The organism is Mycobacterium gastri (assembly GCF_002102175.1).
Taxonomy (GTDB): Bacteria; Actinomycetota; Actinomycetes; order Mycobacteriales; family Mycobacteriaceae; genus Mycobacterium; species Mycobacterium gastri.
Genome location: NZ_LQOX01000041.1, coordinates 1 through 57,671, shown reverse-complemented (window position 1 = coordinate 57,671; position 57,671 = coordinate 1). Strand labels below are relative to the sequence as shown.

At 66.0% G+C, this 57,671-nt stretch carries 49 protein-coding genes, 2 tRNA genes and 6 pseudogenes (1 of these 57 running past the window's edge); 34 read left to right on the top strand and 23 right to left on the bottom strand.

The annotated features are described in order from the left end of the window. Positions 1-640, top strand: partial view of a 3-isopropylmalate dehydrogenase gene (locus AWC07_RS02985; protein ID WP_036411947.1) — the 3' portion only. It extends 371 nt beyond the left edge of the window; 640 of the gene's 1,011 nt are visible here — the last part of the coding sequence; the start codon falls outside the window, past its left edge; its stop codon occupies positions 638-640. A 42-nt stretch (positions 641-682) separates the two neighbouring features. Here the strand turns inward: AWC07_RS02985 and AWC07_RS02980 are convergent, their stop codons facing one another. From AWC07_RS02980 to AWC07_RS28370, 4 genes and pseudogenes are all read right to left on the bottom strand, one after another. Next, a complete protein-coding gene (locus AWC07_RS02980; protein WP_244187453.1) occupies positions 683-1,276 on the bottom strand; it encodes an MFS transporter in 594 nt (197 codons plus the stop codon). 205 nt (positions 1,277-1,481) lie between these two features. Next, on the bottom strand, positions 1,482-2,825 hold the full coding sequence (locus AWC07_RS02975; protein ID WP_036411948.1) for an MFS transporter: 1,344 nt from the start codon (positions 2,823-2,825) through the stop codon (positions 1,482-1,484). A 74-nt stretch (positions 2,826-2,899) separates the two neighbouring features. After that, positions 2,900-4,078 (bottom strand): annotated as a pseudogene (locus AWC07_RS02970) (MFS transporter). Between the two features lie 99 nt (positions 4,079-4,177). Beyond that, a pseudogene (locus AWC07_RS28370) lies at positions 4,178-4,270 on the bottom strand (hypothetical protein); the annotation flags it as partial. A 16-nt stretch (positions 4,271-4,286) separates the two neighbouring features. Between AWC07_RS28370 and AWC07_RS02965 the strand changes: the two are divergent. The 4 genes from AWC07_RS02965 (at position 4,287) to AWC07_RS02950 (ending at position 6,950) form a co-directional block, all read left to right on the top strand. Next, complete coding sequence (locus AWC07_RS02965) at positions 4,287-5,084, top strand: fumarylacetoacetate hydrolase family protein (RefSeq protein WP_036410604.1); 798 nt, start codon at positions 4,287-4,289, stop codon at positions 5,082-5,084. Next, positions 5,081-6,565 (top strand): glutamate--tRNA ligase, encoded by a 1,485-nt coding sequence (gene gltX / locus AWC07_RS02960; RefSeq protein WP_084293379.1) that lies wholly within the window; start codon positions 5,081-5,083, stop codon positions 6,563-6,565. The genes AWC07_RS02965 and gltX overlap by 4 nt, the downstream gene beginning before the upstream one ends. 156 nt (positions 6,566-6,721) lie before the next feature. After that, positions 6,722-6,793: transfer RNA gene (locus tag AWC07_RS02955), tRNA-Gln, on the top strand. Positions 6,794-6,877: 84 nt separating this feature from the next. Continuing rightward, positions 6,878-6,950: transfer RNA gene (locus AWC07_RS02950), tRNA-Glu, on the top strand. Between the two features lie 6 nt (positions 6,951-6,956). On the opposite strand, the gene AWC07_RS02945 is transcribed toward AWC07_RS02950, so the two are convergent. Continuing rightward, a complete protein-coding gene (locus AWC07_RS02945) occupies positions 6,957-7,478 on the bottom strand; it encodes a PPOX class F420-dependent oxidoreductase (RefSeq protein WP_036410608.1) in 522 nt (173 codons plus the stop codon). A 76-nt stretch (positions 7,479-7,554) separates the two neighbouring features. After that, on the bottom strand, positions 7,555-8,256 hold the full coding sequence (locus AWC07_RS02940) for an IclR family transcriptional regulator (RefSeq protein ID WP_036410611.1): 702 nt from the start codon (positions 8,254-8,256) through the stop codon (positions 7,555-7,557). Positions 8,257-8,322: 66 nt separating this feature from the next. Here AWC07_RS02940 and leuC point away from each other — a divergent pair, with 66 nt between their 5' ends. The 3 genes from leuC to AWC07_RS02925 all read left to right on the top strand — a co-directional run bounded on the left by leuC (position 8,323) and on the right by AWC07_RS02925 (position 11,248). Next, on the top strand, positions 8,323-9,756 hold the full coding sequence (gene leuC / locus AWC07_RS02935) for a 3-isopropylmalate dehydratase large subunit (RefSeq protein ID WP_036410613.1): 1,434 nt from the start codon (positions 8,323-8,325) through the stop codon (positions 9,754-9,756). A 23-nt stretch (positions 9,757-9,779) separates the two neighbouring features. Beyond that, a complete protein-coding gene (gene leuD, locus AWC07_RS02930; protein ID WP_036410614.1) occupies positions 9,780-10,376 on the top strand; it encodes a 3-isopropylmalate dehydratase small subunit in 597 nt (198 codons plus the stop codon). 224 nt (positions 10,377-10,600) lie between these two features. Then, positions 10,601-11,248 (top strand): HU family DNA-binding protein, encoded by a 648-nt coding sequence (locus AWC07_RS02925; protein ID WP_036410617.1) that lies wholly within the window; start codon positions 10,601-10,603, stop codon positions 11,246-11,248. An 81-nt stretch (positions 11,249-11,329) separates the two neighbouring features. Here AWC07_RS02925 and mutT1 read toward each other — a convergent pair whose 3' ends face one another. The 3 genes from mutT1 to cofC form a co-directional block, all read right to left on the bottom strand. Next, positions 11,330-12,268, bottom strand: a complete 939-nt coding sequence (mutT1, locus tag AWC07_RS02920) for an 8-oxo-(d)GTP phosphatase MutT1 (RefSeq protein WP_036410619.1) — start codon at positions 12,266-12,268, stop codon at positions 11,330-11,332. 80 nt (positions 12,269-12,348) lie between these two features. Next, positions 12,349-14,556: an RNA degradosome polyphosphate kinase gene (locus tag AWC07_RS02915; protein ID WP_085104948.1), complete on the bottom strand. Its 2,208-nt coding sequence runs from the start codon at positions 14,554-14,556 to the stop codon at positions 12,349-12,351. 80 nt (positions 14,557-14,636) lie between these two features. After that, positions 14,637-15,287 (bottom strand): 2-phospho-L-lactate guanylyltransferase, encoded by a 651-nt coding sequence (gene cofC / locus AWC07_RS02910; RefSeq protein ID WP_036417197.1) that lies wholly within the window; start codon positions 15,285-15,287, stop codon positions 14,637-14,639. Between the two features lie 126 nt (positions 15,288-15,413). On the opposite strand from cofC, the gene AWC07_RS02905 reads away from it, so the two are divergent. Continuing rightward, positions 15,414-16,421, top strand: coding sequence for an NAD(P)H-dependent glycerol-3-phosphate dehydrogenase (locus AWC07_RS02905; RefSeq protein ID WP_036417180.1), 1,008 nt, complete (start codon positions 15,414-15,416; stop codon positions 16,419-16,421). A gap of 157 nt (positions 16,422-16,578) precedes the next feature. After that, a complete protein-coding gene (locus tag AWC07_RS02900) occupies positions 16,579-17,691 on the top strand; it encodes a D-alanine--D-alanine ligase family protein (protein WP_036417182.1) in 1,113 nt (370 codons plus the stop codon). Here AWC07_RS02900 and AWC07_RS02895 read toward each other — a convergent pair. Continuing rightward, the gene (locus tag AWC07_RS02895; RefSeq protein WP_036417199.1) at positions 17,688-18,254 is read right to left on the bottom strand and encodes a DUF3515 domain-containing protein; all 567 of its coding nucleotides are present in this window, start codon (positions 18,252-18,254) and stop codon (positions 17,688-17,690) included. The two genes, AWC07_RS02900 and AWC07_RS02895, sit on opposite strands and share 4 nt — an antisense overlap. A 151-nt stretch (positions 18,255-18,405) precedes the next feature. On the opposite strand from AWC07_RS02895, the gene AWC07_RS02890 reads away from it, so the two are divergent. The 3 genes from AWC07_RS02890 to AWC07_RS02880 are packed head-to-tail and all read left to right on the top strand — an operon-like array spanning position 18,406 to position 20,367. After that, positions 18,406-19,371, top strand: coding sequence for a thiamine-phosphate kinase (locus AWC07_RS02890; protein WP_036417184.1), 966 nt, complete (start codon positions 18,406-18,408; stop codon positions 19,369-19,371). Positions 19,372-19,396: 25 nt separating this feature from the next. Beyond that, complete coding sequence (locus AWC07_RS02885) at positions 19,397-19,687, top strand: DUF1330 domain-containing protein (protein WP_036417186.1); 291 nt, start codon at positions 19,397-19,399, stop codon at positions 19,685-19,687. Beyond that, entirely contained in the window at positions 19,684-20,367 is a 684-nt protein-coding gene (locus AWC07_RS02880; RefSeq protein WP_036417188.1) for a uracil-DNA glycosylase, read from the top strand. The genes AWC07_RS02885 and AWC07_RS02880 overlap by 4 nt, the downstream gene beginning before the upstream one ends. Before the next feature lie 224 nt (positions 20,368-20,591). On the opposite strand, the gene AWC07_RS02875 is transcribed toward AWC07_RS02880, so the two are convergent. Both AWC07_RS02875 and rpmB read right to left on the bottom strand, forming a co-directional pair. Beyond that, complete coding sequence (locus AWC07_RS02875) at positions 20,592-21,872, bottom strand: PPE family protein (RefSeq protein ID WP_036417201.1); 1,281 nt, start codon at positions 21,870-21,872, stop codon at positions 20,592-20,594. Positions 21,873-22,601: 729 nt separating this feature from the next. Further along, the gene (gene rpmB / locus AWC07_RS02870) at positions 22,602-22,796 is read right to left on the bottom strand and encodes a 50S ribosomal protein L28 (RefSeq protein WP_023372203.1); all 195 of its coding nucleotides are present in this window, start codon (positions 22,794-22,796) and stop codon (positions 22,602-22,604) included. Positions 22,797-23,092: 296 nt separating this feature from the next. On the opposite strand from rpmB, the gene AWC07_RS02865 reads away from it, so the two are divergent. The 3 genes from AWC07_RS02865 to AWC07_RS02855 are packed head-to-tail and all read left to right on the top strand — an operon-like array spanning position 23,093 to position 27,695. Then, on the top strand, positions 23,093-24,763 hold the full coding sequence (locus tag AWC07_RS02865) for a DAK2 domain-containing protein (protein WP_139829507.1): 1,671 nt from the start codon (positions 23,093-23,095) through the stop codon (positions 24,761-24,763). Between the two features lie 2 nt (positions 24,764-24,765). Next, positions 24,766-26,985: an ATP-dependent DNA helicase RecG gene (gene recG / locus AWC07_RS02860; RefSeq protein WP_036417192.1), complete on the top strand. Its 2,220-nt coding sequence runs from the start codon at positions 24,766-24,768 to the stop codon at positions 26,983-26,985. Continuing rightward, entirely contained in the window at positions 26,982-27,695 is a 714-nt protein-coding gene (locus tag AWC07_RS02855) for an HNH endonuclease family protein (protein ID WP_036417194.1), read from the top strand. Before recG ends, AWC07_RS02855 begins: the two co-directional genes overlap by 4 nt. 79 nt (positions 27,696-27,774) lie before the next feature. Here the strand turns inward: AWC07_RS02855 and AWC07_RS02850 are convergent, their stop codons facing one another. The 3 genes and pseudogenes from AWC07_RS02850 to AWC07_RS29985 all read right to left on the bottom strand — a co-directional run bounded on the left by AWC07_RS02850 (position 27,775) and on the right by AWC07_RS29985 (position 29,065). Beyond that, positions 27,775-28,620, bottom strand: a complete 846-nt coding sequence (locus AWC07_RS02850; protein WP_139829504.1) for an aldo/keto reductase — start codon at positions 28,618-28,620, stop codon at positions 27,775-27,777. A 6-nt stretch (positions 28,621-28,626) separates the two neighbouring features. Continuing rightward, positions 28,627-28,866, bottom strand: a pseudogene (locus tag AWC07_RS29990) (aldo/keto reductase); the annotation flags it as partial. 1 nt (position 28,867) lies between these two features. After that, positions 28,868-29,065 carry an aldo/keto reductase gene (locus AWC07_RS29985; protein WP_482805306.1) on the bottom strand — a complete coding sequence of 66 codons (198 nt, stop codon included), beginning with the start codon at positions 29,063-29,065 and terminating at the stop codon, positions 28,868-28,870. Positions 29,066-29,206: 141 nt separating this feature from the next. Here AWC07_RS29985 and AWC07_RS02840 point away from each other — a divergent pair, with 141 nt between their 5' ends. The 6 genes from AWC07_RS02840 to coaD all read left to right on the top strand — a co-directional run bounded on the left by AWC07_RS02840 (position 29,207) and on the right by coaD (position 36,318). Further along, positions 29,207-30,268 carry an alpha/beta hydrolase gene (locus AWC07_RS02840; protein ID WP_279628852.1) on the top strand — a complete coding sequence of 354 codons (1,062 nt, stop codon included), beginning with the start codon at positions 29,207-29,209 and terminating at the stop codon, positions 30,266-30,268. A 76-nt stretch (positions 30,269-30,344) separates the two neighbouring features. Continuing rightward, entirely contained in the window at positions 30,345-31,109 is a 765-nt protein-coding gene (locus AWC07_RS02835) for a DsbA family protein (protein ID WP_036410863.1), read from the top strand. Between the two features lie 5 nt (positions 31,110-31,114). Then, a complete protein-coding gene (locus tag AWC07_RS02830) occupies positions 31,115-31,741 on the top strand; it encodes a vitamin K epoxide reductase family protein (RefSeq protein WP_036410864.1) in 627 nt (208 codons plus the stop codon). Positions 31,742-31,753: 12 nt separating this feature from the next. After that, entirely contained in the window at positions 31,754-35,137 is a 3,384-nt protein-coding gene (locus AWC07_RS02825) for a pyruvate carboxylase (RefSeq protein WP_036410866.1), read from the top strand. Further along, positions 35,134-35,700, top strand: a complete 567-nt coding sequence (gene rsmD, locus AWC07_RS02820; RefSeq protein WP_036410875.1) for a 16S rRNA (guanine(966)-N(2))-methyltransferase RsmD — start codon at positions 35,134-35,136, stop codon at positions 35,698-35,700. The genes AWC07_RS02825 and rsmD overlap by 4 nt, the downstream gene beginning before the upstream one ends. 141 nt (positions 35,701-35,841) lie before the next feature. After that, positions 35,842-36,318, top strand: coding sequence for a pantetheine-phosphate adenylyltransferase (gene coaD, locus AWC07_RS02815; RefSeq protein ID WP_036410867.1), 477 nt, complete (start codon positions 35,842-35,844; stop codon positions 36,316-36,318). A gap of 61 nt (positions 36,319-36,379) precedes the next feature. Here the strand turns inward: coaD and AWC07_RS02810 are convergent, their stop codons facing one another. From AWC07_RS02810 to AWC07_RS02800, 3 genes are all read right to left on the bottom strand, one after another. Next, on the bottom strand, positions 36,380-36,562 hold the full coding sequence (locus AWC07_RS02810; RefSeq protein WP_036410869.1) for a hypothetical protein: 183 nt from the start codon (positions 36,560-36,562) through the stop codon (positions 36,380-36,382). Positions 36,563-36,759: 197 nt separating this feature from the next. Beyond that, complete coding sequence (purU, locus tag AWC07_RS02805) at positions 36,760-37,656, bottom strand: formyltetrahydrofolate deformylase (protein WP_036410871.1); 897 nt, start codon at positions 37,654-37,656, stop codon at positions 36,760-36,762. 31 nt (positions 37,657-37,687) lie between these two features. Then, complete coding sequence (locus tag AWC07_RS02800) at positions 37,688-38,875, bottom strand: permease (protein ID WP_425271213.1); 1,188 nt, start codon at positions 38,873-38,875, stop codon at positions 37,688-37,690. A gap of 391 nt (positions 38,876-39,266) precedes the next feature. On the opposite strand from AWC07_RS02800, the pseudogene AWC07_RS02795 reads away from it, so the two are divergent. The 5 genes and pseudogenes from AWC07_RS02795 (at position 39,267) to AWC07_RS02775 (ending at position 45,555) form a co-directional block, all read left to right on the top strand. Then, positions 39,267-40,653, top strand: a pseudogene (locus tag AWC07_RS02795) (glycosyltransferase). A 162-nt stretch (positions 40,654-40,815) separates the two neighbouring features. Next, a complete protein-coding gene (locus AWC07_RS02790; RefSeq protein ID WP_139829503.1) occupies positions 40,816-42,123 on the top strand; it encodes a glycosyltransferase in 1,308 nt (435 codons plus the stop codon). Between the two features lie 409 nt (positions 42,124-42,532). Next, the gene (gene gmd / locus AWC07_RS02785) at positions 42,533-43,567 is read left to right on the top strand and encodes a GDP-mannose 4,6-dehydratase (RefSeq protein WP_036411501.1); all 1,035 of its coding nucleotides are present in this window, start codon (positions 42,533-42,535) and stop codon (positions 43,565-43,567) included. Continuing rightward, positions 43,564-44,526, top strand: a complete 963-nt coding sequence (locus AWC07_RS02780; protein WP_036411503.1) for a GDP-L-fucose synthase family protein — start codon at positions 43,564-43,566, stop codon at positions 44,524-44,526. Before gmd ends, AWC07_RS02780 begins: the two co-directional genes overlap by 4 nt. 141 nt (positions 44,527-44,667) lie before the next feature. Next, the gene (locus AWC07_RS02775) at positions 44,668-45,555 is read left to right on the top strand and encodes an FkbM family methyltransferase (RefSeq protein WP_036411505.1); all 888 of its coding nucleotides are present in this window, start codon (positions 44,668-44,670) and stop codon (positions 45,553-45,555) included. 10 nt (positions 45,556-45,565) lie between these two features. Here the strand turns inward: AWC07_RS02775 and AWC07_RS02770 are convergent, their stop codons facing one another. The 3 genes from AWC07_RS02770 to AWC07_RS02760 form a co-directional block, all read right to left on the bottom strand. Further along, positions 45,566-46,402, bottom strand: a complete 837-nt coding sequence (locus AWC07_RS02770; protein ID WP_051507896.1) for a class I SAM-dependent methyltransferase — start codon at positions 46,400-46,402, stop codon at positions 45,566-45,568. A gap of 105 nt (positions 46,403-46,507) precedes the next feature. Beyond that, positions 46,508-47,497, bottom strand: a complete 990-nt coding sequence (locus tag AWC07_RS02765) for a Gfo/Idh/MocA family protein (RefSeq protein ID WP_036411507.1) — start codon at positions 47,495-47,497, stop codon at positions 46,508-46,510. A 115-nt stretch (positions 47,498-47,612) separates the two neighbouring features. Further along, positions 47,613-48,506: an FkbM family methyltransferase gene (locus AWC07_RS02760; RefSeq protein WP_036411508.1), complete on the bottom strand. Its 894-nt coding sequence runs from the start codon at positions 48,504-48,506 to the stop codon at positions 47,613-47,615. A gap of 260 nt (positions 48,507-48,766) precedes the next feature. Between AWC07_RS02760 and AWC07_RS02755 the strand changes: the two genes are divergently transcribed. Together AWC07_RS02755 and AWC07_RS02750 are read left to right on the top strand one after the other, a co-directional pair. Further along, complete coding sequence (locus AWC07_RS02755) at positions 48,767-48,997, top strand: hypothetical protein (RefSeq protein WP_036411510.1); 231 nt, start codon at positions 48,767-48,769, stop codon at positions 48,995-48,997. After that, positions 48,994-50,085 carry a glycosyltransferase family 4 protein gene (locus AWC07_RS02750; protein ID WP_036411512.1) on the top strand — a complete coding sequence of 364 codons (1,092 nt, stop codon included), beginning with the start codon at positions 48,994-48,996 and terminating at the stop codon, positions 50,083-50,085. Before AWC07_RS02755 ends, AWC07_RS02750 begins: the two co-directional genes overlap by 4 nt. 258 nt (positions 50,086-50,343) lie before the next feature. On the opposite strand, the gene AWC07_RS29675 is transcribed toward AWC07_RS02750, so the two are convergent. Continuing rightward, positions 50,344-50,412, bottom strand: a complete 69-nt coding sequence (locus AWC07_RS29675; protein WP_139829506.1) for a multicopper oxidase domain-containing protein — start codon at positions 50,410-50,412, stop codon at positions 50,344-50,346. A 365-nt stretch (positions 50,413-50,777) separates the two neighbouring features. On the opposite strand from AWC07_RS29675, the gene AWC07_RS02745 reads away from it, so the two are divergent. Continuing rightward, positions 50,778-51,107: a hypothetical protein gene (locus tag AWC07_RS02745; protein WP_036408842.1), complete on the top strand. Its 330-nt coding sequence runs from the start codon at positions 50,778-50,780 to the stop codon at positions 51,105-51,107. A 133-nt stretch (positions 51,108-51,240) separates the two neighbouring features. Here AWC07_RS02745 and AWC07_RS02740 read toward each other — a convergent pair. Beyond that, positions 51,241-52,491: pseudogene (locus tag AWC07_RS02740) on the bottom strand (MFS transporter). 458 nt (positions 52,492-52,949) lie between these two features. Here AWC07_RS02740 and pstS point away from each other — a divergent pair. The 4 genes and pseudogenes from pstS to AWC07_RS27925 all read left to right on the top strand — a co-directional run. Then, entirely contained in the window at positions 52,950-54,047 is a 1,098-nt protein-coding gene (pstS, locus tag AWC07_RS02735; protein ID WP_036408839.1) for a phosphate ABC transporter substrate-binding protein PstS, read from the top strand. 17 nt (positions 54,048-54,064) lie between these two features. Beyond that, entirely contained in the window at positions 54,065-56,044 is a 1,980-nt protein-coding gene (locus AWC07_RS02730) for a serine/threonine-protein kinase PknD (protein ID WP_036408836.1), read from the top strand. Between the two features lie 333 nt (positions 56,045-56,377). Beyond that, positions 56,378-57,180, top strand: a pseudogene (locus AWC07_RS26505) (transposase); the annotation flags it as partial. A gap of 308 nt (positions 57,181-57,488) precedes the next feature. Beyond that, a partial coding sequence (locus AWC07_RS27925) for a hypothetical protein (protein WP_208622343.1) occupies positions 57,489-57,671 on the top strand: 183 nt, incomplete at its 3' end.

Sequence of the window (57,671 nt, the reverse complement as noted above, 5' to 3'; positions counted from 1 at the left end):
CGAGGGTCCCTACACCGGAAACGGCGGTGCGATTCGGGTCGGCACGCCCCACGAGGTGGCCACCGAAGTCAGCGTGAACACCGCATTCGGGGTGCGCCGAGTTGTCCAAGACGCGTTCGAGCGAGCCCAGCGGCGCCGCAAGCACCTGACGCTGGTGCACAAGACAAACGTGCTCACGTTCGCCGGCGCGCTGTGGTGGCGAACCGTGCAGGAGATCGGCGAGAAGTATCCCGACGTCGAGGTGGCGTATCAGCACGTCGACGCGGCGACCATCCACATGATCACCGACCCCGGTCGCTTCGACGTCATCGTCACCGACAACCTGTTCGGCGACATCATCACCGACCTGGCGGCGGCGGTGTGCGGCGGAATCGGCTTGGCTGCCAGTGGAAATATCGACGCGACCCGGACCAACCCGTCGATGTTCGAGCCGGTGCATGGCAGCGCGCCCGACATTGCCGGTCAGGGCATTGCCGATCCGACCGCGGCGATCATGTCGGTGGCGCTGCTGCTTGCCCACGTCGGCGCGGACGACGCCGCGGGCCGGGTGGACCGGGCGGTCGAAGCCTACTTGGCGACTCGGGGGGACGAACGACTGGCCACCACCGCCGTGGGCGACCGGATTGCCACGGCGCTCTAGCCTGCCGCTCGGGCGTGCGCGCGCGTGCTACGGCACAATCGGTCACGCCAGCAGCGGAAACAGTCCGCACACCGCGAAGGCCAGCAGAAAGCCGGACACCTCGGCTGCCTCGCCGAACACCGGCGGTCCGATTGCCGCGGCGAGTCGCTGGGTGGTGTTCTGGGCGCCCATCGCGCGTCCGCTCCAGAAGCGCCCGGCCAGCTCGGGGATCGCGGTGAACGCCAAGCCGTTGTCGAGCACGGTGATCACCGACGCGGCGACCATGAGCGCCACCGCGACAGCCGAGTACAGATGATCGGCCACCGCCAGCGACATCATCACCAGGGCAGCGGCGACGGCAATGATCCGGATGGGCCGCATTCGCGACCCGACATGGTCCGACCACCGCCCGGCGGCGATGCGGCCAAGCGCGCCCAGCAGTTGCGAGACGGTCACCAGAGTGCCGGCTGCCGCGATCGACCAGCCGTGGCTGTTGATCAACCAGACCAGCATGAACGTCAGAATCACCGTCTGCGGAACCATGAGCAGGGCAGACGCGAGGTGGATTCGCCACAGCACTGCCGTGCCGCGGTAGGGATTGGCCAACTCCGTGTGGTCGGCGGGCCGCCCCCACACTGCGCAAAGCAGCGCTGACAATACGCATACCGTTGCGGGGAATTCAGCGCAACCGAAATGGAGCGTTCGCCGAGCTCAGGGAGCACCAGCGCAGCCGATCCGATTCCCAGCGGTTGTACGGTCTGGCGGATTCCCATCGCCAGCCCGCGCAGCTCGGCGGGAAACCAGCCCGTTACCAGCCGGCCGCCCATTTCGGCAAGCCTCGCGAGGCGCCGCCGCCGAGCGATCAAATCGGTGGCGTCGGTGCTCGTCCGCCTCGTTTCGACGGCCCGAATGGGCCGGGCAGCCGCGGCCTGGTTGGCAGCTCGCGGGCCCGAATGGCTTGTCGCCGGCGATGCCGCCGAACCGATTGCCGCCGCGCCCGGGTCTCCAAGCCGGGCGGCAGCATGCGAGTCGGCACCAACGGCACCGCCGCCAGTGGGAACAATCCACACAGCCCCCAGGCCAGTGGATAGGCCGCCGTCGTAATAAGCGCACCGAACAGTGGGGGTGCGGCGGCCGCCACCAGGCGCTGGGTGGTGTTCTGGGTCCCCAGTGCGCGTCCACTCCAATAGGGTCCGGCGAACTCGGTGATCGCCGTTGCCTCCAACCCGTTGTCGAGTACCGCGATCACCGAGATGGCGATCATGAATAACACGTCATAGCGCGAACCGATCCTGTCGGCGAGCGCCAACAGGAACAGCGCCGATGCGGCGGCGACGGCGATAACGCGGACGGGTCGCATGCGTGAGCCGACGTGGTCTGACCAGCGCCCAACCGCGATCCGGCCCAGCGCACCCAGCAGCTGCGAAATGGTCACCAGACCGCCGGCCGCTGCGACCGACCAACCTTGCCGGTCGATCAGCCAGACCAACATGAACGTCACGGTCACCGTCTGCGGCATCATCAGCAGCGCCGATACCGCGTGGATCCGCCAGAACACCGACGATCCCCGATACGGACTGGCCAGCTCTTCGTCAGTGGCGACCTTGCGGGACTTGCGCGGCGCGTCGGCTACTCCGAGCAGGCTGGCCACCGCGGCCACGGTGCACGCAACGGCGGGAAACATCAGCCCGGCACGGGTGCCACCTTCGGCCAGCTCGGGTATGACCAGTGCGCCCAGCGTGATTCCCAGCGGTTGCGCGGTCTGACGGACGCCCATCGCCAGTCCTCGTTGATGCGGCGGAAACCAGCCCGATACCAGCCGGCCGCCGGCGCTGTTGCAGCTGGCGGCCGCCATGCCGCCCAGAAACAGGTAGATGCCCATCAGCGTCAGCGAGTGCACCGATGCGGCGGCATAGGCGGCCGCCGCAGTGAGAACCGAGCCCACGGTCATTACAATCCGCTCACCCACGCGGTCCAGGACGTAGCCCCACGCCACCAGCGTTACCACCATGCCCCAGCTGGGCATCGACGCCAACAGACCTGCCTCGGTCAGCGGGGTTCCGCGCGCGGCTTCCAGCCGGGGGATCAGGAAGGCAACGCCGTTGATGAAGAGAAACGAACTCGCGGTCACCAGCAGCGAGACGACCACGATCGACCAGCGTGCAAACAAGCTCAATTCGCCTGGGTCGCTCGGTTGACGCGGCATTGGCTCATGCTCGCACAAGCAGGCGCCTTCCGGCCGCCCGGAAAGGTCGCCGGCCCGACCGCCCCACGCGGCTGTCAATGACGGGCAAGAACTGGTCTCCGTTGAAGTTGGCCAACAGCATGTTCGGCTGCGCGGTCTTCCGCGCCGGGCGGGAGCAAGCCGACGGGCACTAAGGGCGCCGCGGCCAGTGGGAACAAACCGCACAGTGCGAACGCCGGTGGATATCCGCCGACCGTGATCATCGCTCCGAATGCCGGCGGGCCGGCCAAGGCCATAGCCGCTGGGTCGTGTTCTGAACACCCAGCGCGCGCCAACTCCAGAATTGTCCGGCGAATTCAGTGATCGCAGTGGCATCGAGCCCGTTGTCCATCACCCCGATGACCGAGACGGACACCATGAACGCCACCGCAAGCGGCGAATCGAGCTGATTGGCCAGGGACAACATCAGCAACGTGACGCTGGTGACGAGCGTGACAACGCGGACCGGGTGCATGCGCGATCCCACATAATCGGACCAGCGGCCGGCCACAATGCGGGTCAGCGCACCGAGTAGTTGAGTGATGGTCACCAGCGCACCGGCAGCCCGCACCGACCACCCGTGGTTGCCGGCCAACCACACCAGCATGACCGTCATCGACTGCGGCATCACGGTGGGCCGCGGTCCGGGGCTTGCGCGGCGGGTCGTGTGCGATCAGGGCGCCGACTACGGCCGACACCGCGCACGCCGATGCCGGAAACAGTAGGCCCCAAGCTTGGACGGTGCTCAGCGAGCCGCGGAATCACTAAGGCGCCCATGGGGATTCCCGACGGTTGCGCGGTCTGGCGGACCCCCATGGCCAGCCCTCGCTGATGCGCCGGAAACCACCCCGCCTCCAGGCGGCCGCAGGCGGGATTGCGGCTGGCCGCCGCCATCCCGCCCAAAGCCAAACAGTGCACCCATCGCCGCCAGCGAGTTGACCGACGCCGCGGCGGCAAAGGCGCTGACTGCAGTCAGCGCCGATCCCGTGGCGAGTACGGTGCGTTCGCCGATGCGGTCCGTTACATAACCCCAGGCGAATGGCGTGACCACCATGCCCCAGGCTCGGCATCGCCGACAGCAGACCCGCCTCGGCCAATGCGGTGCCCCGCGCGGCGTCCTGTGCGGGAATCATGAGCGGAACGACGTTGATAAAGGAGAACGCACTGGCGGTTACCGTCAGCGCAATCGCGACCATCGACCAGCGCAGCGCCTTGCTGACCGGCTCCGTGGCCATCAAGCCGGGCTCGCGACCGTCTGGGCCGACGACGACGGCCCGCAGCGCCCGGCTCCGTGGCCATCAAGCCGGGCTCGCGACCGTCTGGGTCCGACGACGACGGCCCGCAGCGCCCGGCTGCGCCGGGCTCGCGACCGTCTGGGTCCGACGACGACGGCCCGCAGCGCCCGGCTGCGCCGGGCTCGCGACCGTCGTTAGGCTCATCCGAATGCGCCTTGGTCGAATCGCCAGTCCTGACGGAGTCGCGTTCGTCAGCATCGAAGGCTCGCTAGACGACCCGGGGGGGATGACCGTCCGGGAGATTGCGGAACACCCCTTCGGTACGCCGACCTTCACCGGCCGCTCCTGGCCGTTGGCCGATGTCCGGCTGCTGGCTCCGATACTTGCCAGCAAGGTGGTGTGCATCGGCAAGAATTACGCCGACCACATCGCCGAAATGGGCGGCCAAACCGGCCCCGCTCCGGCCGACCCGGTCATATTCCTCAAGCCCAACACCGCAATCGTTGGTCCCAATGTACCGATTCGGTTGCCCGCCAACGCATCACCGGTTCACTTCGAGGGTGAGCTCGCGATAGTGATCGGCCGGCCGTGCAAGGACGTCCCAGCCGCCCAGGCCGCCGACAACGTCCTCGGCTACACCATCGCCAACGACGTATCCGCCCGCGATCAGCAGAAGGCCGACGGCCAATGGACACGGGCGAAAGGCCACGACACATTTTGTCCGGTCGGTCCGTGGATCGTCACTGACGTGAATCCCGCCGACCTGGAACTGCGCACCGAAGTCAACGGCGAAGTCAAACAGCAGGCCCGCACGTCGCTGATGATCCACGACATCGGGGCGATCGTGGAATGGATCTCGGCGGTCATGACATTGCTGCCCGGGGACCTCATTCTCACCGGAACACCGGCCGGAGTCGGTCCCATCGAAGACGGTGACACCGTCTGCATCACCGTGGAAGGCATCGGCACACTTACCAATCCCGTAGTGCGCAAAGGAAAGTCGTGACTGCAGCTGCTCCTGAAGAAGAAGAAACCCGCGTTCGGGTCCGATTCTGCCCGTCGCCCACCGGTATTCCCCACGTCGGCATGGTCCGCACCGCACTGTTCAACTGGGCCTATGCCCGTCACACGGGCGGCACCTTCGTCTTTCGCATCGAAGACACCGACGCCCAGCGCGACAGCGAGGAAAGCTATCTGGCACTGCTCGACGCGTTGCGCTGGCTTGGCCTGAACTGGGACGAGGGGCCCGAGGTCGGCGGACCCTACGGCCCATACCGTCAGTCACAGCGCACCGAAATCTACCGCGACGTCATCGCCCAGCTGCTCGCGGCAGACGAGGCCTACTACGCCTTTTCGACGCCCGAAGAGGTCGAGGCCCGCCATATCGCCGCCGGCCGCAACCCCAAGTTGGGCTACGACAATTTCGACCGTCACCTCACCGATTCCCAGCGCGCGGCGTACCTGGCAGAGGGTCGTCAGCCGGTGGTGCGACTGCGGATGCCCGACGCCGATCTCAGCTGGAGCGACTTGGTCCGCGGGCCCACCACATTCGCGGCCGGCTCGGTGCCTGACTTCGCGTTGACCCGCGCCAACGGAGATCCGCTGTACACCTTGGTCAACCCGTGCGACGACGCGTTGATGAAGATCACGCACGTGCTGCGCGGTGAGGACCTGCTGCCGTCGACTCCGCGACAGCTCGCGCTGTACCAATCCCTGATCCGGATCGGGGTAGCCGAACGCGTTCCTGAGTTCGCCCATCTGCCAACGGTATTGGGAGAAGGGACCAAGAAGTTGTCGAAACGCGACCCGCAGTCGAACCTGTTCGCGCACCGCGACCGCGGCTTCATTCCCGAAGGGTTGTTGAATTATCTCGCGCTGCTCGGCTGGTCGATCGCCGACGACCGCGATCTGTTCAGTCTCGACGAGATGGTGGCGGCGTTCGACGTGGCCGACGTGAACTCGAATCCGGCGCGGTTCGACCAGAAGAAAGCCGACGCGCTCAACGCCGAGCACATCCGGATGCTCGATGTCGAAGACTTCACCCGTCGGCTCCGCGATTACCTGGAAGTGCACGGCCATCGGATCGAGTTGGACGACGCCGCCTTCGCCACTGCCGCCGAGTTGGTGCAGACCCGGATCGTGGTGCTCGGCGATGCGTGGGATCTGCTGAAGTTCCTCAGCGACGACCAGTACGCCATCGACCCCAAAGCCGCCGCCAAGGAACTGGGTCCCGACGCGGCTCCGGTTCTCGCCGCGGCCGTGGCCGCGCTCGAAGATGTGTCCGGCTGGACCGCCGCCCCCATCGAGGAGGCCCTCAAGGCTGCGCTGATCGAAGGCCTGGATCTCAAACCCCGCAAGGCTTTCGGACCGATCCGAGTGGCCGCCACCGGGACCACGGTCAGCCCGCCGCTGTTCGAATCATTGGAGCTGCTCGGCCGCGACCGCAGCCTGGCGCGGCTTCGTTCAGCGCGCGATCGGGTCACCTGAAATGCGGCGTCGCGCAGAATAGAACCCGGGCGTGCGACTGGCCGGGCTAGTTTTTGGTAGTCTGCACGTCGGCCTACAACGGCAGGCAGCAGCGGTCCGCGGAGACCCGGCCATGGTTCCCAGAAACCACGCTGACCAGCGGTTTTAGGCGGCAGATGGGGTATGGTGTAATTGGCAACACAGCTGATTCTGGTTCAGCCATTCTAGGTTCGAGTCCTGGTACCCCAGCAAAGTCTCACCGACACGAACCGGATACCGAGTGATTAGGTGGGCTTACCGCGGTGAGCTATGCTGACAGCTCGGATCGGTTCTGGCCCCGTCGTCTAGCGGCCTAGGACGCCGCCCTCTCACGGCGGTAGCGTGGGTTCGAATCCCATCGGGGCTACAAAAGTCACTTTTCAGCCGCACCGGTCCCCAGCATGGTCGGTGCGGTTGAACCACCCACCGGCATGTGCGGCAGCCCCAGCTTGCGGTGGTCCCACGAGCGGGTGCGGTGACTGACGATGCGGACGCCGACGCGCTTGTTCATCATCTGGTCGACCATGGGCCTCAGTTCGTCGCTGTAGGGCCCAGTGTAGCGCTCCCACACGCTGACTCCGACGCGGAACAGTGCGTCGGGCTCGTCGACGATCTCGGCGACGCCTTCGAAGGACACCCCGCGCAGCGTGTCATAGGTGTCGCCGTCCTCGAGCAGGAAGCTCACCCGCGGATCGCGTCGGACGTTGACCGCCTTCTGCGATTTGGCCTTGGTCTCGAGCCAGATTTCGCCGTCGACCACCGCGTACCACATGGCCGTCAGGTGTGGCTGGCCATCCGGCCCGATGGTGGCCAGCGTGCCGGTGCGGCTTCTGCTGACGAAGTCGGCGATTTCCGCCTCGGTCATGACGATCTGCGCGCGCTGGTTGGTTCCCATGGCGTCAGTGTGTCAGGTGGTCATGACGCCCACGCGGCGGCGTCAGCGGGCTGGGTGGCGTCCCGGGGTAAGGCCGCTAGAGCCGGCGAGTGATCTCCTCCGCCGCCGCCAACAGGTCGGCGGCCCAACGCGCACCCGGGCGCCGCCCCATCCGGTCGATCGGGCCAGAGACCGATATGGCAGCGACCACGACACCGCGGTTATTGCGCACTGGAGCCGAAACGCTGGCCACCCCGGGCTCGCGTTCAGCCACGCTTTGTGCCCAACCGCGCCGGCGCACTTCGGCGAGCACCCGTTCGCTGAATTTGGCATGCGGCAACACCGCCTGTTGGGTCGCCGCGTCGCTATGGGCCAGCAGCACTTTGGCCCCCGAGCCGGCCGTCATCGGCAATCTCGCTCCGACCGGAACCGTATCGCGAAGGCCCGCAACCGGTTCCAGCGCAGCCACGCAGACCCGCGTGGTGCCCTCGCGACGATACAACTGGACGCTCTCGCCGGTGGTCTCCCGCAATTTCGGCAGCACCGGGTTGCTTGCGGCGAGCAGCGAATCGTTGACTTGGGCCGCGAGTTCGGACACCGCGGGACCAAGCCGCCACCGGCCTTCCTCGTCGCGGCCCAGCAGGCGATGCACCTCGAGAGCGGCTGCCAGCCGGTATGCGGTGGCCCTCGGCAGGCCGGTTCGGTCACAGAGTTCGGCCAGTCCGCACGGAGATTCCGCGATCGCGTGCAGCAGACTCACGGCTTTGTCGAGGACGCCGATACCGCTATGCTGTCTCATAACGAGATACTAACGTCTCATATTCTGAGACAACAGCCCGAACTGAGTGAATCGAGGCAATTCGTGATGGCAGTCGAGAATCGCAGGCCCCGCACGTTGGCGGAGAAGGTTTGGGACGACCACGTTGTGGTGTCCGGTGGCGCCTCTGAACAAGGAGACGGGCCCGACTTGATCTACATCGATCTGCATCTGGTGCACGAGGTCACCAGCCCGCAGGCGTTCGACGGTTTACGGCTGGCCGGTCGCCGAGTGCGGCGTCCCGACCTGACCATTGCCACCGAGGACCACAACGTGCCCACCGTCGATATCGACAAGCCGATCGCCGACCCGGTTTCGCGCACCCAGGTGGAGACGTTGCGGCGCAACTGCGCCGAATTCGGTATCCGGCTGCATCCGATGGGCGATATCGAGCAGGGCATTGTGCACGTCGTCGGACCGCAATTGGGCCTCACCCAACCGGGAATGACGATCGTCTGCGGCGACAGCCATACCTCGACCCACGGCGCATTCGGCGCGTTGGCAATGGGTATCGGCACTTCCGAAGTCGAGCACGTGCTGGCAACCCAGACGCTGCCGCTGCGGCCATTCAAGACCATGGCGGTCAATGTCGAAGGGCAACTGCCGCCCGGCGTATCGGCCAAGGACATCATCCTGGCGCTGATCGCCAAGATCGGCACCGGCGGCGGACAGGGTCATGTGATCGAATACCGGGGCGCCGCCATCGAATCGCTGTCCATGGAAGCCCGCATGACGATCTGCAACATGAGCATCGAAGCCGGTGCCCGAGCCGGCATGGTGGCCCCCGACGAAACCACGTACGAGTTCCTGCGCGGACGTCCGCACGCGCCGACCGGTGACCGGTGGGACGCCGCTGTGGCCTATTGGCGCCAATTGCGGACCGACCCCGGCGCCGTCTTCGACACCGAGGTGTACCTCGACGCCGCCTCGTTGAGCCCCTTTGTCACCTGGGGAACAAACCCCGGACAAGGCGTGCCGCTGGCCGGCGCGGTGCCCGACCCGGAGCTGATGGCCGACGACGCCGAGCGCCAGGCTGCCGAGAAAGCGTTGGCCTATATGGACCTTCGGCCCGGAACGGCAATGCGCGACATTGCCGTCGACGCCGTGTTCGTCGGGTCGTGTACCAATGGCCGCATTGAAGACCTGCGGGTGGTGGCCGATGTCTTGCGCGGCCGCACGGTGGCGCCGGGCGTGCGGATGCTCATTGTTCCGGGGTCCATGCGGGTTCGCGCGCAGGCCGAAGTAGAAGGCCTCGGCGAGATCTTCACCGCCGCAGGCGCTGAATGGCGGCAGGCGGGATGCTCGATGTGCCTGGGAATGAACCCGGATCAGCTCGCTCCCGGGGAGCGCTGCGCCGCGACGTCCAACCGCAACTTCGAAGGGCGACAGGGAAAGGGGGGCCGTACGCATTTGGTTTCACCGGCCGTGGCCGCCGCGACCGCGGTTCGCGGCACCCTTTCCGCGCCGGCCGATTTGAATTGAACTCAACGGGTTAGGGGAACAGCATGCAAGCCTTTCACACTCACACCGGCATTGGCGTGCCGCTGCGACGGTCCAATGTCGATACCGACCAGATCATCCCCGCGGTGTTCCTGAAGCGGGTCACCCGAACCGGTTTCGAGGACGGATTGTTCGCGAGTTGGCGCTCGGATCCGTCGTTCGTGCTGAACCTCAGTCCCTTTGACCGGGGCTCGGTCTTGGTCGCCGGGCCGGATTTCGGTACCGGGTCTTCGCGGGAGCATGCGGTCTGGGCGCTCATGGACTACGGATTCCGGGCGGTTATCTCATCTCGATTTGGTGACATCTTCCGGGGCAACGCCGGCAAGGCGGGGCTGCTGGCCGCCGAAGTCGACCAAGACGGAGTCGAACTTCTTTGGAAGCTCATCGAGCAGAGTCCGGGTTTGGAAATCACTGTCAATCTTCAAGATCGAAATATCACCGCCGGAACAGCGGTGTTGCCGTTCAGGATTGACGACCACACCGCGTGGCGATTGCTTGAAGGCCTTGACGATATAGCCCTTACGCTGCGGAAACTCGACGAAATCGAGGCTTATGAAGCGGCTTACCCAGCGTGGAAACCACGCACTATGCCCGGCTCGTGAAGGGTCGATCGATGCGGAATTTCGGCGGCCGCAACCCTCGGTAAAGCGGGCGGGCCGGGTTCATTTGGAGGCCGCGCCACCGGTCAAGGGCGGCAATCGGATTGCGAAAATTGCCGTTCCGGGGTCCCGAAATTGCGCGTGGCTCTTGGCGATTTGCCAGGTGAGGGTTTACCGTGTCCACTAGTCGGTTCCATTAACGAGGACCACTAGCTTCGGAGGGTTGGATGAACAAAGCAGAGCTCATTGACGTGCTCACACAGAAATTGGGCTCGGACCGTCGCCAGGCGACCGCCGCGGTCGAGAATGTCGTCGACACCATTGTGCGCGCCGTGCACAAGGGCGACAGCGTAACCATTACCGGATTCGGCGTCTTCGAACAGCGCCGCCGCGCGGCCCGTGTGGCTCGCAATCCCCGTACCGGCGAGACGGTGAAGGTGAAGCCGACTTCGGTCCCGGCGTTCCGGCCCGGCGCGCAATTCAAAGCGGTTGTGGCTGGGGCACAGAAGCTCCCGGCGGAAGGCCCCGCCGTGAAGCGTGGCGTGGGGACGAGTGCCGCCAAGAAGGCGGCGAAGAAGGCGCCCGTGCGCAAGGCCGCGACCAAGGCGCCCGCCAAGAAGGCCGCGACCAAGGCACCCGCCAAGAAGGCCGCGACCAAGGCGCCCGCCAAGAAGGCCGCGACCAAGGCGCCCGCTAAGAAGGCCGCGACCAAGGCGCCCGCCAAGGCGACCAAGGCAACGGCGAAGAAGACCGCCGCTAAGGCGCCGGTGCGTAAGGCGGCCACCAAGGCGCCGGCGAAGAAGGCCGCGGCGAAGCGGCCGGCCACCAAGGCGCCGGCCAAGAAGGCGACGAGCACCAGGCGCGGTCGCAAGTAAGTCAGTACACCGCCGATACCCTTTGGGTGGCAGCGATGCCGCCCAAAGGGTATCTGTGCGTTAGGCCGCGTTAGGCCAGCGTTAGGCCCGCACGTTGGCGGCCAGCGCGCCGCCGATATGGTCGGCCGCAATGAGCCGTCCGCCGGAGAGCGAAAGCACCCAGGTGCTGCCTTTGTGGTTGCGGGACTTGTCTGGGCGCACGGCGTCGCGGTCGCACCACCATGCGATGAGATCCGGAATTACCTTGCCCTGCGTGCAGATCACCGGCGTGCCCGGCTGCGCGGCGATCCGCAGCACCCGATGCCGGGCCCGTTTGGGGTTCTTGGCGTAGGACTCCTCGGTGAGGGCGCGTTCGTTGTGAATGCTCACGCCCAGTTCCTCGGCGAGCGGCTGCACCGTCTGATGGCAGCGCAGCCGGTCGGCGGCGTAGATGGTGCTGGCGCCGAAGGCCAGTAACTGCCCGACAAGCGCCTCCGCCTGCGCACGTCCTTTCTTGTCCAGCGGTCGCTTGGTGTCGTCGCCGCGGAAGCGGGACTTGCTGCCGGCGGTACCGTGCCGGACCACCAGCACCGTCTTGGTGTCCGCCGGCTGTTTGGCGAACCGGCGCAAGACCTTTCGATCCTGTGCATAGTCGATTCGCGCCATGGCGCCGGCGATCGGCAACCAGACCAGATCGTCGACTTCGCTACCGGGAACGAATTCCCCGCCGATGCGGCGCGCCGCCCAGTAGTAGACCTTTTTGACACCTTGGTCGATCGGGTAGCTAGTCATGGTCAGACGCCGGCCGAGGTGCACCTGCTGACCGGTCTCCTCGAACACCTCGCGCACCGCCGCCACCGCTGTCGTTTCCCCGGGATCCACCTTGCCCTTGGGTAGTGACCAGTCGTCGTAACGGGGACGGTGGATCACGGCTATCTCGACTGCTCCCTTGGCCTTTCCCGGCCGCCACAACACCGCGCCGGCGGCATACACGATCCTGCCCCCCGTACATCGGCGGACGGACGTGTTGGGGATCGACACGTTAACTCCTGCAGGTCAATTCGGCCTGGGCCGCTCGCGGTCGTGGATGTGGCACAAATCAGCGGAATCGCCACCCAGTGTCAGGGACTGCGGTGCCGCTCCATCAGCGATACCTGGTGGTCGCGGACACTGCGGCCGGCCTGGGGCGCCGCCGTCCATTGTCCGTCCGGGCCCAGCTCCCAACAGCGGGTGGCCGGGTCCAGCGCGGACTCGAACAAATCATCCAGCTGTGCGGTCAGCCTCGGATCCTTGACCTGAGCCATCACCTCAACACGCCGGTCGAGGTTGCGGTGCATCATGTCGGCGCTGCCGATCCAGAACTCGTCGATGGCGCGGAAATGCAGGATTCGCGAGTGTTCCAGGAAGCGGCCCAGAATGGAGCGCACGGTGATGTTTTCCGAGAAGCCTTCCGCGCCGGGACGTAACGCGCAGATGCCGCGCACCACCACCTCGGTGGGCACTCCCGCCCGCGATGCGCGGTAGAGCGCGTCGATGACCTGTTCGTCGACAAGGGCGTTCATCTTGAGCCGGATGCGCCCGTTACCGTTTTCCCGGTGTGCGGCCACCTCCCGCTCGACGCGGTCGATGATGCCGGTGCGAATCCCGTGCGGAGCCACCAACAGATTGCGATAGGAGAGCTTGCGCGAGTAACCGGTCAGCGAATTGAACAAGTCGGTCAGGTCGGCTCCGATATCGGGCGCGGCCGTCAACAGGCCGACGTCCTCGTACAGCCGGGCGGTCTTGCTGTTGTAATTGCCGGTCCCGACATGGCAATACCGCCGGATCAACGGGCCCTCGCGGCGAACGACCAACGCGGTCTTGCAGTGGGTCTTGAGTCCGACGATCCCGTAGGCCACGTGCACGCCGGCCTGCTCGAGTTGGCGTGCCCACCGAATGTTGGCCTGCTCGTCGAAGCGGGCCTTGATCTCGACCAGCGCGACCACCTGCTTGCCCGCTTCGGCGGCGTCGATCAAGGCCCGGACAATCGGGGAATCCCCGGAGGTGCGGTACAGCGTCTGCTTGATCGCCAGCACGTCGGGATCTGCGGCAGCCTGCTCGATGAACCGCTGCACGCTCGTGGAGAACGAATCATAGGGATGGTGCACCAGCACGTCGCCCTCGCGCAGCGTCGCGAAGATGCTCTTGGGTGTTTCCCGCTCGGCGAACGCGGGATGGGTGGCTGGAACGAATGTCCGGTCTTTGAGCGCCGGACGGTCCAGGCCGTAAATCTGCCATAACGACGACAGATCCAGCAGCCCCGGTACCTCGATGACGTCACCGGGATGGACGTCGAGTTCGCGCAGCAGCAACTCCAGCATGCCTTCAGTCATGTCGTCGGCGACTTCGAGCCGCACCGGCGATCCGAACCGGCGCCGCGCCAGTTCCCGTTCGAGCGCCTGCAGCAGATCTTCGTCGCGGTCCTCTTCGACTTCGAAGTCGGCGTTGCGGGTGATCCGGAACGCGTGATGCTCGACGATTTCCATTCCCGGGAACAGCACCGGAAGGAAGGCCGCGATGAGCTCCTCCACCGGCAGGAACCGGTGGACCGTTTGACCTTCGCCGCCTTCGCCATCGCTGTGGCCGACCAGCTCGACAAAGCGGTCGACGTTGTCGGGCACCTTGACCCGGGCGAAGTGTTGACCGCCGTCGTCGGGTTGGCGCACGGTGACCGCCAGGTTCAGGCTGAGCCCGCTGACGAACGGGAACGGGTGCGCGGGGTCCACGGCCAGCGGGGTCAGGACGGGGAAGACCTGGTCGTTGAAGTAGATCGACAGTTGCTCGCGCTCAGTGTCATTCAGATCGGCCCAGGTGATGATGTAGATACCCTCCTCACCGAGCGCCGGCAGCACCGAATCGAGGAACACCCGGGCGTGCCGGCCGGCGATCTGCTGGGTCTGCTCGCCGATCCGGCCCAGCTGCTCGCGCGGCGTCAAGCCGTCGGCGGAACGCACCGACAGCCCCATTTCGTCGCGGCGTTTGAGACCGGCCACCCGAACCATGTAGAACTCGTCGAGGTTGGACGCGAAGATCGCCAGGAACTTGGCTCGCTCCAACAACGGCATGGAGTTGTCGGCGGCAAGCGCCAGCACCCGGGCATTGAAATCCAGCCAGCTCAGCTCGCGGTTGAGGTAGCGGTCTTCGGGCAGCTGGTCGGTGATCGCCGCGGGGGTCGCAGCCGGGGGTGCCGTCAGTGCCGAGTCGCCTTGATGCCATGCACCTTCGTCTGGCTGCGCCTCTGTGACTGGACTGGTTTCGGTTTCGGTCACCCAGCGATCATTGCTTATCACCCGGTGACGTTGCCACCACCCGGTCGACATCAATCTGACGTTGGTGTGCCGTTCACGTTCGGACGGGCCCGCACCATCGGCTACCGGTGACCGATGGCTCGCGCGGTCGCCGGCCCGACGCCCAGGCGGCGCGCGGCCGCCAAGTCCGCCGGTGTGTCGACATCGCACCGCAGGCCGGGCCAGGCGCCGGTGAGCTCGACCGCACCCGAACGGCGGTGCCGCGCGGACGAATCCGCCCCGAACCGCGGGTCGAGTGCGGCGCCGAAGGCACACAGCGCGGCCGTTCCGGTGCCGCACCGGTCGGCGACGAAGCTGCGCTGGTGCTGGCGTGCCGCAGCGATCGCCTCGGCAAGCTCCTGCGGCTGTAGTGCCGGCAAATCACCTTGCAGCACAACAAGACTCGCTAAGGATCCGGCCATCGTGCGTTCGGCGACAGCGATGGCGTTGTTGAGCGGGTCGGCATCGTCTTGCGGCGTCGGGTCGGCCAGCACCTTGGCGCCGAGCCCGGCTGCCGCAGCCGCGGCAGCCTCGTCGGGGGTGATGACGGTGATCGAGTGCAATGCGCGCACGCGAGTTGCCGCGGTCAGCGTGTCGACCAGCATGGCCAGTACCACATTCTCCCGCGTCCGCGCCGAGAACACCGGGGCCAGCCGGGTCTTGGCGGCCGCCAACCGCTTGACGGCGATGATCAAGCCGACATCACCGCTACCGTCGGCCCGTGTGCCGCTCATGAAGGTCATCCTGCCAGCGCCGGTTTCGGGGTGAACGGTGAGCGTCGGGCTGGACATGGCGGCGGCCAGCTGCCGGGTCTACTGTGTAGCGGCTACAGCTGCCATAACGGACAAAAGGGGGTGCGGATGGCCGGCATGGGTACCGTTGCGGTGATGGGGGCCGGCGCGTGGGGCACCGCGCTGGCCAAGGTGTTGGCCGACGCCGGTGGTGAGGTCATCCTGTGGGCCCGACGAGCCGACGTCGCCGAGCAGATCAACAGCACCCGATACAACCCCGACTATCTGCCCGGCACGTTGCTGCCCCTCGGCATCCGCGCCACCCCTGAGGCCGAGGAGGCGCTCAGCGGCGCGGCTACAGTCCTGCTGGGCGTTCCGGCGCAGACGCTGCGCGCCAATCTGGAGCGGTGGGCCGGCTTGTTGCCCGAGGACGCGACCCTGGTCAGTTTGGCCAAGGGCATCGAGCTCGGCACCCTGATGCGGATGAGCCAGGTGATCACCGCGGTGACCGGAGTAGACCCGGCACACGTCGCGGTGATCTCCGGGCCCAACCTGGCCAGTGAGATCGCCGAGTGTCAGCCGGCGGCCACCGTCGTCGCATGCAGCGACTCCGGCCGGGCGGTCGCCCTGCAGCGTGCGCTCAACAGTGGCTACTTCCGTCCGTACACCAACAGCGATGTCATCGGAACCGAGATCGGCGGCGCGTGCAAGAACGTCATCGCGCTGGCCTGCGGGATGGCCGTCGGCGTCGGGTTGGGCGAAAACACCGCGGCGGCCATCATCACCCGCGGGCTGGCCGAGATCATGCGGCTCGGGATCGCGCTGGGCGCCAAAGGCGCGACACTGGCCGGGCTGGCCGGGGTAGGGGACCTGGTCGCTACCTGCACCTCACCGCATTCCCGCAATCGGTCGTTCGGGGAGCGACTGGGCCGGGGCGAGACCATGGAATCGGCGTTGCAGCACCGCGACGGCCATGTCGTCGAGGGGGTGACGTCGTGTGAGGCGGTGCTCGCGCTGGCGTCCAGCTACGACGTCGAGATGCCGTTGACCGACGCCGTGCACCGGGTCTGCCATAGGGGGCTGTCGGTGAATGAGGCGATTGCGCTGTTGTTGGGTCGCAGCACCAAACCCGAGTAGGGCAGCCGCATGTTGTCGAGCCTGTAATTGTGCAGGCCGCTACTCGCACTTCCGCTGCGAAATTACAGGCTCGGCGCATCGTCGTCGGGCAAGCGCGCGGGCGGGCGGAGGGCGGGAGCCGGGTGCCGTCGCGCCCCACCCGGTAGCCTCTGAGGTTGTGAGTGCCACCGACCGGCGTGCCCGGGTTGCCGTCGTGTTCGGCGGCCGCAGCAACGAGCACGCCATTTCCTGCGTGTCGGCGGGCAGCATCCTGCGCAACCTGGACCCGCAGCGGTTCGAGGTGATCGCGATCGGCATCACGCCGCAAGGCTCGTGGGTGCTCACCGACGGCAACCCCGGGGCCCTGGCCATCGCCGACCGGCAACTGCCTGCGGTCAGCTCCGAATCGGGCACGTTGCTGGCGTTGCCCGCCGACCCGCAGTGGGGCGGCCGACTGGTGTCGTTGCCGCCGGGTGCCGGTGAGGTATTGGCCTCCGTCGACGTGGTGTTCCCGGTGCTGCACGGCCCCTACGGGGAGGACGGCACCATCCAGGGACTGCTCGAGCTTGCCGGTGTGCCCTATGTCGGGGCCGGTGTGCTGGCCAGTGCCGCCGGCATGGACAAGGAATTCACCAAGAAGTTGCTGGCCGCTGACGGGCTTCCGGTCGGGCCGCACGCGGTGCTGCGCCCGTCGCGGCCGGCATTGAGTCGCGCCGAATGCGAGCGGCTCGGGCTGCCGGCATACGTCAAGCCGGCGCGCGGCGGCTCGTCGATCGGTGTCAGCCGGGTGTCGAGCTGGGATGAGCTGCCCGCCGCCGTCGCCGAGGCGCGTCGCCACGATCCGAAGGTGATCGTCGAGGCCGCCGTCAATGGCCGTGAGCTGGAATGCGGTGTGCTCGAATTCCCGGACGGCACGGTGCAGGCCAGTACGCTGGGGGAGATCCGGGTGGCCGGGGTGCGCGGACGCGAGGACGCCTTCTATGACTTCGCGACCAAATACCTCGACGACGCAGCCGAGCTGGATGTGCCCGCCAAGGTCGACGACGACGTCGCCGACGCGGTGCGGGACCTGGCGATCCGCGCGTTCCATGCCATCGACTGCCAGGGCCTGGCCCGGGTGGACTTCTTCCTCACCGAGGAGGGCCCGGTGATCAACGAAATCAACACCATGCCGGGGTTCACCACGATCTCGATGTACCCCAGGATGTGGGCGGCCAGCGGCGTCGACTATCCCACGCTGTTGGCGACCATGGTGGAGACGGCGCTGGCCCGGGGAGTGGGCCTGCGCTAACCGGTTGGCGCCGGGTCGATCGGCACGGCCGCGATGGTGCGGTCGATGACCTCGGACAGCTCCTGGATCGGCGTCGGCCCCGACCCTGCCGGCAACGTCAGGGCCAGGTACACCGGACGGTCGACCGTGTACCAGGTGGACCTGCCGTCCGATGAGGTTTCGTCGGTCACCCGGAACCACTGCACCCGGTCGACGATCTGGATCGGCGCGCCCACGACGAAGTCGGCCGGGCGGTCGAGGCCGCAACGCATGATGACCGGCTCACGGCCGGGCCCGGAGCTCCACGCGCTCGCGCCCTCCGGGGCCGGTTGCGCAATCGGCACCCGCTGATAGTCACCCAGGCGCTGCGGAAGCGCGGCCGTCAGCGTATGGCAGGCGGCACTGCCGGCTTGTGGGGCCGGCAGTGCCGCAACGGTGACCGGTTGTTGCCGGGGGTGGCGGATCGCCGCGATCACCAGGATCACCCCGACCGCCGCCACGGCCAGTGCCGCAGCCGCAATGATCAGGATGCGTGGCGGACCGTCTGCTTCGGCTTCGGGGTTGCGAAGGGCGTCGCCCGTCACCTGGCCGGCCACCTCCGACTCACCTTGACTGCCCGGCTGTCCCAGGGCCACCGACCTCCCGCCCGGATGTTCGAGTCGCCCGAGCTCATACACTAACGCGGTCCACCCGGGCGGGCAGGGAACCCGGGTGAGACGTCCCGCAGGAGGTGGCGTGCGCGAGGACGCATCGGGGGAGTCTCCGACGCTGCAACAGCTCGGGGAGTTCGCCATGATCGACCGGTTGGTGGCCGGTCGCCGTCAGCCTCCTGTCGTCGAGCTCGGGCCGGGCGACGACGCCGCGGTGGTCGCCGCCCCCGACGGCCGCGTCGTGATGTCGACCGACATGCTGGTGCAGGACCGGCACTTTCGGCTGGACTGGTCGACACCCCACGACGTCGGCCGCAAGGCGATCGCCCAGAACGCTGCCGACATCGCGGCCATGGGCGCGCGCTGTACCGCGTTCGTGGTGAGCTTCGGGGCGCCCACCGACACACCCGCGGCCCAGGTAAGCGCCCTGGTCGACGGGATGTGGGACGAGGCGGACCGAATCGGCGCCGGCATCGTCGGAGGCGATCTGGTTCGCTGCCCGCAGTGGGTGGTGTCGGTGACGGTGCTGGGGGACCTCGAGGGACGCGCACCGGTGCGGCGCTCCGGCGCCAAACCCGGCTCGGTCGTCGCGGTGGCCGGTGACTTGGGCCGCTCGGTGGCCGGATATCAGTTGTGGCTCAACGGGATTGACGGATTCGACGAGCTACGGCGGCGTCATCTGGTGCCGCAGCCGCCATATCGGCAGGGCGTGGCGGCCGCCGCCGCGGGGGCTCAGGCCATGATCGACATCTCCGACGGCCTGGTCGCCGATCTGCGCCATGTCGCGCAGGCGTCCGCGGTCGGTATCGACGTGTCGACCGCGGCGCTGGCCCACGACCACGCCGCGTTGACCGCGGCCGCCGACGTCGTGGGCGCCGATCCGTGGCACTGGGTGCTCGGTGGCGGCGAAGACCACGCCCTGGCGGCGTGTTTCGCCGACGCGGTGCCGGCCGGTTGGCGCGTCATCGGGCAGGTGGTCGACGGTCCGCGCCGGGTGCTGGTCGACGGCAACGAATGGGGCGGATATGCGGGTTGGCAGTCGTTCGATTGAGTACGCCATTGAGTAGGGTGACGCGGTGACCGGCTACGCGATCGCCCAGCTGAGATTCACCGATCGGGCAGCATATGACCGGTACCAGACCAGGTTCATGGAAGTGTTTCGTCGTCACCCGGGAAGGTTGCTTGCTGCCGACGAGTCACCCCAGGTGATCGAGGGGCAGTGGGACCGTCAGAAAGTGGTGCTGATGTCGTTTCCCGACGAGGCCACAGTCCATGGTTGGGCACAATCGCCTGAGTACCAAGAGATTTCGAAAGACCGCCGGGCGGATGCCGATACCGCGGTGCTCCTCGCGCAAGGCCTGCAGTGAGCGCACGTCCGCTGAGCGAACTCGTCGAGCAGGGCTGGGCCGCCGCGTTGCACCCGGTGGCCGACCAGGTGGCCCAGATGGGGCAGTTTCTGCGCGCCGAGATCGCGGCCGGCCGCAAATACCTGCCGGCGGGGCCGAACGTATTGCGCGCCTTCACTTTTCCATTCGACCAGGTGCGGGTCCTGATCGTCGGGCAGGATCCGTATCCGACACCCGGACATGCGGTGGGACTGAGCTTTTCGGTAGCCCCCGAGGTGCGTCCGCTACCGCGCAGCCTGGCCAATATCTTCGAGGAGTATGCAGCCGACCTGGGCTATCCGCAGCCCTCGTGCGGTGATCTGACGCCCTGGGCGCAGCGCGGCGTGATGTTGTTGAACAGGGTGCTGACCGTGCGCCCGAGTAATCCGGCGTCGCATCGGGGTAAGGGCTGGGAAGTGGTGACCGAGTGTGCGATTCGAGCGCTGGTCTCGCGGTCGCGGCCCCTGGTGGCCGTCCTGTGGGGGCGTGACGCGTCGACGCTCAAACCGATGTTGGCCGCCGGGAAATGTGTCGCCATCGAATCGCCGCATCCGTCGCCGCTGTCGGCGTCGCGGGGGTTCTTCGGCTCACGGCCGTTCAGCCGTGCCAACGAGCTGCTTGCGGGGATGGGTGCCGACCCGATCGATTGGCAGCTACCGTGACCGAGGTGAGGGGGCTGCGGGCGCATCGGTGAGGATTTGTCGACCGGCTTCTGCTTCGGGCGAGCGTGCAGCCGTTGTGAATCCGCCGGCGAGATCTCGCCAGCAGTTACACGTTCGACGCGGCGCCAACAAGCCTGCCGGTTCCTTGACGACGCGCGTGCGAGAGATTCGTCAGTGACCATTTCGGCCGCCTTCTTCCCACGGCCAAAAACTTCCCGCATTGGTCACGCCAACTGACTCACATTCCAACAATTCGGCAACATCGGCAGCTGCGGGCCGGCCCCCGCCTCGCCACCGCCCAGCGTGGCCAAACCGGCAGCGTGTGCGGGGCTTCCTGGTGGCCCGGTGCCGGCAAACCGGAGGGCGCCCGCACCGTGATCCGAAGCCGCCAGCGGCACCGGCGCGGGCGAGCAACTGCCGGCCGTTGCGACCGACACCAACTGCGCTTGTGACAACACGGTTGTGGGCTCAACAGCACCGACCGCTACCCCCGCCACAGGTGTGGCGACCATACCCGCCACAGCGCTCACGCTCGAGCTGGCGGAAGCAGCCGAAACCGGCAGTGCCGTCGCCGCGGCTACCGGACCCGCCAGGGTGGGAAGAATCCCAAGGTTCAGCCCCATGATCCATTGGATCACCAGATTGCCGACTTCATAACCGAAGACGAAAGGAAGAAACACAGTAGCGAACGTTTCTATTCCAACAGTGAGCCACGCGAGCTCCAGATATGCGAGGGCTTCAAGCGCCAAATGCGTGTTGCCAATCAAGACCAAGTATCCAATAAATAACAAGACTATTGGTGTGTAGAAAGCCATCATGAGTGTGAAAATTGCAAGGGCTGGAACGGCGAGAATTTCGGTGCCAACGACTTTGATCATGTCCCACAAGATCTGCCATATCGGAAAGGGCTGGTAGCTGATGACGTGCTCAGCGCCGGCTACGATATCGCCGGCCAGACCGGTGCCGGGTTTGATAATGATTGGTGCCGGTGGGGTGTGTGGCATCGACGCCAATGCGGCGGCAGAGACTGCGTCGTAAACGCTCATCGTGGTTGCGGCCTGAATCCACATCCGCACATAGTCGGCCTCATTGAGTGCTATCGGGATGGTGTTCACGCCAAAGAAATTCGTCGCCAGCAACACCGCGTGGGTAGTGTGATTGGCGGCTAACTCCGGCAGCGTCGGCATCGCTGTCACCGCGCTGACGTAGGCGGCTGCCGCCGCCTGATGTGCCTCCGAGGCTGCGGCGCTATCGGTGCTGGCCTGAGTCAGCCATCTCACATACGGCGCGTAGGCGGCCACGCAGATCTCCGCGCTGGGCCCCTGCCACGCCCCAGCCTGCATCGCGCCCAACATCTCGGTGAGTTCTGCAGCCACAGAAGCATATTCGGCGCTGAGAGACACCCATCCCGCGGCGGCGGCCAGCAATGGTGCGGGACCGGGCCCGGCGTTGAGCAAGGCCGAATGAACCTCCGGCGGCGAAGCCAGCCACACCGGTGCCGTCATGCCGAACCCCCGCAGCTCCCGCACGGGGCCGCTATCACGTGATCGGTGCAATCTGTCCCAGTCGCGCTGAACCCGACTCCGGAGCAGCCCTCCGCCGCTTGCGCCGTCGCCGGCGTCATACCAGCACGGGTCGCAGCCGGCTGAGCCGCCGACGCCTGCACCACGCCTGCAACGGCGGCCAAAGTTTCAACCACGCATATCGTCACAGCCGCACCTCTTCCCACAACATTCCGACTACCTGCACCTTCGTTCGCGACGGGCGTTCAGTGGGCTGATCACCTACGGAGCCAACGTGTTTGATCACCGTCCAGGAGCCGGTGGTCAGGCCTGGCGGTATCTCGCTTACCGCGTCCCCGCCTTCCCGGGATGTGATCGCCGACACGCAAAAAGATGCCGGTGGCAAGTGTTGCTGTCAAATATCGATCTGCTATCGATCGATGGACAGAAACAATTGACAGCGGGTCGGTTTGATGCTGAGGGTTCCCGGCGCTACGGCGCCGTCAGTCTTTTTGTGGCTCAGGCTGTTTGACGATGGGGAGCCATCGTCCGGCAAAGGCGCCCCGGCTGTGTTGCATCAGGGTGCGGCCGGGTGCATCAGGACCCGGCATTGGGCCTAGCCCGATCAGGCTTGATCCACCGACGGGCCCGGCGTTAAGCGCACCGAAGCGTGCCACCGGCCTAAAACTGCCGCGCGACGGTCAGCCGGTAGGGCGGACTCGCCGGAAAAGGTCAGCCGCGGCTGACCTTGCCCGCCTTGATGCAGGACGTGCAGACGTTGATGCGCTTCTTGTTGCCCCCGGGACGGCTTACCGCCCGCACGGTCTGGACGTTAGGGTCCCACCGACGGCTGGTGCGGCGGTGGGAGTGCGACACCGACTTGCCGAAGCCGGGGCCTTTCCCGCAGATATCGCACACAGCGGCCATTGTTCAAACTCCTCAAGTCGGTTGCTGGGGGTCCGGCGATCCGGGCGGAACGGCCCGGCTGGCCCAGGCCGTCCCAGGATAGCCGGGGTCTTCGGCGAGCGCCAAAACGCCATCTGCCGCGGCCAGTGCTGTCACCCCCGCTGGCTAGGCTCGATGCAGCTTTGTCGTCCCGGCTTGGCGGCCTGCCCCGAACAGCAACCGACGCAAGCTGTCCACACTATCGGCGGGCTACGCTGGCGCCCACCGGGAGCTGGCGCAGAGGAGGTGGGGTCACGGTGGACACGCCAGGTCGTCTGCTGGACGCATCGGCCCTGCGGGATTGGGCGCACGCCGTCGTCAGCGACCTGATCACCCACATCGACGAAATCAACCGGCTGAACGTGTTCCCGGTCGCCGATTCCGACACCGGCGCGAACATGCTGTTCACCATGCGTGCGGCGCTCGCCGAGGCGGACGCGGTGGCCGGGGCCGATGACGGCTGCAGTGCGGGTGACGTCGCGCGGGTCGCTAACGCCCTGTCGTCCGGCGCGCTCAACGGGGCACGGGGAAACTCCGGGGTGATTCTGTCGCAGATTCTGCGCGGCATCGCCGACGTCACCGCGAGCGCGGCAGCGGACGGCGCACTGCCCGCGATCGACGCGGCCCTGCTCGCCGCCGCACTGTGGCGTGGGGTGGATCTGGTCATCGCCTCGATGGGCGGCGAGGAAGTCCGGGGGACCATCGTTTCGGTGCTGCGGGCCGCAGCCGCCGCCGTTCAGCAGTGCGCCGACGCCGGCGAAACCCTGGCCCAGGCGGTGACCGCCGCCGGTGATGCCGCTGTCGTCGCGCTGGAAAAGACACCCGAGCAGCTCCACGTGCTCGCCGACGCGGGTGTGGTGGACGCCGGCGGCCGGGGACTGTTGGTCATGCTGGACGCATTGCGTGCGACGCTCACCGGGCACACGTCCGTCCGCTCGGTCTACGAGCCGGCGCCGCGACCGCTGCTCGCCGAGGCGCCCGCCGGACGGCCGGCGCCACAGTTCGAGGTGATGTACCTGCTGACCGGCTGCGATGCAGCAGCGGCGGACACCCTGCGTGACCGGCTCGCGGAGCTGGGGGACTCGGTGGCGATCGCGGCCGCCCTGTCGCGGAGCTATTCGGTGCACGTGCACACCGACGACGCGGGCGCTGCTGTTGAAGCGGGAATTGCAGCGGGACAATTGAGCAGGATCGTGATCTCGGCGCTGAGCTCCGGTGCCAATGGGCTGCCGGCGGGCAGCTGGACACGGGAACGGGCCGTCCTGGCCGTCGTCGACGGCGACGGCGCCGCCGAGCTGTTCGCCGGAGAAGGGGCCTGCGTGCTGCGACCCGGCCCCGACGCCTCGGATCCATGCTCAGCACCTGCCCCCGATGTCACCGCCCATCAATTGGTGCGGGCGGTGGTGGACACCGGTGCCGCCCAGGTGATGGTGCTGCCCAACGGGTATGTCGCCGTCGAGGAGCTGGTGGCGGGCTGTACCGCGGCCCTGGGCTGGGGCGTGGACGTGGTGCCGGTCCCGACCGGGTCGATGGTTCAGGGGCTGGCTGCCCTGGCCGTGCACGACCCTGCCAGCCAGGCCGTCGACGACGGCTACACCATGGCCCGCGCCGCCGGTGCTGCCCGGCACGGCTCGGTGCGCACGGCCACCGAGCGAGCGTTGACCTGGGCCGGCACCTGTGAGCCGGGCGACGGGCTGGGCATCGCCGGCGATGAGGTGCTGATCGTGGCCGGCGATATCGCCGCGGCGGCGATCGGGCTGCTCGATCTGCTGTTGGCCTCCGGGGGCGACCTGGTGACGGTGCTGTTTGGCGCCGCGGTCGCCGACGAGGATGTCAGCGCCCTGGGTGACCTGTTGGAAAGGCACATGCACGACCGTCATCCGGGCACCGAGCTGGTGACCTATCGCACCGGTCACCGCGGCGACGTGCTGCTGATCGGGGTCGAGTAGCCATGGTGTCGCTGAGCGACCGGCTGGACTTCGTTCTGGGCGCCCCGTCGGCAAAGCCGCTCGACGAGGAGTTCGGCATGAGGACCGTCGACGACCTGTTGCGCCACTACCCGCGCAGCTACGTCGAAGGCGGGGCCAGGCGCGGCGCCGGTGACGAGCGGCCCGAACCGGGTGAGCACATCACGATCGTCGACGTCATCACCGAAACCAAGACGTTTCCCATGAGGAAGACGCCGAAGCGCCAATGCCTGCGCATCACCCTCGGCGCCGGCCGCACCAAGGTGACTGCCACGTTCTTCAATGCGGACTACATCAAGAAGGACCTCACCAAGAACACCAGGGTGATGCTCTCCGGGGAAGTCGGGTTCTTCAACGGGGTCATGCAGCTCACGCATCCGGCGTTTCTGATCCTGGACTCGCCGGACGGAAAGAACCGCGGCACCAGGTCACTGAAAAGCATCGCCGACGCCTCCAAGGCCATCAGCGGCGAATTGGCCATGGAGGAGTTCGAACGGCGCTTCTTCCCGATCTATCCGGCCAGCACCAGGGTGCAGAGCTGGGACATCTTCAAATGCGTCCGCCAGGTGCTCGAAGTCCTTGACCCGGTGGATGATCCGCTGCCCGCCGGAGTGCGCGCCGAGCATGGCCTGGTCTCCGAGGACGAGGCACTGCGGGCCATTCACCTCGGCGAGAACGAATCCGAACGCCAACGTGCCCGCGAACGCCTGACCTTCGACGAAGCCGTCGGCCTGCAATGGGCGCTGGTCGCCCGCCGGCACGGTGAGCTGTCGGAGTCCGGCCCTCCGGCGCCGCCGCGGTCCGATGGCCTGGCGGCTGAGTTGCTGGGCCGGCTGCCTTTCGAGCTGACCCCAGGCCAGCGCGAGGTGCTCGCCGTGCTTTCCGACGAGATCTCGGCGACGCGTCCGATGAACCGCTTGCTGCAGGGCGAGGTCGGTTCGGGCAAGACGATTGTCGCGGTGCTGGCCATGCTGCAGATGGTCGACGCCGGCTATCAGTGTGCCCTGCTGGCCCCCACCGAAGTGCTTGCCGCGCAACATCTTACGTCGATTCGCGATATCCTGGGCCCGCTGGCCATGGCCGGCCAGCTGGGCGGGGCGGATAACGCCACCCGGGTGACGCTGCTGACCGGCTCGATGACCGCGGGGCAAAAGAAGCAAGTCCGGGCCGAGGTGGCCGGCGGTCAGGTCGGCATCGTCGTCGGCACCCATGCGCTGTTGCAGGATGCGGTGGAGTTCCACAACCTGGGCATGGTGGTGGTCGACGAGCAACACCGCTTCGGTGTCGAGCAGCGAGATCAATTGCGCGGCAAGGCGCGTGCCGGAATCACCCCGCATCTGCTGGTGATGACCGCCACGCCGATACCGCGCACGGTCGCGCTCACCGTCTACGGCGACCTGGAAACCTCCACGCTGCGCGAACTTCCGCGGGGGCGCCAGCCGATCACCACCAACGTCATCTTCGTCAAGGACAAGCCCGCCTGGCTGGACCGGGCCTGGCAACGCATCATCGAGGAGGTCGCGGCCGGCCGCCAGGCGTATGTGGTGGCGCCCCGCATCGACGAGAGCGATGAGCCGGAGAAAGAACCCGCCGGCTCGAGGCCTTCGGAGACGGCGGAGGGCCTGTACGCGAGATTGCGCTCCCGCGAGCTGGCCAACCTGCGGTTGGGGCTCCTGCATGGGCGGTTGTCGGCCGACGAGAAGGACGCGGCGATGACGGCCTTTCGGGCCGGCCGGATCGATGTGCTGGTGTGCACCACCGTCATCGAGGTAGGCGTCGACGTCCCCAACGCCACCGTGATGCTGGTGATGGATGCCGACCGGTTCGGCATCAGCCAGCTCCACCAGCTGCGCGGCCGCATCGGGCGTGGCGCCCATCCAAGCCTGTGTCTGCTGGCCAGCTGGGTCCCGCCGGCATCGCCGGCCGGGCAGCGGCTGCGCGCGGTCGCCGAGACCATGGACGGGTTCACCCTGGCCGACCTCGACCTCAAGGAGCGCCGGGAAGGAGACGTGCTGGGCCGCAACCAGTCCGGCAAGGCGATCACGCTGCGGCTGCTGTCGCTGGCCGAGCACCGGGAGTACATCGAAGCGGCCCGCGACTTCTGCGTGCGCGCCTACGAGGATGCCGGCCAACAACCCGGGTTGGCGCTGCTGGCGGCGCGATTCACCGACACCGACCGCATCGAATACCTGGACAAATCATGAACCGCAAGACGCTGCTGGGGCTGGTGGCGGCTGCGCTACTGGCCGTGGTGGTCGCCTATCAGACACTGGGCTCGTCGGCGGCCAGGCACGCTGAGCAGTTCGCCGCGCGTGCTGACGTGCCGACGGTGCAACCCGGTACCGATGTGCTCGCCGGGGTCGCCGTGCTGCCGCAGCGCACCCACCGTTACGACTATCGCAGGGCGGCGTTCGGCGACGCCTGGGACGACAACAACGACGCCCCTGGCGGGCACAACGGCTGCGACACCCGAGACGACATCCTCAACCGCGACCTCGTCGACAAGACGTACGTGCCGACCAAGCGGTGTCCGAATGCCGTGGCAACCGGCACCCTGCATGACCCGTACACCAACGCCACCATCGCCTTCCAGCGCGGCGCCAAGGTCGGCGAATCGGTGCAGATCGACCACATCGTTCCGCTGTCCTACGCCTGGGACATGGGCGCCTACGACTGGCCGGCTCCGCAGCGGCTGCGGTTCGCCAACGATCCGGCCAACTTGCTGGCGGTGCAGGGGCAAGCCAATCAGGATAAAGGGGATTCACCCCCGGCCCAGTGGATGCCGCCCAACGCCGCATTCGCCTGTCAGTACGCCATGCAGTTCATCGCGGTGCTGCGCGGGTACTCGTTGCCGGTCGACCAGCCGTCGGCCAACGTGTTGCGTAACGCCGCGGCCACCTGCCCGGCCGGATAACCCCGGCGACTGTGCTCCCGACGACGCGACGCCGACGAACCGTCGTCACCTTCACGGTCGGCAAGCGACCCGGAGACAGCTACGTGCCGTTGTAGGTCAGCGGGTCTTCGCGAAGGCGGGTGCCGTCGTTGAGCCCGTTGAGCGCATCCAGGTGCTCGCCGGCCAATTCGAAATCGAACACGTCGAGGTTTCCGGCGATGTGCTCGGGCCGCGACGAGCGGAAGACGACTGCATTGCCCAGTTGCAGATTCCAGCGCAGCAGCACCTGTGCGGGCGTCTTGCCGTATTCACCGCCGATCGACGTCACGGTCGGGTTGTCCATCAGCCGGCCGAGAGCCAGCGGAGTGTAGGACTGGGTGACGACGTTGTGCTGCGCGTTCGACTTGCGCAGCTCGGCCTGGTTCAGCAGCGGGTGCAGCTCGATCTGGTTGACCGCGGGTGTGACGAACGTGAGGTCGATGACGTTGGACACATGTTCCTCGGTGAAGTTGGAGACCCCGATCGAGCGGGCATGTCCTTCGCCGCGCGATTGGATCATGCCGCCGAAGGCATCCACGTACTTACCCACAGCGGGGGCCGGCCAGTGAATCAGGTACAGGTCGACATAATCCAGGCCAAGTCGCTCCAAGCTTGCTTTGCAAGCCTCCTGCGCCATGGTGAAACCGTGATCGGCGGTGGCCAGCTTGGTGGTGACGAACAATTCCGCCCGCGGAATGCCGGACGCGGCGATCGCGCGGCCGACGGCCGCCTCGTTGCCGTACGCCGCGGCGGTGTCGATGAGCCGGCAGCCGACCTCCAACGCCGCCGACACCGCCCGTTCGGTTTCGCCTTCGGACAGCTCCGCGACGCCCAGGCCGAGAACCGGCATCGTGTTCTCGTCGTTAAGGGCTATTGAGGGAATCATGGCGCCCGACTCGCCGGTCAACGCATCTCACCTGCCTGTGAAATTGAAGGTTCTCGGATCAGGGCCAAGGCGGGTTCCGTCATCTGGCGACGAGATCGAGGCCATGGCGCCGCTGAGTCGAGGCGCTGATCTCGAAGTCGAACACGTCGAAGTTGCTCGCTATCCGTTTTGGGTCACCGACTTGGGGATCACGATATTACCGAGTTGAATATGCCACCTAATCAACACCTGCGCTGGTGTCCGCGCGCAGTGTCGCGCGATTGCCGTGTCACCAATCGGATGGTCCGACAACGAACGCCACCTGGTCGGGATTCGCCAATTTGGTCACCACGTACAGTTGGTCGCGGGGCACGCCGGAATTGGCAACCGCTCGCCCGGTCTCCCGTTCGTTGCGGTAGGCCACCGCGATGTCGATGTGCCGGTACCCGGCGCGCAGCCAACGCCTACTCGGTGTCCACCGGCTCAATCCGGAAGACTCCGAATCCGGCAGGCATCAATGTCGTTCAGCGTGAGCTCGCGTTTTCCTAAGCGGTTGACATAGGAGAAACCCATGACCAAGAGTCTGCCCGGCACGCCGGACCTTCAACCCGAGCTGACCTGCGTACCGATGCGGTGGACGCGTCGCATCCAGAGCACCGTCACCGGTGCGGGCGTCAAAGTCATCCCGTGGATTCCGGCCCCGGCCAAGCGGCTTCTCACGCGCGGTCGTTCCGTCGTCATTGACGGCAACACCCTTGATCCCACGCTGCAGTTGATGCTGTCGGGCATGCGGGCCGTCGGCCTCGACGGCCTGGTGATCGACGATGACCCGGATGCTTCCCGTGCCAACATGCGGGAGGCGACCCTGGGATTCGGCGGTCCGCAGATTCACGTCGAGGTCGAAGAAATCACGCTGCCCGGGCCGGCCGGTGACATCCGGGCACGGCACTATCGCGCGCCCGGCGGCGTGGCCGCACCGCTGCTGGTCTTCTATCACGGCGGCGGCTGGGTGATCGGCGACCTGGACACCCACGACGCGGTGTGCCGCTTAACGTGCCGCGATGCCGGCATACACGTGCTGTCGATCGACTACCGGCTGGCTCCCGAGCAGCACGCCCCGGCGGGGATCGACGACGCGTTTGCGGCCTTCACGTGGGCCTACGAGCACGCTGGCGAACTCGGTGCCATCCCCGGGCGGATTGCGGTGGGCGGCGACAGCGCGGGCGGCAATCTGGCGGCCGTCGTGTGCCAACTGGCCAAAGACAGCGGAGGCCCGGCTCCGGTGTTGCAGTGGCTGATCTATCCGCGCACCGACTTCACCGCGCAGACCCGCTCACTGAGCCTGTTCGCCCGTGGTTTCCTGCTGACCAAACGAGACATCGACTGGTTCCAGGCGAAGTATCTGCGCGGCTCCGGGATCGACCCCACCGATCCGCGGGTGTCGCCGTTGCGGGCCGAGTCGCTGTCAGGTCTGCCGCCGGCGCTGATCGTGGTCGCCGGATTCGACCCGCTGCGCGATGAGGGCGAGCAGTACGCGGCGGCGTTGCGGGCCGCCGGGACCGCGGTGGATCTGCGCCGCGAGGGTTCGTTGACGCATGGCTTCCTCAATTTGTTTCCGCTCGGCGGTGCCAGTGCCACCGCGACGAGCGAGCTGATTTCGGCGTTGCGTGCGCACCTGAGCCGGGTCTGAGCCGTACCCGGAGGGCCGCCGGTACTCTAGAGGCGCCAGCAGCGCAGGCTATTCATCAAGTGAGGATCGGGAACCCGTGGCCGACAAAAACAAACGCCCTCCGCGGATCGACCTGAAGTCGCCCGACGGCAAATTCGGCCGGCTGGTGCAGATCGGTGGCACCGCGATTGTCGTGCTCTTTGCCGTTGCCCTGGTGTTTTACATCGTCACCTCGCACAACAAGAAGGGCGGCGCCACCGGGTCCCTTGATGCGATCCGGGTGACGTCCAGCAAGCTGGTCACCCAGCCCGGAACCCGCAACCCCAAGGCCGTGGTGTCGTTCTACGAGGATTTCCTGTGTCCGGCGTGCGGGAACTTCGAGCGCGGATTCGGTCCGACCGTATCCAGGCTCATTGACATCGGCGCTATCGCGGCCGATTACACGATGGTGGATATCCTTTCCAGCCCGCGCAACGACAATTACTCGGCGCGCGCGGCGGCCGCGGCGTACTGCGTCGCCGACGAGTCCATCGATGCGTTCCGCCGGTTCCACAGCGCGTTGTTCAGCAAAGACATCCAGCCGTCCGAAGTCGGCAAGACCTTCCCCGACAACGCAAAGCTGATCGAGCTCGCCCGCGAAGCCGGTGTCGTCGGCAAGGCGCCTGACTGCATCAACAGCGGAAAGTACCTCTCCAAGGTCGACGGGCTGGCCACGGCCGCGAACATCCACGCGACCCCGACCGTCAAGATCAACGGCACTGAATACGAATGGTCGACGCCGGAGGCGCTGGTGGCCAAGATCAAAGAGATCGTCGGCGACATTCCGGGCATGGACACGGCGGCAACCGCTCCGGCAGCTTGACCACGATGGTCTTAGCCGAACCCGCCGATCTGACTCCGGACCCAGCGGGCGGAGTGCGAGTGCCCGCGCTCAGTGCGTGGTGGGTGTTGATCGCCGGCGCGTTCGGCCTGCTCGCCTCGATGACGCTGACGGTGGAGAAGATCGGGGTTCTGCTCGACCGGGATTACGTGCCGTCGTGCAACATCAACCCGATCATGTCGTGCGGCTCGGTGATGGGAACCCCGCAGGCAACACTGCTGGGCCTGCCCAACCCGGTGGTCGGCATTGTGGGGTTCACCGTGGTGGTGGTCACCGGCGTGCTGGCGGTGACGAAAGTGCTTCTGCCGCGCTGGTATTGGACCGCACTGACGGTGGGTGTCCTGGCCGGCACGGGGTTCGTGCACTGGCTGATCTTCCAGAGCCTGTACCGCATCGGGGCGTTGTGCCCGTACTGCATGCTGGTCTGGGTAGTCACCATCACACTGCTGGTGGTGGTGGCGTCGATCGCGTTTCGTCCGGTGCTCGCCGAGCGGGACAGCGCCGTCCTGCGGGTGCTCTTCCAATGGCGGTGGTCGATCGCTACGCTGTGGTTCACCGCGGTGTTCCTGCAGATCATGGTCCGTTTCTGGAACTATTGGTCGACACTGATCTGAGAAGGGTCGAGCGTGATCGCCAAAGTGCTGGTGGCCAATCGCGGGGAAATTGCGATCCGGGCATTTCGCGCGGCCTACGAGCTCGGTATCGGCACGGTGGCCGTCTACGCCTACGAGGATCGCAATTCGCTGCATCGGTCCAAGGCCGACGAGTCCTACCAGATCGGGGAAATCGGGCATCCGGTACGTGCCTATCTGTCGGTCGACGAGATCGTGGAAACCGCCCGCCGCGCCGGTGCTGACGCGGTCTACCCCGGTTACGGGTTCTTGTCGGAGAACCCCGAGTTGGCCAGGGCATGTGCGGCAGCGGGCATCACCTTCGTCGGCCCCGGCGCCGAAGTGCTTGAGCTGACTGGAAATAAGTCCCGGGCCGTCGCCGCCGCCCGGGAAGCGGGACTGCCGGTGCTGGCGTCGTCGGTGCCGTCGGCCTCGGTCGAGGAGCTGGTCTCGGCCGCCGCGAGCATGCGGTTTCCGTTGTTCGTCAAGGCGGTTGCCGGCGGTGGCGGCCGCGGTATGCGCCGGGTCGGCGAGATCGCCACGCTGCCGGACGCCGTCGAAGTCGCCAGCCGCGAAGCCGAATCAGCGTTCGGGGACCCGACGGTCTATCTCGAACAGGCGGTGTTGCGCCCGCGCCACATCGAAGTGCAGATTCTCGCGGATACCGGCGGCAACGTGATCCACCTCTACGAGCGGGACTGCAGTGTGCAGCGTCGCCATCAGAAGGTCATCGAACTGGCGCCCGCCCCGAACCTGCCCGCCGAATTGCGGACCAAGATCTGTACCGACGCCGTCGTGTTCGCCCGCCACATCGGCTACAGCGGCGCCGGAACGGTCGAGTTTCTGCTGGACCAAAGCGGGGATTACGTCTTCATCGAGATGAATCCGCGGATTCAGGTGGAACACACCGTCACCGAGGAGATCACCGACGTGGACCTGGTCTCCAGCCAGCTGCGCATCGCCGCGGGGGAGACGCTCGACGACCTGGGTCTTGAGCAGCAGGCCATCCGGCCGCACGGCGCGGCACTGCAGTGCCGGATCACCACCGAGGATCCGGCCAACGGATTCCGGCCCGACACCGGCCGGATCAGCGCGCTGCGTACCCCCGGGGGCGCCGGCATCCGACTGGACGGCAGCACCAACCTCGGCGCCGAGATCAGCGCCCACTTCGATTCCATGCTGGTCAAGCTCACCTGCCGGGGCCGTGACTTCCCGACCGCGGTGAACCGGGCGCGCCGGGCCATGGCGGAGTTCCGGATTCGGGGGGTGTCGACGAACATCCCGTTCCTGCAAGCGGTTCTGGATGATTCCGATTTCCAGGCCGGCATCATAACGACGTCGTTCATCGACGAGCGCCCCCAGCTGCTGACCGCGCGATCGTCGGCCGACCGGGGCACCAAGATCCTCAACTATCTGGCCGACGTCACCGTCAACAAACCGCACGGCACCCGGCCGTCGAAGGTGTACCCGCAGGACAAGCTGCCCGACGTCGACCTGGACACCCCGCCGCCGGCGGGCTCCAAGCAACGGCTGGCCGAATTGGGGCCGGAGGGTTTCGCGCGCTGGCTGCGGGAATCGGCGGCGGTGCGGTTGACCGACACGACATTTCGTGACGCGCATCAGTCGCTGCTGGCCACCCGGGTGCGCACCAGCGGACTGATGATGGTGGCGCCGTATCTGGCCCGCAGCATGCCGCAGCTGCTGTCGGTGGAGTGCTGGGGCGGTGCGACTTACGATGTGGCACTTCGCTTTCTAAAAGAAGACCCATGGGAGCGGCTGGCCGCGCTGCGCCAGGCGATCCCCAACATCTGCCTGCAGATGCTGCTGCGGGGCCGCAATACCGTGGGCTACACCCCCTATCCCGAGGTGGTGACGTCGGCGTTCATCGACGAGGCCACCGCCACGGGCATCGACATCTTCCGAATCTTCGACGCGCTCAACAACCTCGAGTCGATGCGCCCGGCGATCGACGCCGTACGCGAAACCGGTTCTGCGGTAGCCGAAGTCGCGATGTGCTACACCGGCGACCTGGCTGACCCCGGTGAGCGGCTGTACACGCTCGACTACTACCTGAGGCTGGCCGAGTCCATCGTGGAGGCCGGCGCCCAGGTGCTGGCCATCAAGGACATGGCGGGGCTGTTGCGGGCCCCAGCGGCGCGAAAGTTGGTCACGGCCTTGCGAAGTCGCTTCGATCTGCCGGTGCACGTGCATACCCACGACACTCCGGGCGGTCAGTTGGCCAGCTATGTCGCCGCCTGGCACGCCGGGGCCGACGCCGTCGACGGCGCAGCTGCGCCGCTGGCGGGCACCACCAGCCAGCCCGCGCTGAGTTCGATCGTGGCCGCCGCAGCACACACCGACTACGACACCGGTTTGTCGCTTGCCGCGGTCTGCGCTCTGGAGCCCTTTTGGGAAGCGCTGCGAAAAGTGTATGCGCCCTTTGAATCCGGCCTTCCCGGGCCGACGGGGCGGGTCTACCATCACGAGATTCCGGGCGGTCAGCTATCGAACCTGCGACAGCAGGCGATCGCCCTGGGCTTGGGGGACCGGTTCGAGGAGGTCGAGGAGGCATACGCCGGCGCCGACCGAATCCTGGGCCGGCTGATCAAGGTCACGCCGTCGTCGAAGGTCGTCGGTGATCTGGCACTCGCCCTGGTCGGTGCCGGGGTAAGCGCCGATGAATTCGCCTCCGACCCGGCACGATTCGATATCCCGGATTCGGTGTTGGGATTCCTGCGGGGCGAGTTGGGCGATCCGCCCGGCGGGTGGCCCGAGCCGTTGCGCAGCACGGCGCTAGCCGGCCGGGCGCCGGCCAAACCCGCCGGACAACTGACGGGCGACGACGAGGCGGCTCTGGCGGTGCCGGGACCCAAACGGCAGGCCGTGTTGAATCGGTTGCTCTTCCCTGGTCCCACAAAGGAATTCGAGGAACACCGGGAGACGTACGGGGACACCTCGCAGTTGTCGGCCAACCAGTTCTTCTACGGGTTGCGGCAGGGCGAAGAGCACCGGGTGAAGCTGGAACGGGGTGTGGAACTGTTGATCGGTCTGGAGGCGATCTCCGAGCCCGACGAACGCGGTATGCGGACGGTGATGTGCATCATCAACGGCCAGTTGCGGCCGGTGCTGGTGCGCGACAGCAGCATTGCCAGCGTGGTCCCGGCCGCCGAGAAGGCCGACCGCGGAAATCCGGCCCACATCGCCGCGCCGTTCGCCGGGGTTGTCACCGTCGCCGTGTCCGCCGGCGAACAGGTCACGGCCGGCCAGACCGTCGCCACCATCGAGGCGATGAAGATGGAGGCTCCGATCACCGCCCCCAACGACGGCACCGTGCAGCGGGTGGCGGTCTCGGATACCGCCCAGGTCGAGGGCGGGGACCTGCTGGCGGTGGTGAGCTGACCCGGATCATCGGCGGAGTCGCCGGGGGACGGCGGCTCTGGGTACCCCCGCGGGGGACCAGGCCCACCACCGATCGGGTCCGCGAATCGCTGTTCAACATTGTGAGCGCACGCCGGCAGCTGACCGGCCTGGCCGTGCTGGACCTCTATGCCGGTTCGGGAGCACTCGGGCTGGAGGCACTGTCGCGCGGGGCCGCGTCGGCGCTGTTCGTGGAGGCCGACCGGCGCACCGCGGCCGTCATCGTGCGCAACATCAAGACCCTGGGTCTGACCGGTGCCGTAGTGCGCCGGGGCATGGTGGCCGCTGTGTTAGCGGCAGGGACGTCGACTCCGGTGGACCTGGTGCTGGCCGACCCGCCCTATGACGTCGGCACCGCGGATATCGATGCCGTGCTGGCGGCGTTGAGCACCCACGGCTGGGTCCGGCAAGGCACCATCGCCGTGGTGGAGCGACCGGTCACGAGTGCGCCGTTGACCTGGCCGGAGGGCTGGACCGGGTGGCCCGAGCGGGTCTATGGAGACACCCGGCTGGAGTTGGCCGAGCTCGCTGAACTGGCCTGCTAGCGTCTCGGTCATGGGCGCCGCTCCTCAGCATCACTTCGTTCTGCATCGTCGCCGGCCTCGTCTCATGGGCGCCGCTTTCCCCCGCAAGCGGGTGGTACCCCCACAGCATCACTTCGTTCTGCCTCGTCGCCGGCGCGGGTCGTGAGCGGCGCCGTATGCCCGGGGTCGTTCGACCCGGTGACGTTGGGCCACATCGACGTTTTCGAACGTGCCGCTGCCCAGTTCGACGAGGTGGTGGTGGCGATCCTGACCAATCCCACCAAAATGGGCATGTTCGACCTGGACGAGCGGATCTCGATGATCAACGAGTCGACGACGCACCTGCCCAACTTGCGGGTGGAGGCAGGACAAGGTCTGGTGGTCGACTTCGTCAGGTCCCGGGGGATGAGCGCCATCGTTAAGGGTCTGCGCACCGGCACCGACTTCGAATACGAGTTGCAGATGGCGCAGATGAACAAGCACATCGCCGGCGTCGACACTTTTTTCGTCGCGACCGCGCCGCGGTATTCGTTCGTGTCCTCGTCGCTGGCCAAAGAGGTGGCGATGCTCGGTGGCGATGTGTCGGAGTTGCTGCCCGAGCCGGTGAACCGGCGACTGCGCGAAAAGCTCTCCGGCTGAAGCCAAATGGGCCCGGTCCGGTGGAGCGGACCAGGCCCGTCGGCGTGCGTGCTGGCGATGCCTAGCTGGGGTCAAAGCATTCGTAGAACGTCTGCGTCGCGTAGTCGTAACAGGTGTAGGTGCCGTATGCCTGGTGGCTGGGGGCCGGATCGGCGGCGCCGACACTGGCTCCCAGGGCGGCCAGGCCGATGGCCGAGGCCAGCAGGGACATGCCGGCGAGGGCGCGAAGATGGGTGGTCGACATTGATACCTCTCTTTGCGTTGTTGTGTTTGCTTGGTTGGGATTTCGGGTGGGCGGTCGTGGCCGTTGCACAAAGGCTGACGGCCGGCGCTTGGCGAAACCTTGGGGGATCCTTGGCGGGTACGACGAACACCGCGGGCGGCCGGGTCTGCGGTAGGCCCGGCCGGTGTGTCTACGGCTAACGCACGGACCAGTCGGCGTCAGAAGACAATGGTCTGGTTGTGGTGCACGATGACCCGGTCCTGGCAGTGCCAGAGGACGGCGCGGGAGAGCACCGCGCGTTCGACGTCGGCGCCGACCCGCACCAGGTCTTCGACGGTGTAATTGTGGTCGACGCGAACGACGTCTTGTTCGATGATCGGGCCCTCGTCGAGAACCTCGGTCACGTAGTGAGCCGTCGCGCCGATCAGCTTGACGCCGCGTTCCCGTGCGCGTTTGTACGGGGCCGCGCCGGTGAAGGCAGGAAGGAACGAATGATGAATGTTGATCAGCGGGCAGCCGATTGCGGCCAGGAATGCTGGGCTGAGGATCTGCATGTACCGGGCGAGTATCACCAAATCGACGTTGCCGCTGAGCAATTGAAGCTGCCGCTGCTCGGCTTCGGCACGTGTGTCACGGGTGGCGGGGATGTGCACGAATGGCACCCCGAACGGGCGGACATGGTCGGCCAGCTCAGGATGGTTGGCGATCACCATGACGACAGACATCTCCAGCTCGCCGCGACGGTTGCGCCACAACAGGTCTAACAAGCAGTGATCACTCGTCGAGGCCATGATGGCGACCCGTTTGGGTTTGGCGGCCTCGGTGAACCGGTAATCGATGTCGAACGTGCTGGCCACGGATGTGCCGAAGTCGCGTTGCAGCCCGTCGATGGCCGCGGTCAGGCCGGGTAAGTGGAAGATAGCGCGCTGCAGGAATGTTCCGCCCTCCGGCGCGGTGGAGTGCTGGTCCAGGGAGATGATGTTCGCGCCGGCTCGGGCCAAGAACCCGCTCACCGCGGCGATGATTCCGGGGCGGTCGTGGCAACGCAGCAACAGCCGGCCGATATCGGCCGGCTGCGGCGGACCGCCAGGCGGCGGCGGATAGGTATCAGACATTGCCGCAGGCCAGGATACGCTGACTGCAGCGCTAGTGGCACTGATGACTGTGATCGTGCTGGTGGCTTTGCGAGTCGGGGGAGCCGCCCATCATGCGCAGCATCGGGATCCCGCCCGTGGCGACGAACCGGAGCACCAGGGTCGCCGCGATGACGAGAAAGACGATGTTGAGCCAGGTGGTGTAGTTCCACGAAATGCCGGCGTGCATGACCATGGCACTGCGCTCACCGGGAATGAGATTGGCTGCGCCGAAAAGTAATTCGACGAGGTATCCGGCGACGACCATCGAGGCGTAGAAGGTGCCGAGCAGCGTCAGCGTCATCTTCGTCCCGTAGTACTTCCGATAGATGTTCAAGATCGGCAAGATCAACAGGTCGGCGAAAATGAACGCGATGACGCCGCCGAAGCTGATCCCGCCGTTCCAGAGCACTGCGGCAAGTGGCACATTGCCGATCGAGCAGACGAATGAAATGACCGCGACGAAGGGGCCGACGATCGGTCCCCACAGCGCCGACCAGAATGGATGGTCAGTCAAAAAGAAGTGCTGCCAGAAGTTTTCGGGAACCCACGCCGCGACGGCTCCGGCGATCAGCAGGCCCACGATCAGGTCCCGCAGAATCGCCGCCCACTCCATGACGAACACGTGCGACACCGAGGTAAAGGCTCGCCCGGAAGACAGCCGCCGCCAAAACGAGCCTTCTCCGCCGACCGACATATCCATGGCGGCGTGACCTTCCATGGAGCCGGCAAGCCCCTGGTCGGCTTGCTCACGGGCGGCGTCGATCAGTCGGGAGCGCACGAACAGGCGGAACAACAGAGCCAGCACGATGATCATCAGCGGGCCGCCGACGAACTCCGCGGCGGTGAACTGCCAGCCCATCAACAACGCCAGGATGATGCCCAACTCCACGACGAGATTGGTGGAACTGATCTCGAATGCCATGGCGGCGGTGAAGTTCGCGCCTTTGCGGAACAGCGACCGCGCCAGCGCCACTGCCGCATACGAGCACGATGACGATGCGGCCCCCAGTCCGGCGGCTACCGCCAGGGTGCGGGGCTTGTCGTCACCCATGAGGGCCACAATCGTCTCGCGGCGCACCACGGCCTGCACCATCGCCGATAACGCGAAGCCCAGGATCAGCGCCCACAAGATTTCCCACGTCATAGACCCCGCCAGCGCCAATGCATGGCCCACCGCTGCTAGCGCTTTGTCCACCACCCGGGCCTCCGCTTCGATTGCATATTCGGGCGAATCATATGGGCGGCTGCACCCACCCGGACAACATATACCCCCATGGGGTATATGTCAAGGTTCCGCTCCGGCGCTTCGGAACCGCTGCTCCGACACTGCATCGCCACCTTTAAACCGTTGGCGTGCAACGAGATAAGCTCTGTCGACACGGCAAGCGCCAGAGCTTTTCGACAACAGCTTGCGGATCCGCGTTGCCGCACCTGGCCGGGCGCTACCGCCGTCGTCGACGACGGCGGCCGGGACTTTCGGCATTTCGCAACGGCACGCCAGCACGCCATCACGCCAGATCGGCCGGTCGGCCCCGCTGGCCCGACTGCCGATCGACCGCCCGGGCCCGCTTTTGTTCGGATTTGTTCGGATTTCGCCGAGTGCGGAGGCGTCGTGCGTGTACGCTACGGCGTCGGGGTGCGGCGTAACGTGTAACGGTCGCCAGCGACGTGAGAAGGAACGCGGGCATGAGCATCGCATCGAACGCACCCGAGCCTGCCGCCCGCAGGGTGCGAATCCTGTTCATCGCGGAGGCGGTGACCCTGGCCCACGTCGTGCGGCCGTTCGTGCTGGCCCGCTCGTTGGACCCGAGCCGTTACGAGGTCTACTTCGCTTGCGATCCGCGGTACAACACGCTGCTGGGGCCGATGCCTTTTCCGTACCACCCGATCCACACCATCCCCAGCGAGCGGTTCCTCGGCAACTTGACCCAGGGCCGTTTCTACGCCGCACGGACGTTGCGCAGGTATGTCGAGGAGGACCGCAAGGTGCTGGCCGAGATCGCGCCGGACCTGGTCGTCGGCGACCTTCGCGTTTCCCTCTCGGTCAGCGCCCGGCTGGCCGGCATCCCCTATATCGCCATCGCGAACGCCTATTGGAGTCCCTACGCCCGCCGCCGGTTTCCGCTGCCGGACACGCTGTGGACGCGCCTGCTCGGCGTCCGGCTGGTCAGGATCCTGTACCGCCTGGAACGCCCGTTGCTCTTCGCTCTTCAGTGCCTGCCGCTCAATTGGGTCCGGCGCAGGCATGGGTTGCCGACTCTGGGGTGGAACCTGTGCCGCATTTTCACCGACGGGGACTACACGCTGTACGCCGATGTGCCCGAGCTGGTGCCGACCTATGATTTGCCGGCCAACCATCGGTATCTGGGTCCGGTTTTGTGGTCGCCCGCGGTGCGGCCGCCGCCGTGGTGGGATTCGCTGCCGGCCGACCGGCCGATCGTCTACGCGACCCTGGGCACTTCGGGCGGCACGAACCTGTTGCAGGTGGTGCTGGACGCGCTGGCTGACCTGCCGGTGACGGTGATCGCGGCCACGGCCGATCGCAGCGACCTGACCAACGTGCCGGCCAATGCGTTGGTGGCCGACTACCTGCCGGGCGAGGCGGCCGCGGCCCGTTCGGCGGTGGTGGTCTGCAATGGTGGCAGCCTGACCACGCAGCAGGCCTTGCTGGCCGGGGTGCCGGTGGTCGGGATTGCCAGCAACCTCGACCAGCACCTGAACATGGAGGCCCTCGAGCGCGCCGGTGCCGGGATGCTGCTGCGAACCGAACGGCTCAACCGCCGCCGGGTGGCCGATGCCGTGCGGCAGGCCCTCGGTGACCCCGGCTATCGGCAGGCCGCCCGGCGGCTCGCCGAAGCCCTGGGACGCGACTTCGACGGGTTCTCCCAGCACGTCTACACCGCGTTGCGCCTCAGGCCCGACAGCGTGGGCGTGACGTCACCGACCGGCTGGCAGCGAAATCTGCGGACCGGCTAGCGCCACCGACCGCCCCGGGCCACCGCGTGTCCGCGGTTTGCCCGGAGTTTCCGGGGCACGCGTGGGGCGTGTACTCTACGGCCCCGGACCCAGGGTAACGATCAACGGTCGCCAATGACGTGAGAATGGGCGCGAACATGAGTTGCGTCGGGTCGTTGAGCGGTGTCTGGAGGGCGCGATGAGGATGGTGCACCGGTGAGCACCGAACCGAGCGCTTCTGAGCCCGGCGCCCGCAGGTTGCGGATCCTGTTCGTCGGGGAAGCCGCGACCCTGTCCCATGTCGTGCGGCCGTACACGCTGGCGCGGTCGTTGGACCCGAGTCGTTACGAGGTCCACTTCGCCTGCGACCCACGATTCAACAAGCTGCTGGGCCCGATGCCTTTTCAGCACCATCCGATCTACACCATCCCCAGCGAGCGGGTTCTGGCCAAGATCGCTCAGGGCCGACTCTTCTACAACACGCGAACGTTGCGCAGGTATGTCGAGGAGGACCGCAAGGTGCTGGCCGAGATCGCGCCGGACGTGGTCGTCGGCGACAATCGTCTGTCGCTCTCGGTCAGCGCCCGGCTGGCCGGCATCCCCTATATCGCCATCGCGAACGCCTATTGGAGTCCCTACGCCCGCCGCCGGTTTCCGCTGCCGGACACGCTGTGGACGCGCCTGCTCGGCGTCCGGCTGGTCACATTCCTGTTCTGGCTGTACCGCCCGCTGATCTTCGCCCTCTATTGCCTGCCGCTCAATTGGGTCCGGCGCAGGCATGGGTTGCCGACTCTGGGGTGGAACCTGTGCCGCATTTTCACCGACGGGGACTACACGCTGTACGCCGATGTGCCCGAGCTGGTGCCGACCTATGATTTGCCGGCCAACCATCGGTATCTGGGTCCGGTTTTGTGGTCGCCCGCGGTGCGGCCGCCGCCGTGGTGGGATTCGCTGCCGGCCGACCGGCCGATCGTCTATGCGACCCTGGGCACTTCGGGCGGCACGAACCTGTTGCAGGTGGTGCTGGACGCGCTGGCTGACCTGCCGGTGACGGTGATCGCGGCCACGGCCGATCGCAGCGACCTGACCAACGTGCCGGCCAATGCGTTGGTGGCCGATTACCTGCCGGGCGAGGCGGCCGCGGCCCGTTCGGCGGTGGTGGTCTGCAATGGTGGCAGCCTGACCACGCAGCAGGCCTTGCTGGCCGGGGTGCCGGTGGTCGGGATTGCCAGCAACCTCGACCAGCACCTGAACATGGAGGCCCTCGAGCGCGCCGGTGCCGGGATGCTGCTGCGAACCGAACGGCTCAACCGCCGCCGGGTGGCCGATGCCGTGCAGCAGGCCCTCGGTGACCCCGGCTATCGGCAGGCCGCCCGGCGGCTCGCCGAAGCCCTGGGACGCGACTTCGACGGGTTCTCCCAGCACGTCTACACCGCGTTGCACCTCAGGCCCGAGGACGCGGCCCGAGGCGTCGCGACCGAAGGTCGGTAGGGGCAACTGTGTTCTGCCCCAACCGGATTCGAATAGTCAACCGTTTCCGGATTTCGGGCGAACCAAGGCCCGGCTGGTCGATGCCGGGGTGAGTAAGCATTGTGGTGTGACAATGACGCCTAATATCCGCCAAGGCAATGGTGGTTTGTCGAGGTGACAGACGAAGCCGCCCGGCACGGTCAGAACTTGTCTGCCGCGGTCAATGGAACTAGGGTCGGGAACCTGATTCGCGCGGCCGAATATGTCCTGTACTTTGAAGCGGGCACCAAGACGGTCTTGCGAACGCACGCCGCATCAAGCTGACGGCGACCCCCGCCGCAGCGGCCAAGGCATAACAAGGAGTGGAGACGGCCACGATGGGATGCCCGAAACGTGGTGGCGAGCAGGCACCAACAGAAACGGGAATCCGGTGAAGCGGGCGCTGATCACCGGAATCACCGGCCAGGACGGCTCCTACCTCGCCGAATTGCTGCTTAGCAAGGGATATGAGGTCCACGGGCTCATCCGCCGGGCGTCGACGTTCAACACGGCGCGGATCGATCACCTCTACGTCGATCGGCACGACCCTGATGCACGGCTGTTCTTACACTATGGCGATCTCACCGACGGCACCCGGTTGGTGACATTGCTGAGCACCATCGACCCCGACGAGGTGTATAACCTTGCGGCGCAGTCGCACGTGCGCGTCAGCTTCGACGAGCCGGTGCACACCGGCGACACCACCGGTATGGGGTCTATCCGACTACTGGAAGCCGTCCGGCTTTCCGGGGTTCAGTGCCGCTTTTATCAGGCGTCCTCGTCAGAGATGTTCGGCGCGTCCCCGCCGCCCCAGAGCGAGCAGACGCCGTTCTGTCCACGATCGCCTTATGGCGCGGCAAAGGTGTACTCGTACTGGGTGACGCGCAACTACCGAGAGGCGTACGGACTGTTCGCGGTGAACGGCATCTTGTTCAACCACGAATCACCGCGGCGCGGCGAGACGTTCGTGACCCGCAAGATCAGCCGAGCCGTGGCGCGGATCAAGGCCGGCCTCGAGTCGCATGTCTACCTGGGCAACCTCGACGCTGTTCGCGACTGGGGGTATGCACCCGAGTATGTCGACGGAATGTGGGGGATGCTGCAGACGTCCGAACCGGAAGACTTCGTGCTGGCGACTGGACGCGGCTACACGGTGCGCGAGTTCGCCCAGACTGCCTTCGACCATGCCGGGCTCGACTGGGAGAAGCATGTGCGATTCGACGAGCGCTATCTGCGTCCCACCGAGGTGGATTCGCTGATCGGCGATGCGACCAAGGCCGCCCAAGTGCTGGGGTGGAAGGCTTCGGTACACACCGCTGAACTGGCGCGGATCATGGTGGACGCGGACATCGCCGCCCTGGAGTGTGAAGGCAAGCCGTGGATCGACAAGCCGATGCTCACCGACCGGACATGCGGACGAGAATGAACACCTTCACCGGCGTCCTCGACCGTGCCGCTCCGGTGTATATCGCCGGGCACCGCGGGCTGGCCGGGTCCGCGCTGTTACGCAGATTTCAAGCCGAGGGGTTCACCAATGTCGTGGTGCGCTCACACCGGGAACTCGACCTGACGGATCGGGCCGCGACATTCGACTTCATTGTGGAGTCGCGTCCTCAGGTCATCATCGACGCCGCGGCCAAGGTGGGCGGCATCCTGGCTAACAGCACGTACCCCGCGGATTTCCTGTCCGAAAATTTGCAAATCCAGGTCAACCTGCTCGACGCCGCGGTGGCCGCGCGGGTGCCGCGGCTGCTGTTCCTCGGCTCCTCCTGCATCTATCCGAAGTTCGCCCCGCAGCCGATCAAGGAAAGCGCGCTGCTCAGCGGCCCGCTGGAGCCGACGAACAACACCTACGCGATCGCCAAGATCGCCGGGCTCCTTCAGGTCCAGGCGGTGCGGAGCCAACATGGCCTGGCCTGGATCTCTGCGATGGCAACTAACCTCTATGGACCCGGTGACAACTTCTCGGCGTCCACGTCGCACCTGCTGCCGGCGCTCATCCGCAGGTATGAGGAGGCCAGAGCCGGCGGCGTGCCGAAGGTGACGAACTGGGGCACCGGAACTCCACGCCGCGAACTGTTGCATGTCGACGATCTGGCGAGCGCGTGCCTGTATCTGCTGGAGCACTTCGACGGACCCAATCCCGTCAACGTGGGCACCGGTGTCGACCACAGCGTGCGCGAGATCGCCCAGATGGTGGCCAGCGCGGTGGGTTACAACGGCGAAACCGACTGGGATCCAACCAAACCGGACGGAACACCTCGCAAACTGTTGGATGTGTCGGTGTTGCGAGAGGCGGGTTGGCAATCCCGGATCACGCTGCGCGAGGGCATCGACTCCACGGTCGCGTGGTATCGGGCCAACGCCGGCGCGGTACGGAAATGACGGCGTGCATTGCGGCGGCCGTGCCTGGGGACGCCGTGCTCGTGTGCTGAGCCTGCTCTCCGCGACATCGACGTCACCGCGACGACACCCCGAACACTGCCGCGGTAATGTCAATCTCGGCGACGCCCCGGATAGGAAAACGTGAGTCTTCTCAGCAAGATCGCGATGTGGGCCGAGTTGTTAGGCAGCGGCGAGGCCAAGCAGCGCATGCTCATCGGACGGCAATTGGCTTGGCGGGTGCGTGAGCTGGAATCGATCAACGACTTCGCCGACGTGGAATTCTCGGTGTTCAGCCAGTTCGGCGACGACGGGATCATCCAATGGCTGATCCACCGCCTGCCGGGCCTCAGTGAGACGTTCGTCGAGTTCGGGGTGGGGTGCTACCAGGAGGCCAACACCAGATTTCTTTTGTTGAACGACAATTGGCGCGGGCTGGTCCTGGACAGCTCCAGACGTAAAGTCCATGCCATCAGGCGCGACCCGATTTCGCTGCTGCACGATCTGCAGAGCGTCTGCGCCGTCGTGACCGCCGAGAACATTGACCAATTGATGCTGGACCACGGATTCGAAGGCGACATCGGGCTTCTGCACATCGACATCGACGGCAACGACTATTGGGTCTGGCGCGGGCTGACAGCGGTGCGCCCCGGAATCGCCATCATCGAATACAACAGCGTATTCGGGGCGGAACGCGCGATCACCGTCCCGTACGACCCGAAGTTCAGCAGAGCGGGACGCTTCGGCAATCTGTATTTCGGCGCGTCCCTGCCGGCGCTGTGCGACCTGGCCCGGACCAAGGGATACGACTTCGTCGGCAGCAACCGCGCGGGCAACAACGCCTACTTCATCCGATCCGACCTGCCCCACGGCCTCAAGCCGTTGACCGCCGAAGGCTACGTGGTGTCGAAGTTCGTCGATTCCCGCGACGCCAAGGGCCGGCGCAACCACCTGCGCGGGGAGCAGCGGCTGGCTGCGCTGCGCGGGGCGCCGGTGGTCAACACCCGGACGGGCGCCCAGGAGGAGCTCTGATGAACGGAGGTCACTCCGGCTTGCGTAGCACAACCATGTCTTGGTAGGCGTCTTGGTAGGGACTGGAAGCCGTTCTGCCGCACCAGCTTCCCCACAACACATCACCCACCTGTTCGAGGCCGGCGTCGTCGACGGCTTGATCCCAGCCTTCCTGCGGAAGTGCGATGGCAGCCTCGGGCACGAAGGGGGTGATCACGATCAGGTCGTCATGTGGACGAAACGGCAGAGCCGACTTGCCCTGCGCAACCAACTCCTGCGATTCCTGATTCCACACATAGAGGGTGAGCAGTGCGCGCCCGCCGGGGGTAAGTACTCGTGCGGTCTCCGCGAGGTAACGAGCCACCTGGGGTATAGGCATGTGGGTGAAGAGCGATGACGCGAAGGCCAACTCGAAACTCGCGTCGGGGTAGGGGAAGGTGAACTCCTCGGCCTGTACCGTGCCCTTCGGGTTGTACATCTTGTTGTAGATGTCGGCGCGCTGGAAGCGGAAGTTGGGATGCGACGCGTAGTGCTCCGAACACCAGTGAACCTCGGCGACATTGATGTCGAAGCCCTCATAGCTCCCCTTGGCCGGGTCGAGAAATGTGGTCAACGGACGGGCCACGCGGCCCATTCCGCAACCCATGTCAAGGACGCGGTAGTGCGGTTCAAGCTGGCCGTAGTCGCGCAACAGGCCTAAGAACTGGTCACCGGATTCGCGAAATGGGCCGGGTGCCGCGGGGTTTCGAGATCCGCCGCCCACCATGCGGCGTGGCGGGACCAGCGGGTCGCTACGGCCGTTGAGCTTGTCCAACACGTCACTTGGGGCATACCGCACGAATAGCCCGGCCTTGATCAGGAGAGGCACCGGGACAAATCTGAGGAAAGAGTCAACAAGCCGGGACGCAACCACGTGGCACAACGTACACTGCGCGACGACGGTGGCGCCAATTCGAGACGCCCGGATGAGCGTTCAGGCCGGCTCGCGAAGCGGGAGGCCGGCAGCACGGTAGATCGCATCGATGACCGTCATGTTCTCGACGGCGTCTTGCGGGGTGGTCTTCACTGGTTCGCCGCGCAGCACCGCGCCGGCGAACGCGTCGAGCTGATACGCGTAGGACGCTCGGCGCGGGAACCGCTCCACCCGTTTTCCCTCGGCCGATCGAACCGAGAGCCGATGGAAAGAGTGCGGCAACACCGGGTTGAGCACATGCAGCTCGCCTTTGTCGCCGACGACGCGAGCACTGATCTGCATCAGATCGGTCGACCACATCGAGCAGCGCACCCGGCCGGTGTGCCCGTCGGCGAACCGCACCTCGGCCGTCATGGCGCGGTCGATCTGGGGATCGCGCAGTTTCGCCTGCGCGGAAACGACTTCCGGGGTCGAACCGCCGAAGGTGCGGACCATGTGCACCGCATAGCACCCGGCGTCCATCGTCGCTCCGCCGGCCAGCGAGTAGTTGTAGCGGATGTCGGAGAACTTGGGCAGCGGGAAGCACAGGTTGCCCTCCACCCGGGTCAGCTTGCCCAGTTCGCCCGAGGCGATGATCTCCTCAGCGCGCAGCGTCAGCGGGTGATAGCGATAGTGGAATGCCTCCATCACCACGCGACCGGAATTCTCGGCGAGTTCGGCGATCTCGCGCGCTTCGGCGGCGTTGGCGGTGAACGGCTTCTCGCACAGCACGTGCTTGCCGGCGGCCAATGCCGCCCGGGTCCACCGACCGTGCAGGCTGTTCGGCAAGGGGTTGTACACCGCGTCGAGGTCCGGGTCGCTGATCAGCGCGTCGTAACTTTCATGTACCCGGGCAATGTCGTGCTTGGCGGCGAAGGCCTCAGCACGCGATGCATCGCGTGCTGCCACCGCAGCCACCACAACCTCGGCATTTCCCTTGGCGGGTTTGACAAGCGCCAAGGGTGCGATACGAGCGGCGCCCAGGATACCGATCCGGACCTGTCGAGACACGGACCGACGCTAGCACCTGCCGCGGGCCATCGATGCGGGAAGGGCGCGGGAAGGGTTTGGTACGGCGGTCGCGGATGAGAACCCTGCCGGTAACGGCGGTGACTGTGGCTGTCCCTTACCGGCCGGAGGCGAAGAGCCGGTCCAGGACGGCCCGGCCCGCGCGGTCGTCGGCGTGCACGACCGCGACGTCCCAGTAGTGATATCCGCGTTCGGCATACCGCCTGTCCAGGACCGCGGCCGTGGCCGGCACCTCATCGATCGGCATCGCTTGAACCGGCCTGCCGAAGTTGTCCCAGATGCCCACATATGAGTACCCGGCGGTCTGCAGCTCCCCCCACACCACAGTCGGGTCCGGCACCCCGGCCATCCGGATCAGGTCCGGGTAATACTCGAAAAACAGCAACGGGCGGGTATTCGCGTAGGCTCGCGCGAGCGCCGGGACCAGAATCGTGTCGTAGCCTTCCGTGTCCGACTTGACCAGCCTGATCGGCGGCAGTTCGGGGTGACGGTCCGGCAGCTCGGCCACCGTCAGCGCGGCGGCCGCCCCGCCGGTGCCGCCCTGGGCGAAGCGGGTGTCGCCGCCCTTACGGACCGCGCCGAGACCGGAGGCCTTGGCCGCGTCGGTGAGCAGCAGGCCGAACTCGATCACGCAGCGGTCGTCCGACCCGACGTTGCGCTCTAGGTACGGCAGGTACTCGGGATCTCCCTCGATGCACAGGATGCGGGCGTCGACTTTGGCGAGAAGCTGCCTGGCGGAGTCTCCGATATTGGCTCCGACGTCGATGACGCCCAACGGCTTGTCGGTCTCGGCGAGGCCGACCGCCAGGTCGATCAGATTCTGACCGTAGGTGGGGAACAGGCGGGCGTAGTCCGGAAGCCGGTGATACCACGGCATCGCCAGTGAAACGCCTTGCACGTCGCGGATGACGGTGCGCGTTCCGAACCAGTGACGAACCGTGCGGTAGGAGAGTTCCAGTGCGAGCTGCCTAAACAACAGGCGATTGCTCATAGCTTTGCGTCCAGATCCACCCGCAGATGGTAACCGACCTTCGGTGTGCGTCTGCCTTTGCCGCAGAGAGCCCCGGGTTGTGCGGCCTTGCCGCAGCGCCGTCGTGTGCAAGCGGGCACCGCCGGGAGCGGCGGCAGAGAAGCCGGCGCTGGCACCCGGTGGTCATCTCCAGCACGATTCTCGGCCCGGTTCGAGGGTGCCGGCGGCTCGGCATCGGGAGCCGTTGGGAGAAGGATTTTCCTTAGGGCAGAACACTTTTCATGCTCGATACGCCGCAACCCGACGACGCGGCCGGCATCGTGAAGCCCGGGGGTGCCGCGGCCGGGTGGGTTGACTCATTCATCGCGGTGACCGTGGCGTACCTTCTGAATGTCCTTCTTCCGGGCTTGACGATGCCGCGGGAGATATCCAGGAGGTTTGATACTGTGCTGTGCCGGATGAGCGCTGTCGTCAACGCAATGGAGGCAGTGGTGGGCGCCGAGCGCATATGAAAGTCGCATTCGATCACCAAATCTTCGCTATTCAGCGATACGGCGGTGTGTCGCGATATTTTTTCGAGCTGGCAAGCCGCCTACCTGCCGACACGGTGTCGGAGGTGTCCGTCGTCGCGCCTTTCTATATGAATGCCTATCTGGCGGCTGAGTCCGCCCGCGGCTTCACCCACGGCAAGTACGTGCCGTACACGTTCAAAGGCGCTCCGGTTCTCGTCGAACTTGCCAACCAGGTCGCGGCACCGTTCGCGTGGTCGAAGTCCGACGCGGACATCCTGCACGAGACCTGGCACCCCTTCAAGCCCGTCGGTAAGGCGCGACGCCGGGTTGTGACGATCTTCGACATGATCCACGAGCTGTTCAAGCCGCCCATGGCCAAACTCGCGATCGCCGCCAAACGCGCGTCCGTCAATCGCGCCGACCATGTGATCTGCGTCTCCGAAAGCGCGCGCCACGACCTCGTGCGTCTCTACGGCATCGACCCGGCCCGCACCAGCGTTGTGCACCTTGCCTGTTCGCTGCCGGTGCAGGAAAACACCACGACAGTCGACAGCGGCAGGCGCAGGCCCACGCTCCTTTACGTCGGGCGTCGCGGGGGATACAAGAACTTCGACACGCTGCTGCGCGCCTACAGCAGTTCGCCGGTACTGCGGGATTTCGAGTTGATCGCCTTCGGCGGCCCCCCGTTCCTGCGCGACGAGCAGAAAGAGATCAGCCGGCTGGGAGTCACTGACCGGGTGCGCTTCGAGTCCGGGTCGGACGAGGAGCTGGCGGCTCGCTACCGGACGGCCGCCGCATTCGTCTATCCCTCGCAGTACGAGGGTTTCGGGATCCCCCCGCTCGAAGCGATGAGCCAGGGCTGCCCGGTCGTGTGCAGCAATGCGGGCGGAATTCCAGAGGTGGTCGGGGATGCCGGCGTCTTCTTCGATCCGGATAACCCCGAGGAGCTGCGCACGGCTCTGGAACGCGTGGTGACGACGGAGAGCCTGCGCACCGATCTGCGCGAGCGTGGCTATGCACGGCTCCCTGCGTTCTCCTGGGACAAGAACGCAGCGGAGACGGCCCGGATCTATCGCGAAATCCTGTAACACTGTGGTCTGCCGGTTTGTCGCCCAGATCGATAGGGTCCGGCTGGCGGCCGATACGAATCCGACACCGGTGTCACCCCTTTCTGCCCGATCTGGGTTGAGGCGCCTGCCCCTGATAATTGGTGACCCGGGGGCGGGGATGGAGAGACTGGTGTTCTCGCTGCCTTCGACGCGGCACCTGACGGTGAGTAGGGCGCGGTGCGTGGGCGCCGCCGGCAGGCCACCAGGCTCTAGATACACGGGCGCTGTTGGACCTCGTCAGAGGGTGTAGTTGAGGCTGGTCATCATGCCGGCTTCTTGGTGATACGTGTTGTGGCAGTGCATCATCGTGCATCATCCAGCCACCGCCGCTCCGCTGGCCGCAGCGGCGAACAGGAATGTTCGCCGGTTTACAGAGGTCAGATGCAAGGGTGATGCGGTCACAGCGACGGCGCCGCCCAGTAATGGCTACTCACAATAGTGACTCCTTTATACGGTGCTCGCCGGCCCGGCCGATGGCCCAGTGACGCGACGTGCCGTCAGCGGCCTCTAGATAAGCTCGCTGATCCGTCGCGCCACCGGTGCATGTCGGTCTCGAATAGTACGGGTGTGCCCATTCGGGCGGCGTCCAAACTGTCGTCGGCCATTGGTGTTCGCCGTTGTAACAGTTTGTCCGCCTATTAATTTCCCCGCCGAGCAGTTAGCGAGGGGGCATGGGCATGTTCGGCATCGGGCTCATGCTCGGCATGTTCGGCATCGGGCTCATGCTGGTGGAAGGCATCGAGCTCATGCCCGGCATGTTCGGCATCGGGCTCATGCTGGTGGAAGGCATCGAGCTCATGCCCGGCATGTTTTTCATGCTTTCTTTCATGTTTTTCATGTGGTTTTCCATGTCCTGCTTCATTTGTTTGATGTCGGCTTCCATCGAGGCGCAACCGTGGGTCCGGGCGTTGTACCAGCTCGGCGGCGCAAAGAGCAGCCACAGCCCGGCGGTGATGATGAAAATCCCGGCTGCGATGCCGGTGATGGCAAAGGTTCGGTAGACCCAGGCCCACGCTGAGCCGGTGGGGGCGGTGTCTGCCATTGGTCGCTCCTGCTCTGTCATTGAATTCCTCCTAATCTGTTGTAAAGCAATGCATCCCGTTGTAGCAGGCGGCGGGTGCGGTGTCGATACATTCAAGGACTGGTGGCCGCGCTTCGGACCTCCAGGTGATGACCGCGGTCGAGACCGCGTAGGGCCAAAGCGGCGGTGATGCCGACGAGAACCAGCCCTGCCCAGATGAGTTCGCTGACGCCGAGGTGTCGTGCGGCACCCATGATGGAGCCGGTGGCCAAGTGCGGAGCAGGATTCCGACGCCAACGATGGTGTTGTAGAAGCCGTAATGCGTTGCAACCAGCCGGCCTCGGGCCAGCGCGACCACGGTGTCCATCTCGAACGGGAAGACCGCGGCCGCGCCGACGGCCAGCATCGTCGCTGACACCAGCAGTGCGGCGACTGCTGGGCCGACCCCAAAGCGCTGCCCGTCGGGAACCAGTGCTAACGGCAGAAACGACGCAGCCAGGATGGCCATGCCGATAACCAGGCTGCGCCCGGAGCGCCAGCGCGCGGAAAACCAGCAGGTGATGCGTAGTTGTCCGGCGACGGCCACGATCCCCGACACCAGGAAAATCCCTGCCCCGACGGCGGTCTGGGAATGCGGCGCCAGCAGCGAGGCCTGCAGCGGCAGGGGCAGGTAAACCTGGAATGTCAACACATACGAGCCGATCATCGCCGCGAGCGAACAACAGGAAGGACCGGTTACCGGCGACGACACGCCAGTCGTCGAGTATCGAGGTCTTCTCCGGTGGCCGATCGGCATTGTGCTGGGGCAGCACCAGCAGTTGGGCGACCGTGAGCACGGCGAACACGGCCGCGGCCCCGGCTGCGGTGATTGGGAAGTCGAACACCATCAGCGCCAGTCCGACCAGCGGGCCCAGCAGGATGCCCGCCTGGTAGAAGATATTGAACAGGGCGAACGCCTCGACGCGGCGATCACCGGCGTCAGCGGCGAGGTAGGCGCGCACCGCCGGATTGAACAACGCCCCCGCGAAACCCGTTGCCGCCGAGGCGAGAAGGACCGCAGGCAGTGAGTGGGCGACCGCCAGCAGGGCGAACCCGCCGGTGCGCAGCAGGCAGCCGGCCACGATCAATGGTTTGTAGCCGAGCCGATCGGCCAGCGTCACGCCGACGACGAACATGCCCTGCTGGGAGAAGTTGCGCACACCGAGGACCAGCCCGACAGCCCATGCCGCCAAACCGAGCGGGCCGGCCAGATAGGCCGCCAGGTAGGGCATCAGCATGTAGAAGTCGATGTTGATGCCGAACTGGTTGATCATCAGCATGCGGCTGGGCATGTCGAAACTGCGGAACTGCGCCACCAAGGTCATTGCCGTGTCACTTCGGCGGGGTCGACGACTGCCGAACACCGCGTCCACGGTTGCACCACCGCGGCGCCGGGGTGGGCGATGACGGCCGGCTCATCCGACAGAAGGTGATCGAGCAGGTTGTGGTCGCGGCAGTAGTCGTCGCTGTAGATGCTGTCGACGTAGCGTTGCGGCCTGTCGGGGACAGACGATCGGCCATCAGGAGGTCACCCGCCGCCGCCCGTCCACCATCCCGGTCTCCCGCCGCCGCAGCAAGATTTTGTGCATGGACTGCGATCCCGCAAACCTCTCGACCCTCGCATGCGCAGGGCCGAGTGCTCGGCAGCCGGCACGCGAGGTTGCAGGCGACCCGGAAACGAATGGGGGCAACTCCGTAACACGGCGTCTTGGACCCAAGCCACGGTGTGCAAAGCAGTGGCAAACTAAGTGTGTCCGTCACCTTTACTCTTCAGAGGAGTTCTGTGGGATTCACTCGAACTGGCCTCTTGAGCCTTCTGATGGCTAGCGCACTGGCGTTATCGGGATGCGGTGGCAAAACTAACACCTCCTCAGGATCGTCGGTGAAAGTGGACTGCGGCGGCAAGGAGGAACTCAACGCCGGTGGCGCGACCGCACAACAGAACGCGATCCAACGATTTGTCTACGTCTATGCCCAGGTGTGCCCCGGTTACACGCTGGACTACGAGGCAAATGGCTCCGGCGCCGGGGTGGAGCAGTTCATCAAGAGCGAGACAGATCTGGCGGGTTCCGGCGTGCCATTGGACCCGTCGACGGGTGAACCCAACAAGGTGGCGGCGCGATGTGGGTCCCCGGCGTGGGAGCTGCCGGCGGTGTTTGAACCGATCGCGGTCACCTATCACATCAGCGGCGTGAGCTCGCTGAACCTGGACGCGCCCACGATGGCGAAGATCTTCAACGGCTCCATCACCAGGTGGGATGATGCGGCGATCAAGGCGCTCAATGCAAGCACCAATCTGCCCTCAACGCCCATCCGCGTCATCTTCCGCAGCGACCAATCCGGTAGCTCAGCCAACTTCCAGCGTTACCTCGGGGCAGCATCCAACGGTGCCTGGGGTAAAGGCGACGGCCAGACGTTTCAGGGCGGCGTCGGTGTCGGCGCCGACGGGGATAATGGCGTGACGGCAACCCTGCAGACCACCGACGGATCGATCACCTACACCGGGTGGTCGTTCGCGTTGGGCAAACAGTTGAACATGGCCCAGATCATCACCTCAGCGGGTCCGGATCCGGTGTCGATCACGACCGAGTCGGTCGGCAAAACGATTGCCGGGGCCAGGATCACGGGGCAGGGCAATGACCTGGTGTTGGACACGTCATCGTTCTACAGGCCGTCGCAGCCGGGTGCGTACCCGATCGTGGAGCCCACCTATCAGATCGTCTGCTCCAAGTATCCGGATCCCGCGACGGGCACCGCGGTAAGAGCGTTTATGCAGACGATGATTGGTCCGGGCCAAGACGGCTTGGCGCAATATGGATCCATCCCGCCGCCGAACTGGCTCCAGTCGCGGCTAGCGACAGCGGTGAATGCTATCTCTTAACCACGTTAGGGAGTTCGATGGCAGGCGTCAGTGAGCCGAGTTCACGGGTGGGTTCGCTTTTTGGGCACTATCGGCTGATGCGGTTGCTGGGTCGCGGCGGGATGGGCGAGGTCTACGAGGCCGAGGACACCCGCAAACACCGGGTGGTGGCGCTGAAGCTGATCTCGGAGCAATTCTCCGCCGATCCGGTGTTTCGCGAGCGGATGCAACGCGAGGCCGACGCCGCGGGCCGGCTGACCGAGCCGCATGCGGTGCCGATCCATGATTACGGCGAGATCGACGGGCAGCTGTACTTGGACATGCGGCTGATCGATGGCGTTTCTCTGCGCAGCATGTTGACGCGCGACGGTCCGCTGCCCCCAGCACGGGCGGTGGCCATCGTGCGCCAAGTCGCCGCTGCGCTGGACGCCGCACACGCCAGCGGCGTGACGCACCGCGATATCAAACCGGAAAACATCCTGATCACCGGCGACGACTTCGCCTATCTGGTGGATTTCGGTATCGCCCGTGCCGCCGCCGATCCAGGGCTGACCCACACCGGGATGGTGATGGGAACTTATTACTACATGGCCCCGGAGCGGTTCACCGGCGCAGAGGTCACCTATCGCGCCGATATCTATGCGCTGGCCTGCGTGTTGGCCGAGTGTTTGATGGGGTCACCTCCGTACCGGGCCGACAGCATCGAAGGGGTGATCGGCGCGCATCTGATGGAGCCTGCCCCGCGGCCCAGTCAGCTGCGACCAAGGACGGTTCCGGTGGCGCTAGATCAGGTGATCGCCAGAGGTATGGCGAAAAGGCCCGAAGATCGCTATCGCAGCGCCGGCGAACTGGCCGCCGCCGCCCACAATGCCCTCACCGCAGCCGAGCAGGACCAGGCGGCCGCAATTCTGCAGCACCGCGCGAAAGCAGCTCCGCCGACCGATGCCGCTGATACCGGACTGGACAGCACCGACGCCGCAACGCAGGCCAGAGCATGGTCACGAATGTCAAGCTCACCCACCGCCCAGCCCAGCGGAACACCGCCCGGCGCCGGCAGCAGGCGCAGCCGACTCAACACCCCGCCCTCCGTCAGCCCTGCGGGCCCACCCAACTTCACTCAATCACCCGAAGCACGAGTCGAGCCGCGCCACAAACGCAAGCGGACCCTCATCGGCGGGGCCGCATTGCTAGTGATCGTCGCCACCGGCGTCGCCGTATACCTGGTAACGCGGGGACCGCACCCCTCGATGTCGGAGTCCGGGCAGACTGTGGTGCCGTTCACCGGGCTCGACTTCTTCTCCCCAGGTGGGGTGGCACTGGATAACGCCGGCAGCGTGTACGTCACCAGTCAGAGCATGTATGGGCGGGTGGTGAAGTTGGCCCTCGAGTCGCACACCCAGACTGTGCTGCCGTTCACGGGCCTTTACCAGCCGCAGGGGCTGGCCGTAGACGCCAACGGCACCGTGTACGTCGCTGACTTCAACAACAGGGTGGTGAAGCTGGCGGCGGGGTCGAGCACCCCCGCGGTGCTGCCATTCACCGGCCTGAACTACCCGCAGGGGATCGCGGTGGATGCAGCCGGCAACGTATATGTCGCCGACCGGGGCAACGACCGAGTAGTGAAGCTGGACGTCAGGTCGAACACGCAGGCTGATCTGCCGTTCACCGGCCTCAATCATCCAGATGGTGTGGCGGTGGACGCCTCCGGCACGGTCTATGTCACCGATTCCGACAACGACAGGGTGCTCAAGTTGAATCCGGGGTCGAGCACCCCGACCGAGCTGCCCTTCACCGGCCTTGCTGTGCCCTCGGGTATCGCGGTAGACACCGCTGGCGCCGTTTACGTCACAGACCACGAAACCGGCAAGGTGGTGAAGCTGGATGCCGGGTCGAGCACCCCGAGGGTATTGCCGTTCACCGGTGGCCATCCGATGGGCGTGGCGGTGGACATCGCCAGAAGGAAGGTATTTGTCGCCGACAACGGCAGGGGCAGGGTGGTGGAGCTAGCAGCGAATTGAACGGGGCCCTCCCAGCCCAGCGCGTGAGGAGCGACTTTCGACAATGTGTTAAGTGATGTAGAACGTCTGGCTGATGCCAAATCTTCACGCGGTTCACATTCTGCCGATCTGGGTTGAGGCGCCTGCCCCCTGATGATTGGTGACCCGGGGGCGGGGATGGAGAGACTGGTGTCCTCGCTGCCTTCGACGCGGCACCTGACGGTGAGTAGGGCGCGGTGCTGCGCCGTGAGGGGGCTGTATTCCAGCCGCATCACCGAGTGGTGCAAAGCCCGCGACGCGGGCGCGTTGGCTGGCGGCCCCGTGCGGGCGCAAGCGCAGCCGCGTGCGTTGAGTGCCGCCGAGCAGCAGACGATCCTCGATGTGCTGGACAGCGGCCGGTTCGTCGACGTCGCAGGGGCTGAGGGGGGCCACCTTGCTCGATGAAGGTGTCTACCTGGGCTCGCAGTCGACGTTTTATCGGCTGCTGCGCCAAGCCGGCGTGGTGCGTGAGCGCCGCCGGCAGGCCACCCAGCCAGAGTTCGGGTCAGCACCCCAAATGCGGTGTGGTCGTGGGATATAACGAAATTGCGCGGCCGGGCGAAGTGGACCTACTACTACCTGTATGTGATCGTGGGTATTTTCTCGCGGTACGTCGTCGGCTGGATGGTCGCCAGTCGCGAATCGGCTGCGCTGGCCGAGGTGCTGATCCGCCAGACCTGCGCCCGGCAAGGCATCGACCGTGACCAGTTCCATGACCAGCAAGCCGGTGGCGTTCTTGCTCGCCGATCTTGGTGTTACCCAGTCACATTCGCGACGCACGTTTCCAACGATAACCTGTTCAGCGAGGCCCAGTTCAAGACGTTGAAGTGCCGGCCCGACTTCCCCGGCCGGTTCGGCTCATCGAGGAAGCTTGATTTGACTGCCAGGTCTTCTTGGGTTGGTATAACGATGAACATCGCCGCAGCGGGCGGGGCCCGCATACCGCCGCTGACGTGCACTACGGCCTGGCCGAGGCAGTCCGCGACAAACGTGCCGGCGTACTCGACGCCGCCTGCACTGCACACCCGGAACGGTTCGTCCGCAGACCGCCCGAACCGCCGAAGATCCCTGAAATCTCCTGGATCAACCGACCCGGCCATCCACAGAAGGACGCTCAGCAAATACCGCGCAACGGTGCCTCATTCAGGTTGATAGTTCCGTTCCTCAGCAATTGCATCGCCGGCCCACAACAATAATCGTGATCCACGAAGGCAGCGATAGTTCGTATGACGCACCCAGAGCGCGAGTCGAACACCGGAGGCTCCGCAAACTCCAGTGGTGCGCGAAATTCGTTGCTGGTAGCGACACGTGAAAAGGGGTGGGCTCCGGCGGGATTCGGTTAACCGAGACCTCGACGAGAGCCAGTCGAGGTGCTCAGTCGTTGCACGTGCAATCGGGGTGACCACACTGGCAACGTGCAGCCTGGGTGCAACTGGAGTCGCCGCACGTGCAGCCGGTGGATTTACAACAGCAAGAGTTAGCTTCTTTCATGCGCATAACAATACCCCGGTATGGTATATGGGTCAACCACGCGGCAAGCATCACGAAAAGTGCCCGCGAAACGCCCTCGGTGCATCACTTAAGAATGCCCGCGAAATGGTTGATCCTC

Excerpts from the sequence above, each read along its gene's own strand:
- AWC07_RS02975 (WP_036411948.1), bottom strand. The coding sequence starts at position 2,825 with ATGCCGCGTCAACCGAGCGACCCAGGCGAATTGAGCTTGTTTGCACGC.
- AWC07_RS02965 (WP_036410604.1), top strand. The coding sequence starts at position 4,287 with ATGCGCCTTGGTCGAATCGCCAGTCCTGACGGAGTCGCGTTCGTCAGC.
- AWC07_RS02945 (WP_036410608.1), bottom strand. The coding sequence starts at position 7,478 with ATGGGAACCAACCAGCGCGCGCAGATCGTCATGACCGAGGCGGAAATC.
- AWC07_RS02940 (WP_036410611.1), bottom strand. The coding sequence starts at position 8,256 with ATGAGACAGCATAGCGGTATCGGCGTCCTCGACAAAGCCGTGAGTCTG.
- leuC (WP_036410613.1), top strand. The coding sequence starts at position 8,323 with ATGGCAGTCGAGAATCGCAGGCCCCGCACGTTGGCGGAGAAGGTTTGG.
- leuD (WP_036410614.1), top strand. The coding sequence starts at position 9,780 with ATGCAAGCCTTTCACACTCACACCGGCATTGGCGTGCCGCTGCGACGG.
- AWC07_RS02925 (WP_036410617.1), top strand. The coding sequence starts at position 10,601 with ATGAACAAAGCAGAGCTCATTGACGTGCTCACACAGAAATTGGGCTCG.
- cofC (WP_036417197.1), bottom strand. The coding sequence starts at position 15,287 with ATGAGCGGCACACGGGCCGACGGTAGCGGTGATGTCGGCTTGATCATC.
- AWC07_RS02905 (WP_036417180.1), top strand. The coding sequence starts at position 15,414 with ATGGCCGGCATGGGTACCGTTGCGGTGATGGGGGCCGGCGCGTGGGGC.
- AWC07_RS02875 (WP_036417201.1), bottom strand. The coding sequence starts at position 21,872 with ATGACGGCACCGGTGTGGCTGGCTTCGCCGCCGGAGGTTCATTCGGCC.
- rpmB (WP_023372203.1), bottom strand. The coding sequence starts at position 22,796 with ATGGCCGCTGTGTGCGATATCTGCGGGAAAGGCCCCGGCTTCGGCAAG.
- recG (WP_036417192.1), top strand. The coding sequence starts at position 24,766 with ATGGTGTCGCTGAGCGACCGGCTGGACTTCGTTCTGGGCGCCCCGTCG.
- AWC07_RS02855 (WP_036417194.1), top strand. The coding sequence starts at position 26,982 with ATGAACCGCAAGACGCTGCTGGGGCTGGTGGCGGCTGCGCTACTGGCC.
- AWC07_RS02840 (WP_279628852.1), top strand. The coding sequence starts at position 29,207 with ATGCGGTGGACGCGTCGCATCCAGAGCACCGTCACCGGTGCGGGCGTC.
- AWC07_RS02830 (WP_036410864.1), top strand. The coding sequence starts at position 31,115 with ATGGTCTTAGCCGAACCCGCCGATCTGACTCCGGACCCAGCGGGCGGA.
- AWC07_RS02810 (WP_036410869.1), bottom strand. The coding sequence starts at position 36,562 with ATGTCGACCACCCATCTTCGCGCCCTCGCCGGCATGTCCCTGCTGGCC.
- purU (WP_036410871.1), bottom strand. The coding sequence starts at position 37,656 with ATGTCTGATACCTATCCGCCGCCGCCTGGCGGTCCGCCGCAGCCGGCC.
- AWC07_RS02780 (WP_036411503.1), top strand. The coding sequence starts at position 43,564 with ATGAACACCTTCACCGGCGTCCTCGACCGTGCCGCTCCGGTGTATATC.
- AWC07_RS02760 (WP_036411508.1), bottom strand. The coding sequence starts at position 48,506 with ATGAGCAATCGCCTGTTGTTTAGGCAGCTCGCACTGGAACTCTCCTAC.
- AWC07_RS02755 (WP_036411510.1), top strand. The coding sequence starts at position 48,767 with ATGCTCGATACGCCGCAACCCGACGACGCGGCCGGCATCGTGAAGCCC.
- AWC07_RS02750 (WP_036411512.1), top strand. The coding sequence starts at position 48,994 with ATGAAAGTCGCATTCGATCACCAAATCTTCGCTATTCAGCGATACGGC.
- AWC07_RS02745 (WP_036408842.1), top strand. The coding sequence starts at position 50,778 with ATGGGCATGTTCGGCATCGGGCTCATGCTCGGCATGTTCGGCATCGGG.
- AWC07_RS02730 (WP_036408836.1), top strand. The coding sequence starts at position 54,065 with ATGGCAGGCGTCAGTGAGCCGAGTTCACGGGTGGGTTCGCTTTTTGGG.